Source organism: Pseudoalteromonas sp. Angola-30 (assembly GCF_028599215.1).
Taxonomy (GTDB): Bacteria; Pseudomonadota; Gammaproteobacteria; order Enterobacterales; family Alteromonadaceae; genus Pseudoalteromonas; species Pseudoalteromonas atlantica.
This window is the reverse complement of sequence record NZ_JAQREI010000005.1, coordinates 115,344-173,014: the sequence shown is the minus strand read 5'-3', so window position 1 is coordinate 173,014 and position 57,671 is coordinate 115,344. Positions and strand designations below refer to the sequence as shown.

At 41.1% G+C, this 57,671-nt stretch carries 55 protein-coding genes and 1 pseudogene (2 of these 56 cut by a window edge); 21 read left to right on the top strand and 35 right to left on the bottom strand.

The features are described 5' to 3' along the window. Positions 1-208: the beginning of a catalase gene (locus tag PSH54_RS09400; RefSeq protein ID WP_004589491.1), read on the bottom strand. 1,865 nt of this gene lie to the left of the window's left edge; only the first 208 of its 2,073 coding nucleotides appear in the window; it begins with the start codon at positions 206-208; its stop codon lies beyond the left edge, outside the window. Positions 209-439: 231 nt separating this feature from the next. Continuing rightward, entirely contained in the window at positions 440-1,273 is an 834-nt protein-coding gene (locus tag PSH54_RS09395; protein WP_004589490.1) for a mechanosensitive ion channel family protein, read from the bottom strand. A 248-nt stretch (positions 1,274-1,521) separates the two neighbouring features. Between PSH54_RS09395 and PSH54_RS09390 the strand changes: the two genes are divergently transcribed. Together PSH54_RS09390 and PSH54_RS09385 are read left to right on the top strand one after the other, a co-directional pair. Beyond that, entirely contained in the window at positions 1,522-1,908 is a 387-nt protein-coding gene (locus PSH54_RS09390) for a hypothetical protein (protein ID WP_064386431.1), read from the top strand. Positions 1,909-2,180: 272 nt separating this feature from the next. Then, complete coding sequence (locus PSH54_RS09385; RefSeq protein ID WP_004589488.1) at positions 2,181-2,960, top strand: DUF2189 domain-containing protein; 780 nt, start codon at positions 2,181-2,183, stop codon at positions 2,958-2,960. 89 nt (positions 2,961-3,049) lie between these two features. On the opposite strand, the gene PSH54_RS09380 is transcribed toward PSH54_RS09385, so the two are convergent. Next, positions 3,050-3,829 (bottom strand): nucleoside-binding protein, encoded by a 780-nt coding sequence (locus PSH54_RS09380; RefSeq protein WP_055252763.1) that lies wholly within the window; start codon positions 3,827-3,829, stop codon positions 3,050-3,052. A gap of 611 nt (positions 3,830-4,440) precedes the next feature. Here PSH54_RS09380 and dps point away from each other — a divergent pair. Next, on the top strand, positions 4,441-4,956 hold the full coding sequence (gene dps / locus PSH54_RS09375; protein WP_004587573.1) for a DNA starvation/stationary phase protection protein Dps: 516 nt from the start codon (positions 4,441-4,443) through the stop codon (positions 4,954-4,956). A 250-nt stretch (positions 4,957-5,206) separates the two neighbouring features. Here dps and PSH54_RS09370 read toward each other — a convergent pair whose 3' ends face one another. Then, positions 5,207-6,574 carry an alkaline phosphatase PhoX gene (locus tag PSH54_RS09370; protein ID WP_273606002.1) on the bottom strand — a complete coding sequence of 456 codons (1,368 nt, stop codon included), beginning with the start codon at positions 6,572-6,574 and terminating at the stop codon, positions 5,207-5,209. Positions 6,575-6,780: 206 nt separating this feature from the next. Between PSH54_RS09370 and PSH54_RS09365 the strand changes: the two genes are divergently transcribed. Continuing rightward, the gene (locus PSH54_RS09365; RefSeq protein ID WP_064386426.1) at positions 6,781-7,929 is read left to right on the top strand and encodes a hypothetical protein; all 1,149 of its coding nucleotides are present in this window, start codon (positions 6,781-6,783) and stop codon (positions 7,927-7,929) included. 67 nt (positions 7,930-7,996) lie between these two features. Here the strand turns inward: PSH54_RS09365 and PSH54_RS09360 are convergent, their stop codons facing one another. The 4 genes from PSH54_RS09360 to PSH54_RS09345 all read right to left on the bottom strand — a co-directional run bounded on the left by PSH54_RS09360 (position 7,997) and on the right by PSH54_RS09345 (position 10,914). After that, on the bottom strand, positions 7,997-8,674 hold the full coding sequence (locus tag PSH54_RS09360; protein ID WP_154945664.1) for a glutathione S-transferase family protein: 678 nt from the start codon (positions 8,672-8,674) through the stop codon (positions 7,997-7,999). Positions 8,675-8,737: 63 nt separating this feature from the next. Then, on the bottom strand, positions 8,738-9,379 hold the full coding sequence (locus PSH54_RS09355) for a hypothetical protein (RefSeq protein WP_273606001.1): 642 nt from the start codon (positions 9,377-9,379) through the stop codon (positions 8,738-8,740). A 15-nt stretch (positions 9,380-9,394) separates the two neighbouring features. Further along, a complete protein-coding gene (locus tag PSH54_RS09350) occupies positions 9,395-10,204 on the bottom strand; it encodes an NERD domain-containing protein (protein WP_273606000.1) in 810 nt (269 codons plus the stop codon). A gap of 119 nt (positions 10,205-10,323) precedes the next feature. Continuing rightward, a complete protein-coding gene (locus tag PSH54_RS09345; RefSeq protein WP_273605999.1) occupies positions 10,324-10,914 on the bottom strand; it encodes an acyl carrier protein phosphodiesterase in 591 nt (196 codons plus the stop codon). A 311-nt stretch (positions 10,915-11,225) separates the two neighbouring features. Between PSH54_RS09345 and PSH54_RS09340 the strand changes: the two genes are divergently transcribed. Continuing rightward, positions 11,226-12,554 (top strand): sodium/glutamate symporter, encoded by a 1,329-nt coding sequence (locus PSH54_RS09340; protein WP_273605998.1) that lies wholly within the window; start codon positions 11,226-11,228, stop codon positions 12,552-12,554. 78 nt (positions 12,555-12,632) lie between these two features. On the opposite strand, the gene PSH54_RS09335 is transcribed toward PSH54_RS09340, so the two are convergent. Together PSH54_RS09335 and sodC are read right to left on the bottom strand one after the other, a co-directional pair. Then, positions 12,633-12,866 carry a ChaB family protein gene (locus PSH54_RS09335; RefSeq protein WP_121637933.1) on the bottom strand — a complete coding sequence of 78 codons (234 nt, stop codon included), beginning with the start codon at positions 12,864-12,866 and terminating at the stop codon, positions 12,633-12,635. A 14-nt stretch (positions 12,867-12,880) separates the two neighbouring features. Continuing rightward, positions 12,881-13,450, bottom strand: coding sequence for a superoxide dismutase family protein (sodC, locus tag PSH54_RS09330; protein ID WP_096042283.1), 570 nt, complete (start codon positions 13,448-13,450; stop codon positions 12,881-12,883). 507 nt (positions 13,451-13,957) lie between these two features. On the opposite strand from sodC, the gene PSH54_RS09325 reads away from it, so the two are divergent. Further along, the gene (locus PSH54_RS09325) at positions 13,958-14,203 is read left to right on the top strand and encodes a DUF4235 domain-containing protein (protein WP_004587585.1); all 246 of its coding nucleotides are present in this window, start codon (positions 13,958-13,960) and stop codon (positions 14,201-14,203) included. An 89-nt stretch (positions 14,204-14,292) separates the two neighbouring features. Here the strand turns inward: PSH54_RS09325 and PSH54_RS09320 are convergent, their stop codons facing one another. Further along, positions 14,293-14,787 (bottom strand): hypothetical protein, encoded by a 495-nt coding sequence (locus PSH54_RS09320; RefSeq protein WP_004587586.1) that lies wholly within the window; start codon positions 14,785-14,787, stop codon positions 14,293-14,295. A gap of 212 nt (positions 14,788-14,999) precedes the next feature. Then, positions 15,000-16,232 (bottom strand): Vgb family protein, encoded by a 1,233-nt coding sequence (locus PSH54_RS09315; RefSeq protein ID WP_273605997.1) that lies wholly within the window; start codon positions 16,230-16,232, stop codon positions 15,000-15,002. Between the two features lie 509 nt (positions 16,233-16,741). Here PSH54_RS09315 and PSH54_RS09310 point away from each other — a divergent pair. Then, complete coding sequence (locus PSH54_RS09310) at positions 16,742-17,050, top strand: hypothetical protein (RefSeq protein ID WP_004587588.1); 309 nt, start codon at positions 16,742-16,744, stop codon at positions 17,048-17,050. 190 nt (positions 17,051-17,240) lie between these two features. On the opposite strand, the gene PSH54_RS09305 is transcribed toward PSH54_RS09310, so the two are convergent. From PSH54_RS09305 to PSH54_RS09285, 5 genes are all read right to left on the bottom strand, one after another. Next, positions 17,241-19,154 (bottom strand): NACHT domain-containing protein, encoded by a 1,914-nt coding sequence (locus PSH54_RS09305; protein WP_273605996.1) that lies wholly within the window; start codon positions 19,152-19,154, stop codon positions 17,241-17,243. A 787-nt stretch (positions 19,155-19,941) separates the two neighbouring features. Then, on the bottom strand, positions 19,942-22,833 hold the full coding sequence (gene gcvP, locus PSH54_RS09300; protein WP_273605995.1) for an aminomethyl-transferring glycine dehydrogenase: 2,892 nt from the start codon (positions 22,831-22,833) through the stop codon (positions 19,942-19,944). Positions 22,834-22,987: 154 nt separating this feature from the next. Further along, positions 22,988-23,377: a glycine cleavage system protein GcvH gene (gene gcvH / locus PSH54_RS09295; RefSeq protein ID WP_004587592.1), complete on the bottom strand. Its 390-nt coding sequence runs from the start codon at positions 23,375-23,377 to the stop codon at positions 22,988-22,990. A gap of 72 nt (positions 23,378-23,449) precedes the next feature. After that, positions 23,450-24,532 (bottom strand): glycine cleavage system aminomethyltransferase GcvT, encoded by a 1,083-nt coding sequence (gene gcvT, locus PSH54_RS09290; RefSeq protein WP_004587593.1) that lies wholly within the window; start codon positions 24,530-24,532, stop codon positions 23,450-23,452. A gap of 98 nt (positions 24,533-24,630) precedes the next feature. Continuing rightward, the gene (locus PSH54_RS09285) at positions 24,631-25,230 is read right to left on the bottom strand and encodes a hypothetical protein (RefSeq protein ID WP_004587594.1); all 600 of its coding nucleotides are present in this window, start codon (positions 25,228-25,230) and stop codon (positions 24,631-24,633) included. 126 nt (positions 25,231-25,356) lie between these two features. On the opposite strand from PSH54_RS09285, the gene PSH54_RS09280 reads away from it, so the two are divergent. Further along, a complete protein-coding gene (locus PSH54_RS09280) occupies positions 25,357-26,205 on the top strand; it encodes a LysR family transcriptional regulator (protein WP_029772013.1) in 849 nt (282 codons plus the stop codon). A 199-nt stretch (positions 26,206-26,404) separates the two neighbouring features. Here PSH54_RS09280 and rlmB read toward each other — a convergent pair whose 3' ends face one another. The 5 genes from rlmB to PSH54_RS09255 form a co-directional block, all read right to left on the bottom strand. Continuing rightward, positions 26,405-27,148, bottom strand: coding sequence for a 23S rRNA (guanosine(2251)-2'-O)-methyltransferase RlmB (rlmB, locus tag PSH54_RS09275; protein WP_029772012.1), 744 nt, complete (start codon positions 27,146-27,148; stop codon positions 26,405-26,407). Continuing rightward, positions 27,145-29,646 carry a ribonuclease R gene (gene rnr / locus PSH54_RS09270; protein ID WP_273605994.1) on the bottom strand — a complete coding sequence of 834 codons (2,502 nt, stop codon included), beginning with the start codon at positions 29,644-29,646 and terminating at the stop codon, positions 27,145-27,147. Before rnr ends, rlmB begins: the two co-directional genes overlap by 4 nt. Before the next feature lie 146 nt (positions 29,647-29,792). Then, the gene (locus PSH54_RS09265; RefSeq protein ID WP_004587598.1) at positions 29,793-30,407 is read right to left on the bottom strand and encodes a response regulator transcription factor; all 615 of its coding nucleotides are present in this window, start codon (positions 30,405-30,407) and stop codon (positions 29,793-29,795) included. Positions 30,408-30,409: 2 nt separating this feature from the next. Then, the gene (locus tag PSH54_RS09260) at positions 30,410-31,507 is read right to left on the bottom strand and encodes a sensor histidine kinase (RefSeq protein WP_273605993.1); all 1,098 of its coding nucleotides are present in this window, start codon (positions 31,505-31,507) and stop codon (positions 30,410-30,412) included. Then, positions 31,504-31,674, bottom strand: a complete 171-nt coding sequence (locus tag PSH54_RS09255) for a hypothetical protein (RefSeq protein ID WP_273605992.1) — start codon at positions 31,672-31,674, stop codon at positions 31,504-31,506. Before PSH54_RS09255 ends, PSH54_RS09260 begins: the two co-directional genes overlap by 4 nt. Positions 31,675-31,832: 158 nt before the next feature. Here PSH54_RS09255 and PSH54_RS09250 point away from each other — a divergent pair, with 158 nt between their 5' ends. The 4 genes from PSH54_RS09250 (at position 31,833) to queG (ending at position 36,226) form a co-directional block, all read left to right on the top strand. Then, complete coding sequence (locus PSH54_RS09250) at positions 31,833-32,699, top strand: DMT family transporter (RefSeq protein ID WP_054982831.1); 867 nt, start codon at positions 31,833-31,835, stop codon at positions 32,697-32,699. Continuing rightward, positions 32,696-33,397 carry a glycerophosphodiester phosphodiesterase gene (locus PSH54_RS09245; protein ID WP_055252750.1) on the top strand — a complete coding sequence of 234 codons (702 nt, stop codon included), beginning with the start codon at positions 32,696-32,698 and terminating at the stop codon, positions 33,395-33,397. Before PSH54_RS09250 ends, PSH54_RS09245 begins: the two co-directional genes overlap by 4 nt. Positions 33,398-33,757: 360 nt before the next feature. Then, positions 33,758-34,975, top strand: a complete 1,218-nt coding sequence (locus PSH54_RS09240; protein ID WP_273605991.1) for a methyl-accepting chemotaxis protein — start codon at positions 33,758-33,760, stop codon at positions 34,973-34,975. A gap of 117 nt (positions 34,976-35,092) precedes the next feature. Further along, complete coding sequence (gene queG / locus PSH54_RS09235) at positions 35,093-36,226, top strand: tRNA epoxyqueuosine(34) reductase QueG (RefSeq protein WP_054982668.1); 1,134 nt, start codon at positions 35,093-35,095, stop codon at positions 36,224-36,226. Positions 36,227-36,256: 30 nt separating this feature from the next. On the opposite strand, the gene PSH54_RS09230 is transcribed toward queG, so the two are convergent. From PSH54_RS09230 to PSH54_RS09220, 3 genes are all read right to left on the bottom strand, one after another. Further along, entirely contained in the window at positions 36,257-37,384 is a 1,128-nt protein-coding gene (locus PSH54_RS09230; protein WP_024033288.1) for a response regulator, read from the bottom strand. 49 nt (positions 37,385-37,433) lie between these two features. Next, entirely contained in the window at positions 37,434-39,425 is a 1,992-nt protein-coding gene (locus PSH54_RS09225) for a sensor histidine kinase (protein WP_273605990.1), read from the bottom strand. 110 nt (positions 39,426-39,535) lie between these two features. After that, positions 39,536-40,027 carry a GNAT family N-acetyltransferase gene (locus PSH54_RS09220; protein WP_273605989.1) on the bottom strand — a complete coding sequence of 164 codons (492 nt, stop codon included), beginning with the start codon at positions 40,025-40,027 and terminating at the stop codon, positions 39,536-39,538. An 82-nt stretch (positions 40,028-40,109) separates the two neighbouring features. Between PSH54_RS09220 and PSH54_RS09215 the strand changes: the two genes are divergently transcribed. The 6 genes from PSH54_RS09215 to PSH54_RS09190 all read left to right on the top strand — a co-directional run bounded on the left by PSH54_RS09215 (position 40,110) and on the right by PSH54_RS09190 (position 45,601). Beyond that, complete coding sequence (locus tag PSH54_RS09215) at positions 40,110-40,682, top strand: glutathione peroxidase (protein ID WP_273605988.1); 573 nt, start codon at positions 40,110-40,112, stop codon at positions 40,680-40,682. Positions 40,683-40,761: 79 nt separating this feature from the next. Continuing rightward, positions 40,762-41,043, top strand: coding sequence for a peptidylprolyl isomerase (locus tag PSH54_RS09210; RefSeq protein ID WP_004589432.1), 282 nt, complete (start codon positions 40,762-40,764; stop codon positions 41,041-41,043). Between the two features lie 55 nt (positions 41,044-41,098). After that, the gene (locus PSH54_RS09205; RefSeq protein WP_064384752.1) at positions 41,099-41,677 is read left to right on the top strand and encodes a glutathione S-transferase family protein; all 579 of its coding nucleotides are present in this window, start codon (positions 41,099-41,101) and stop codon (positions 41,675-41,677) included. 17 nt (positions 41,678-41,694) lie between these two features. Beyond that, complete coding sequence (locus PSH54_RS09200) at positions 41,695-42,045, top strand: DUF2750 domain-containing protein (protein WP_004589430.1); 351 nt, start codon at positions 41,695-41,697, stop codon at positions 42,043-42,045. Positions 42,046-42,198: 153 nt separating this feature from the next. Further along, positions 42,199-42,879 (top strand): hypothetical protein, encoded by a 681-nt coding sequence (locus PSH54_RS09195; RefSeq protein ID WP_029774055.1) that lies wholly within the window; start codon positions 42,199-42,201, stop codon positions 42,877-42,879. A 148-nt stretch (positions 42,880-43,027) separates the two neighbouring features. Continuing rightward, positions 43,028-45,601 (top strand): M1 family metallopeptidase, encoded by a 2,574-nt coding sequence (locus tag PSH54_RS09190; RefSeq protein ID WP_273605987.1) that lies wholly within the window; start codon positions 43,028-43,030, stop codon positions 45,599-45,601. A gap of 65 nt (positions 45,602-45,666) precedes the next feature. Here PSH54_RS09190 and PSH54_RS09185 read toward each other — a convergent pair whose 3' ends face one another. Beyond that, positions 45,667-46,032, bottom strand: a complete 366-nt coding sequence (locus PSH54_RS09185; protein WP_004589427.1) for a hypothetical protein — start codon at positions 46,030-46,032, stop codon at positions 45,667-45,669. 63 nt (positions 46,033-46,095) lie between these two features. Then, complete coding sequence (locus PSH54_RS09180; protein WP_273605986.1) at positions 46,096-46,968, bottom strand: hypothetical protein; 873 nt, start codon at positions 46,966-46,968, stop codon at positions 46,096-46,098. A gap of 116 nt (positions 46,969-47,084) precedes the next feature. Here PSH54_RS09180 and PSH54_RS09175 point away from each other — a divergent pair, with 116 nt between their 5' ends. From PSH54_RS09175 to yjjG, 3 genes and pseudogenes are all read left to right on the top strand, one after another. Then, a complete protein-coding gene (locus PSH54_RS09175; RefSeq protein ID WP_004589425.1) occupies positions 47,085-47,984 on the top strand; it encodes a phosphoribulokinase in 900 nt (299 codons plus the stop codon). 63 nt (positions 47,985-48,047) lie between these two features. Next, positions 48,048-48,591, top strand: a pseudogene (yjjX, locus tag PSH54_RS09170) (inosine/xanthosine triphosphatase). Further along, complete coding sequence (gene yjjG / locus PSH54_RS09165; RefSeq protein WP_273605985.1) at positions 48,591-49,265, top strand: pyrimidine 5'-nucleotidase; 675 nt, start codon at positions 48,591-48,593, stop codon at positions 49,263-49,265. Before yjjX ends, yjjG begins: the two are co-directional and overlap by 1 nt. A 129-nt stretch (positions 49,266-49,394) precedes the next feature. On the opposite strand, the gene lpxC is transcribed toward yjjG, so the two are convergent. The 8 genes from lpxC to ftsW form a co-directional block, all read right to left on the bottom strand. Beyond that, the gene (gene lpxC / locus PSH54_RS09160) at positions 49,395-50,306 is read right to left on the bottom strand and encodes a UDP-3-O-acyl-N-acetylglucosamine deacetylase (RefSeq protein ID WP_004589422.1); all 912 of its coding nucleotides are present in this window, start codon (positions 50,304-50,306) and stop codon (positions 49,395-49,397) included. A 106-nt stretch (positions 50,307-50,412) separates the two neighbouring features. Beyond that, positions 50,413-51,660, bottom strand: coding sequence for a cell division protein FtsZ (gene ftsZ, locus PSH54_RS09155; RefSeq protein WP_004589421.1), 1,248 nt, complete (start codon positions 51,658-51,660; stop codon positions 50,413-50,415). A gap of 23 nt (positions 51,661-51,683) precedes the next feature. Next, positions 51,684-52,916: a cell division protein FtsA gene (gene ftsA, locus PSH54_RS09150; RefSeq protein ID WP_004589420.1), complete on the bottom strand. Its 1,233-nt coding sequence runs from the start codon at positions 52,914-52,916 to the stop codon at positions 51,684-51,686. Then, complete coding sequence (locus tag PSH54_RS09145; RefSeq protein WP_004589419.1) at positions 52,913-53,698, bottom strand: cell division protein FtsQ/DivIB; 786 nt, start codon at positions 53,696-53,698, stop codon at positions 52,913-52,915. Before PSH54_RS09145 ends, ftsA begins: the two co-directional genes overlap by 4 nt. A 1-nt stretch (position 53,699) precedes the next feature. Then, a complete protein-coding gene (locus PSH54_RS09140; RefSeq protein ID WP_126008179.1) occupies positions 53,700-54,620 on the bottom strand; it encodes a D-alanine--D-alanine ligase in 921 nt (306 codons plus the stop codon). Next, on the bottom strand, positions 54,617-56,026 hold the full coding sequence (gene murC, locus PSH54_RS09135) for a UDP-N-acetylmuramate--L-alanine ligase (RefSeq protein ID WP_443197770.1): 1,410 nt from the start codon (positions 56,024-56,026) through the stop codon (positions 54,617-54,619). The genes PSH54_RS09140 and murC overlap by 4 nt, the downstream gene beginning before the upstream one ends. Positions 56,027-56,068: 42 nt before the next feature. Beyond that, entirely contained in the window at positions 56,069-57,145 is a 1,077-nt protein-coding gene (gene murG, locus PSH54_RS09130) for an undecaprenyldiphospho-muramoylpentapeptide beta-N-acetylglucosaminyltransferase (protein ID WP_154945036.1), read from the bottom strand. Next, a protein-coding gene (gene ftsW, locus PSH54_RS09125) for a cell division protein FtsW (RefSeq protein WP_004589415.1) crosses the window boundary here: on the bottom strand, positions 57,142-57,671 show its 3' end. Its footprint extends 646 nt past the window's final position; the window shows 530 of its 1,176 coding nt (coding positions 647-1,176); its start codon lies beyond the right edge, outside the window; the stop codon is at positions 57,142-57,144. Before ftsW ends, murG begins: the two co-directional genes overlap by 4 nt.

Genomic DNA, 57,671 nt, shown 5'->3' with positions numbered 1-57,671 from the left:
TGCGTTCGTGATCAAAGTGAAACAGCTTTTCGCGCATTACATGATCTTCTAATAAACCTGGGCCGCGCTTGCCTGCACGTAGTGAGTTTTGATCGTCGCTAACAGGGCACCCTTGCGCGGTGGTCATCGTTGGGTATTCATCAGAAGCCTTTTGATGTAATTCGCCACCATGCCCTTTATTGCCTGAGTATTTAAATGATTCAGCCATGTTTAGTCCTTCATACAATTTGATTTAATGGGTCGATAGTTTTTATGAGCTTTAAAACTAAAAGCGACTATGCAAATGCAAAATAAAGACCAGCCATCCAACCTAGTAAAAAAGGGCTGTACAGACAAAAAAGTAGTATTTGAGGTAATTTATAAAAGAAAAAATTACACAGGTGTGTAACTTTTTCAGGCAAAAAAAAGAGCACTTATAAAGTGCTCTTAGGTTTAAGCCTTAATCTTTATTCTCGTTAACTAAAATAACTTTACGATGTGGGAATGGAATTTCGATATTGTTTTCATCAAGGGCTTTTTTAATCAGCTCTGGCACCGTGTATAAAATTTCGAAGTAGTGCTCGCCTTTACAAAAAGGTCTTACTAAAAAGTCTACCGAGCTGTTGTTTAGTGTTTCTACTTCAACAAAAGGAGCTGGGTCTTTTAGTATGTGTGGGTGAGCCTCAAGCACGCTATCAATAACTTTGCGAACAGCGTCGGTGTTTTCATCGTATGCCACACCAAAGTGCATATCTACGCCGCGAATAGGATGATGCGAGTGATTAATAATTTGCGCTCCCCAAATTTGGCTATTTGGGATAATAACTTGCTGATTATCGAACGTTTGCAAAATAGTTGTAAACATATCAACCTCGGTAACTTTACCAAAGCGCCCTGCGGCTTCAATAAAGTCGTTTACTTTGTAAGGTCTAAATATAAGTAACATTACACCTGCAGCTAAGTTAGACATAGCACCTTGCAGCGCTAACCCAATAGCTAAACCTGCCGCACCTAATAGCGCAATTATTGAAGCTGTTTGCACACCAAAGCGGTTTAACACGGCAATAAATACAAACGCTAAAATAACATAGCGCGCCATACTGCCTAAAAAGCGAAACAGCGTGTCATCAAAGTGAGTGTATTTATGGCATAAACTAATAATCATATTGCGCACTTTACCCGCAAGCCATAAGCCTATTAGTAATATAACAATTGCCATTAGAATATTTGTTGCCCACATTACTGCTGCCGGCAAATACTGATTTACATCAATATTATTTATTATCTCATCCATTTTATTGTTCCTGTTAGACTGGTTGTAAATACAAAAGCATACAAAACACTTTATATTAACTTTTTATTAACCTGCCTACGAGTTTTATATTGTATTTTTATATAAAGCAGCTCTATTACGTTTTAAATTTAAATAATCCTTTAATACAAATTACCTCTGGTTTTAAAAAGTAAATTTACCGATAATTGCACCTGTAAATCTCGTGTAGCAGTTAGGTTACTGCTCGCTAAATATTAAAAAGGACTATTATGAAAAAACATTCCCTTCTACTTATGGCCTCCGCACTTACCTTCTTTGTAGGCTGCACAACAACTGTCCCAGTTAAAAATTTTGAGGACCATCCAATTCCAAAAATTTCTTCAACGAATAGCGATCTTCAACAGATCGAAAAAGGGATAGTTAAAGCCTGTATAAAACTAGGGTGGGAGTGTACACCTGAATCTGCAGGAGTAATTAATGGTGTTTTGAACATTAGAACTCACCAACTAACAGTTGCAATTAACTTCGATGAAACTGCTTATAGTGTTAGTTACGTTAGCTCTAAAAACCTTAATTACAATGGCAAAAAAATTCACCGTCAGTATGTAAATTGGGTCACAAACTTAATACGTCACATCGACGCTGAAATGATCTAACTTATTATTGTTTACGGTTGTAGCCTACCTACTTGGGCTACAATAATTCTTTAATTTAGGCATGACACAAAATAAACCGACTACTTATTGAACAATTCAAGTTTTTCATTCGTATAGTTTTATCTATAAACAAAAAAATTAAGTTATTGATACCCAATAATTAAAAATTTCTCTTTAATTATTCAATCTCTAATTTTACTCAGCCCTTACATTTGTAAATAAAGCCAATATGTTCTAAACCTTTAAGAGACACCTTGTTAAGGAGCGTTGTTATGCCAACAACAAATACGATTAATAAACACTCTGAATTTGCCCGCTGCATTGAATGCAATAAGGTAAACACATTTGCGGCTTTTCACTGGCTAGCACTGGCATTTAAAGACATGACCCGTGCGCCCATATTGAGCCTTATTTACGGGGTAATATTTACCCTTATTCCTGTTGCTATTGTTTACTGGGCAATGTTTACAGGTACATATTTAGTAATACTGCCTGCAACCGTGGCGTTTGCATTAATAGGCCCAGCCTTCGCGGCAGGCCTTTACGATGTAGCATGGGAGCTTGAAAAAGGTCATAAACCCACACTTAGCCACTCTATAAAGTCGATGTTTAGAAACCCAGTAGGCGAATGGGGCTTTGCAATAATGCTAATGGTTATCATGATTGCTTGGATGCGTTTAGCCGCGCTTGTGCATGCTTTGTATCCTAGCCACGCCAATCCCACCTTTGAAGAGTTATCGGCGTTTTTAACGTTAGGCAGCATAATAGGAGGGGTATTACTGGTGACTGTATTTTCGCTTTCTGCTTTTGCTCCACAAATAATGATGGAGCGCCGAGTAGATATTATGACCGCTGTAATAAGCTCTATGAACGCTGTAAAAACTAACTTTGCCGCTATGGTGGTATGGTCAATTTGTATATTTTTATTGGTAGCTGTTGGTTTTGCTACCGGCGCCACGGGCTTTATTGTAATTATGCCTTTGCTTAGTTACGCCAGTTGGCATGCTTATATTGCAGTTATTAAAACCAAAAAACCTCGTGGTTATGAGTAACAACCAACCACTTAAAGTTCCAACCACACTGACTAAAAATAGCGCCAAAAGGCGCTATTTTTTTATCAGCCTAGCAAAGCAAGCTTTGCTTAAAATACCCAAATAGCATGTAAAAAGGGCTGGTTTTCTATTTTATTAGTCCCTAACTTGTTGTACCAATAGCGCCACTCTACCCCTACCATCAACTGCTGCGGGTTTAAATTAAAGTTTTGCCCTACATCCCAATGCACAGCGGGTTGAGCAAGCAACCACTCATTAACTTTATTGCCTAGTTCGTCATCACGCCCAGAAATATATTCTACGTGGCCGGTAAAATAAAATGCTTGGCTAGCTAGTGTAAAAGGTGCACCCCATGCAAGGTCTATAAAAATGCTGTTGTCTTGCTTGGCTAGCTGATCTTTTTGCACGCCGCCGTTGGCATCAATATAACCTGCAAAAGTAGTTGTTAAAAAATCAAAGCCTGGGGCATCCCAGCTGAGCTTGATGCCTGGGGTGTATTTCATTAACCCCTCTTCACCGGCGTTTATACCAAAAACTAAACCTGTGTCTTTTATTGCACCGTAACGCACAGAGGTATCAAAGGCTTTTGATAAGCTAAGTGTTGTGTACCACTCGCCATAAATACCCGTATCTTGAAAACCATCACTAAGGCTGTCGTTTAAAAAGTCGATAAAAAAGTAGTTATCACCTAAATCATGCTCTGAGGCATGCTCTATGGTGTAGGTGCGTGTAAATGACGACTCCCCGGTAAAGGGATTTAAGGCATCGCCAAAATTTGTGTGAAGCTGTGTGACGCTCCAATTTTCTGCTAGTGCTGAGTGAGACAAAAGCAGTATAGATGTTGTAAACAGTGTTTTTAAAAAATTCATGATTTATTTACATAACCCCAATTAAAATGCGGCGGGAGTATATCAGTGAGCATTCACCAACTAAAGAGATTAAATAAGCACAAAGGCTGATTTTTAAAATCTAAGCAGTAAAGCCTAGTAGCGCGGCTTTAAAAGAGCAGCGTTAGCCCTTTATAAAACACCTGAATTAATCATTACGCAGGTAATAAATAAGCGCCTTTATATTTTGTATACCCTTGCTTAGCTTATTTACTGGGTTTTATTTAGAGGTTGTAGCGCGTGTAATATTAAGGTGAGCTTTAAAGGCAATTTAATAACGGCGTGAATTGTAAGGCTAGGTACTTTAGGTAGATGTATTACACAGACTACGCCTCATTGAGCATAAACAAATTTCAACTCAATCGATAAACAGCCACAGCTTTTTTACTACTGTGCACAATTTACAAAAATAAGTGCATAAAATTCATATTCTACGTCTCTCCTTTTTTAACCCTACGTACCCAAGTAAAAATAAAGCATTAAATATCAACAATTTAAATGAATAAACTTGGTAGGCATAGGCTTTGCTTCATGTATTGCAAGTTAAATGGTAGCAATGGCTACATACAACAAATTACACAACGGGAGACATTATGAGTAACTCACAACACCCAATTGAATTTACAGCCCCAGGTATGGATAACGAATCAGCAAAAAAAACAATTGAAACACTCGATAACCGACTCGTAGCGCTTTTAGACTTACAACTTACTTTAAAGCATATTCACTGGAATGTAGTAGGCCCAAGCTTTATTGGTGTGCATGAAATGTTAGACCCACAAGTCGATGCTATTCGCGAAATGACCGACACCATCGCAGAGCGTATTGCTACATTAGGCGGTACGCCACAAGGTACACCTAAGTCAATTGTAGATCGCCGCACATGGGAAGAATACTCATTAGGTAAAGCCTTTGTAGTAGAGCATTTAGGTGCATTAGACAAAGTATACAGTGGCGTAAACGCCGACCACCGCAAAGCCATTGGCACGCTGTCTGAATTAGATCCAGTATCAGAGGATATGATCACCAGCCAGCTAGGTGACTTAGAGCAGTTTCAATGGTTTGTACGTGCACACATTGAATCGTCTGCAGGTAAACTAAATCATTAATTTATTACCCACTTTGCCATACAAGGAATGTTAATAAGAGTTAAAGGACTAATAAAGATACAAGGATACGTTACATAAGTAGGTACAGGATGAAGTGCAAACTACAAGGACCCGTTGCTTATTACATAAAGGATGTAGTAAATGCACCAAGGATGATTAAAGCTTGCTAACGGATTTGGTAATTCTACAAGGATTGTTAAAATACAAACGCTTAGTATACCTATACTAAGCGTTTGTATTTTTTACCACTTTAAAGCTTAAAACGATCCCAAGGACCAGTAATAGCCAACGTTTTAGTTGGCATGTATACGTTTACAAACAAGGTTTGCCCGTCAGGTGAAAAACACGCCCCAGCAAGCTCTGTTTGCGCATGCAATTTAGCAAAGTTATACACCTCTCCTTTGGGTGTCACCCCGCGTAAATGGTTATTCACCGTGTCTGTGTATTGATCCTCACATACAATTAAATGCCCGTTAGGTGCTACCGTTAAATTATCACCAAAGTTGTATAACGACTCGTTTGTACTTTCTACAAATAGTTGTATTTTACCAGGCTCATTTTGCTCTAACTCAGTGCCTTCGTTTTTTGAAGGTGTGTACTTCATTACCTGACCTAACTGCTTTTTGCCCCCATTAGTACAGCAAAAATAAAGCTCATTTTTACCCCAATGTATTCCCTCTCCTCGTGCAAATAAGGCTGCACCTTTTTTATAACCTTGCTTACGTAGGTCATCATTTGGGCTTTTAGGGTCTGTGAGCGTTATCCATTCAACTAAAAGGTCGCTGTGTAATGGCATGGCTGGTGAGTCCCAATTTCGGCTATCAAACTGAGGCTGGTTTTTAATTACCATAGCTTGCAATGTGCCGCCTTTATTTAACTTATCGCGATGATGAGGAATAAACCGATAAAACAAACTATCGCCTCTATCTTCAGTTAAATAAACAATACCAGTTTGTGGGTCTATTGCTGCGGCTTCATGATTAAAGCGGCCCATATCATATAATGGCTCTGGCTTAATTAGGCCTTTGGCGCTGGCTGGTACCTCAAAAATGTAACCGTGAGATTGAGACAAGCCATCGCTTTTATCCATAACGGTTTCTTCGCAGGTTAGCCAACTACCCCACGGCGTTACACCGCCTGAGCAGTTTCTTATTGTGCCACACAGCGATAAATACTCTTGCTCGCGCTTTTGCTCTTTTAAGTTATAAATTATATGGCTAGTGCCCCCAGGCAAAGCTACACCATTTTTAAATGAATCATAGGCTAAAGGGGTTTTGTGATTACTAATTAAATCAGATGCTTTATTAATGTGTTTAGGTTGTAACTCATGGTTACGTATAAGGGCTACGCGTTCGTTATCTAATGCAATACAACCCATGCCATCGGCACGGTCGGGTACGTCTAAACCATCATCCATTTTATCGCCAAGTGCCGATATAACCCGATAACTAAAGCCTTTAGGTAAATCTAATAAGGCCTGAGGGTCGGCTATTAATGGGCCATAAGCAGGTAACTTTGTTGTTACTTCAGGTAAAGCAACGTTACCCATTGCGCTGCGCGATAAGCCAATAAACGCAAGCGAGCCTGCACTAAATAAAAACTCTCTTCTAGAAACCATTATTTTATTCCCGTGTTTTTTATTAAATCTATAGTAAATGAAATAACCCGCTAGAAGTGCGGCGCTTTGCTAAATTCATCAAAATGTAATAATGTAACATTCCATCCGTACCAGATATCAGTTAATTCAACTTTAAATAATTGCCCTCACTGTTTAATAGTAGGATAGTAAGTTACTCAAATAACAACGGCTTAATTAGGAGTATCATGATCAAAGTATTACTAGCAACCAGCTTAATGGCCTCTTCATTCGCAGCTTTAAGTAATCCACTCACCGTTGAAGAACAACGCATCAGCAAAGCACAAACAGCTATGCCCACTGTGTTAAACGCCTTTAATAAAGAAGTAACCACCTTTGAGCAACAGTTTAAAGCGCTCAATAACTTTAAAGAGGCAAAGCAGCTCATTCAAACCTATAGTTTTGAGCTGTGGGAAAGCGCTAAGCAACGCATTATTAAAACTAACAATTACGACGACCGAGCACTTTACTGGGCGCGCTTGCTTTCAAGCAAAGTAATACGTACAACCGAAGCTAACGTTGAGCTATCTGACGCGCAAATTAATACGCTGCTAAGCATGCTTGAAGAGGGCAGCCGAGGCCGCACCGATTTAGCTTTTTCATCAGGCAGTGATAAAAAAATTATACTTACCGGATTTGACCCTTTTTTACTCGACAAAAATATCAACCAAAGTAACCCATCTGGGGTCGCCGCATTGTTACTCGACGGCCAAGTTATTAATTACAATGGCGTTAGCGCCGAAATTAACACGGTTATGGTACCAGTACGCTACGAAGACTTTGACCAAGGTATAATAGAATCACTCCTTGCCCCCTACTACGCACTTAACAACGTCGACATGGTTGTAACGGTTAGCATGGGCAGAACCGAGTTTGATTTAGAGCACTTTCCTGGTAAACGCCGCAGCGTAACCGCGCCAGATAACGCCAATATTGTCTACGGTGGTACGCAAACAAGTCCTGTTATACCCAAGCTAAATGGCCGCCCACTACCAGGTAATGAGTTTGTAAAATTTAGCCTACCAGTAAGCGCCATGCAAAACGCCAAAGGCCCATATAAAGTAATCGACAACCGCGAAGTAACTACACTTAATAAAACCTTTAAAGCCGGCTCATACGGCGCGCTTAAAAACAGTGTTGCGGTAAATGGCGGCGGGGGTGGTTACTTGTCTAACGAAATATCGTATCGTAGTATTCGCCTGCGTGACGCGCTAAATTCGAGCATTCCTACTGGGCATATCCATACCCCGCGTATTCAACAATTTGAACCCGAAACAGAAGCCAACATAGTTAAACAAATTAAAGCAATGCTCACGCAAAGCTTAGTGGCATTATAATAAAGCTAAGCAATTAATATACATAAAAAAAAGGGCAATATTAATTGCCCTTTTTTACTTTTTCGCGTTAGCTCTTCGGGTAGTTAGATGGGAAAAACGCACGTTTGGCTTCTTCATCAAACTCTTTTTTAAAGGCGACATCGGTGCCAATTTTGCGTGCACGCGCAACCGCTGGGCGGCTATCAATGCTTTCAAACCAACGCTTTAAATTAGGGTATGGCGTTAGGCCTTCTTCACCAAGTACTACTGGCGCTTTATCAATCCAACCCCAAGCAGATACATCAGCAATGGTGTATTCATCACCCACTATAAAGTCGCGACCTTCAAGGTGTGCATCAAGCACTTCGTAATGGCGCTGCGCCTCACGCAAGTAGCGATTAACTGCGTAATCAAGCCCTTCAGGCGCCATGTGTCTAAAGTGTACACTTTGCCCCGAATACGGCCCAAGGCCCGATGCTATAAACATTAACCATGAAAGCATTTCGGCGCGATTCTCTACCTTACCTGCTAACTTACCGTGTTTTTCACTTAGGTACATTAATATAGCGTTCGAATCAAACACACGAGTTTCACCATCAACAATGGCAGGTGCTTTTGCGTTAGGATTGATGGCTTTAAACTCAGGTGTGTGTTGCTCACCTTTTAAGGTATCAAGTGGCACAAGTTCAAACGGCAGCCCTGTTTCTTCTAAAAACAAAGCAACCTTCATTGGGTTAGGTGTATGGTGAAAATAAAATTTGATCATAAAACGCTCCTAAAAGTAGTAGCTACAATTAAACCACAACTTGAGCAGTCGTTCAAAAAATAGTTAGCTAAAGTACTTAACCAAACAGCTCACTTGTATTAACCCTGCACCAATATAAGCAAATATAAAGCGTGCTTCTTCTTGTGCCTTTTTAATAAATGCCACGGCAAAAGTAACTACAATAATAATTACACTTAATGCTAAGCCATATAAAAAAGAGCCACAAAAGTGAGGTAAAACAGCAAGTAAACACGCAATAATTACTGCGCCATAAAAAGCTACAAGCATACGAACGTTAAACAATATCCCAAGCAATGCAGCTATAAACGCAGACGCATATAAAATTACAACCTCCCTAGGCCACGCGTAACTTAGTGGATGTTTAAAATTAAAGTTTGTAGAGTTTAAACTAGTAACCGCAGACGAAGTCGCGTGTATAAAAATACTAACTAATAAAGCGCCGATAAAAAATGCAGCAAATGCCGAAACAGCACCACCGCCTGTATACCCTGCTTTCTCTTTTTCTATCACTATAACCACAACACTCAGTGCCGCACTAAGCTGAAACCATTGCCAGTAATCGTTGCTAAAAAGGGGGATTGCAGCAAATCCAATAACGGGTACTAATATTTTGGCTTCTTCGTTTTTGTGTAATAAATAAAAAGCCATAATAGCTATATAAAACAGTGCCGTTACATCGGGCATAAAATCTACTTCCTTTTAAATTTCAACACTATTTCTACATTTAGGGAATGCACTACAGCCAAAGAACGTATTTCCTATATTAGTACCTTTCTTTGCTTTACGTAGTACCATTTTCTCACCGCAACGTGAGCATATCTGAGTTTCTGAGCGTTCTTTTTTTGGCGCCTGCTTTTGTTCAATAATCGTTTTTACATGGCTTACATGTTGGCGATTTGTTTTAAAACTTGGTTTTAATTTTCCGCTTTCAATTGTATTTACTATATCGTTTTTAGTATTAGCACTAATTACTCGCTCGGTTTTACTTTTAATGTACTCAATACCGCCGCGTGCAAACCTAACATTTTCAGGTAGTTTAGTTTTAAATGTGCTGTCGCCAATAAAAATAATAACCGAAAATAATGCGTTACTGTTTATGTTTAAACACGACTCAAGTGTTTTTAAATGCTTGTAGTTTTGATGCAGTGGGTTTTGAAATTTTGATGAGTGTTTAAAAATTTTTTGTGTCCACATTTTTTGATTTGCTGAACCAAAAATCCAACCTTTCATGTTTTTAGTTTCCACCACAAACACACCAAACTCAGACACAATAATATGATCAATTTGCGTAGTACCATTTTCAATGCCGTTTTCAAAAGTAGGCAGCGTCACATTTTTAATTAACGTGTAATCTGCCTTATTTAAAAACAGTTTAATTAGCACATTAACTTGCCACTCTCCCATCGCTCCTTTAAACCAAGGTGTTTTAAAAACCCCAATACAAATAAACAGCGGTATAAAATACCAAAGCTGGCCTAATAACGTGGCCAAAATCGTAGAAAAATCCATATTTAGTTAATCCTTTAAGCTATACAAATGGCATAATAGAGCCGCGAAATTTAACAAAAATAAACTAGCAGTACACGTAATAATGCACGTTCAATATTAAACACATTTAAGCATTGTTTTTAATAACCCCTTTCAAGAGCGCTCTCTTTTACATGTTCAATTAACTCAGGGAAAAATGCAAAAAACACCGTTTCTAACTCATGGTAGTTTTGCGCTATATCCTCAGCGGAACCTGCAAAGTTATTAGTAAAACGAATGCGTTTGGCTATATTATCAAGCGCAAGCCCTACCCCTTCTATAGTTTCGTATTCTTTAAACCAATCGTTTGTAGTCATGCTGGTTACAACATGCTGCATGCGCGGTGGCATAACCGCTATGCGCTCATTTAAAAGAGCGTAGCTGCTGCGTTTAAAATCATTTAAAGGGTGTTTATTAAATTGCTGCCAATGCCTAATTAAAAAGTGATCAAACAGAACGTCAATCGCTACGCCTGCAAAGCGCTTTCGCTCGGGCGAAAAGTACTGTTTAGTGGTTTTTACTAAAGCGTGTGAGTCGGTAAATTTATCCACTAAGTAATGGTTTTCTAGTGCACTTTTAACGCTATTGGGCAGGTATTCTGCGTGCCTGCGTCCACCAAAATCACCTAATAAATTGCCAAAGTGTGAATCGGCAGTTGGTTGTGCAAAGTAAAGGTGAGCTAAATAATTCAACGTAATCCCAATGGGTTTAAACAAACTTAATTTTGCCAAATAGTAACGCACATTTAAGCGAAACTCACACGAGTGTTTAGCGCGCTCCCTGTGTAATTACCTAACACTTTAGTTTGAAAATTATACAAACACTCTGTAAAGCCGTTGCACTCAATTCAGCATTAAATATTTAAAATAGAATTATCAATAACTTAAAATTTAAAAATCGCTGGAATATATATTGCTACTTAGCGTATTTAGCACTCAAACATGTATAGCTCTTTTTATTAGTGAGTAGTTTAAAGGAGCATAAAACATAGGTTAAATCAGTTATGGATATAGCTATATTTTTTAAGTCGTTACTACTACTGGCCTTTTTTTTAACGCTAGGTAATTTAATTAAGTACACATTTTTAAAGGGCTTAATTGTGCCCTCATCGTTAATTGCTGGCGTATTGGCTCTTTTATTAGGGCCACAATTACTTGGTGAGCATATTAATTTGTCGCTCCAAGGCACTAATTTATGGATAGATGAAAAGGTCACAAGCATATGGAAGGAGCTACCAGGGTATTTAATTGTAGTGGTGTTTGCAGGTTTATTTTTAGGTAAAAAAATACCTACAATTAAACAATCGCTAAACCAAAGCCTACCCAATTTAAGCTTTGGCTACAGCATTGCCATTGGCCAATATGTGGTGGGTATGATCACGGCATTATTAGTACTTGCCCCTTTATTTGATACCAACGAAGTTGCCGGCGCACTCATTGCGGTGGGATTTCAGGGCGGGCATGGCACCGTAGCTGGCCTGCAATCCACTTTTGAAAGTATCGATTTTGCAAAAGGTATGGACTTGGGGTTAGGTATAGCAACAATAGGCCTTATAAGCGCCATCATATTAGGGACTATTATGTCTAACCGCACCGATGGGGGCGACCAAGAACTTGAAATTAGCCACGACGAAAAAGTAGAGGTAAAAGACCGCCCATTTGGCCTGCACTTTGCTATTTTAGGCACAGTTGTTATTGTTGCTTGGCTTATTCTTAGTGGCTTACAAGTAGCAGAAAAAAGCCTTTTTGCCGATTCATCGGTAAAAATACTTGAGTACATGCCTTTATTCCCCATTGCGATGATGGTGGGTTTAGTGGTGCAAATAGTGCTTAATAAATCAGGCATGGGTAACTTAATTAGTCACTATCAAATAAATCTGCTTTCTAACCTCTCCCTCGATTTACTAATAATTGCCGCACTGGGTGCGCTTAACTTATCGGTGCTTGCTAAATATTGGCAAAGTATTTTAATTTTAGGCGCAGTGGGGGTTGCCTATAGTGCAGCTATTTACTTTTTCTTTGGTGGGTGGTTTTTCCCAAAAGATTGGAAAGTGAGAGGAATTGGCGAGCTTGGGCAATCTATGGGCACTACGGCGGTTGGGCTGTTAATGCTAAAACAGGCTACCTCAAACCCAAGCGAGCATATTCGCCCCTTTAGTTACAAACAACCACTTTATGAGCCTGTGGTTGGCGGCGGTATTGTTACTGCCCTTGCACTTCCTGCCATTGCTAGTTTTGGGCCGTGGGCATTTACTATTATAATGGCGGTTATATTAGCCTGTGTAGTGGGTGGTTTTGCCTTTTATAAACGCCGCAAACACAAAAGCGAGTAGCCTAATTGCGCTATAAAAAAGCCGCTACAACTTTTGTAGCGGCTTTTTTATGCATTGGTTTTTTACTTGTACCAGTAACTAATTATTCGACTTAACCCAATTTCCATTATCATTTTTACTGTAGCTATTTTTAACCGCAGACCAAGCCACTTTATGCGCTGTGGTTTCGCGGTCGTCGTCGTTTTTTCTATCGCTTGGGTCCTCGTAGGTATCCCACGCGCTATTAAACGCCTCTTGATATATCTCTTGGGCATGTTTAGGTAAGTTACTTTTTACCGAATCCGGTAACTCGTTTGTGTTTTGATAAGGCATAAATAATCTCCGTATTACTTAATTACGCCGCACGCAACACGTTTACCGCCACCACCTAACTTCTTGGGTTCGTCGGCATAATTGTCGCCTCCTTTGTGGATCATCACTGCGTGTTGTTTAAGCTGCTCAAGCTTGAGCCTTGGCGCTAAAACTGGCGATTTAGCTTCGCCGCGCTCATTTACAAATAACGCAGGTAAATCGCCTAAGTGGCCATTACTCCACGGTTCATCATGGTGTTTAGCGCTGTTAGGATCAAAGTGTCCACCAGCAGCACCGGCCGGTACAACTTTACCGTTTTTTTGCTTTGGCTCGCAGCTAGCATATTGATGAACATGAAAGCCATGCTGCCCAGGCGTTAAGCCTTTAAGCGCTGGGGTAAATACCACCCCGTGCTCATTTTCTGTCAGTGTAACGGTGCCAAGTAGCTCACCTTGCCCCGACTTACTTACTGCATGCATATCAACATCTACATTCGCCAATGCGCTATTTTGTAGCATTGCAGCGGTAAATAATATGGCGCAAGCTGGTTTAAAAATACGTGTTACGCTTTTTTTAGCGGTTGAATCAAACTGTAAACAATTCATCGTGATCTCCTCATGTAGTATCAGGTTTGTAAATAACGCGACTGCTCAGTTATTAGGTACAATCTCTATACCAAGCTCACTGTAGGCAAAAAATTTCACCTGCGCTAAACGTAACGCATTGATTAAAAATAAAATAAACAAAGCTAGATAATTAACCACTACACATACTTAAAATTTACTGCGTGTTTTTGCTTAAACGCTATACAAAAACTAGTGCAAATTTACAAAAGAAATGACAACTTTACAGGCTTAACACGCCCACCCGCCTAATACTAAGTACCGCTCAAAACGGGTAAAAAAACAGCTTAAACACTCAATAGTGCATTAACTAATACCGCGCTAAGCCAATAGCACAGCGCGTTTAATCAAAATACGCGCCTATGCACACGCTAAAATAAACCATGCTCACAACGCCTACTGCGCTATCGGTATACTAATTGCTGAACATACTAGTGTTATTAAACGGGTTATAGATGACCCTATCGCTATTAAACAATCGAGGGAATTATGAGTAACAAGCAACTAATTAAAACACTAGGTATAGGCCTAGCCGCCGCATCAGCTGGCATGCTAACCAGAAAAAGTTTACAAAAATCGTGGGAAAAGGTAACCAACGAGCCCGCCCCAAAAGACAAGCCAAGCGAGCATACAGATCTTAAAGAAGCCGTTACATGGGCGGTGGTATCTGGCATTGGTGCAGGCGTAGCAAGAATGGCCGTACATTATGTGCTCGACAAACGTAAATCTAAGTAAGCTAATAGCTACTAAAGTGCAACGTAAAAAAGCATAAAAAAAAGGTGAAACTAAGTTTCACCTTTTTTATTACTTTAAGCTAATTAGCTTTACGCGGTAGACACACTACTCGCGCCTGCATTTTTAAGTATTTCTTCAATCGCGCTTTTGTTATCGCTGTCGTACTTAACACCAATTAATATAGAGCCTTTTTCAATGGCGTCTTCGTAAAATTTAACTTCGTGCTCAGGAATAAACGCCCCAATAGCAGCGCCTAAACTTCCGCCAACGGCAGCACCAGCGCCGCCCGCTGCAAATGCAGCCACTAATGGGCCTGCTACTAATAAACCTGTACCACCGGTTGCCACGGTACCTACGGCAGTAAAACCGCCAACAATTGCAGCTATAATACCACCAGACGCTGCACCAACAATGCCGCCTTCAGCTGCTTTGGTTCCCTCGTCTAAGGCAAAGTCTTCCTTTGCGTATGAGTCATTGGCTACAATGCTTATATCAGCTTCATTAATACCTAATGCTTCTAATCTATAAATAGCCAGTGTTGCTTGTGATGCGCTTTCAAATAACCCAGTAATAACCGTGCTCATAATAACTCCTTTATTTATTTAAAAAATACAGCTATTACTAAGCAAAACCTAAACCACTTAAATTATTACTATTAATCAATGAGTTAAATAACAAACCCAAACTAGTGCTTTCATTTACACAGTAAATATTGCTAACCGTTGTAAAAAACTCCTACCACATAAATAAATGCACTAACGCTAAGCGCTTTTATATAACGCGTTAATAAACTCAATTACTTAGACCACGTAATTTCGGCTAATTGATTAGTAGCCGTTTGATGAATAATTAAGCCGTTATTGCCCATACGCATGTGCCTAATTAAGCCAGAGTAAACCCCTTCTTTACTCGGAATTTGCCAGCTTTGCATGGTTTGAGTTTTTAAATCAAACCTAACCAGCGTTTCGGGGCGCTTAGCCGACTCATTAAACCAAATAGCATTATCGGCATATTCAATGGCATACGGGTGGCTGTTTTTACCGCTTGGGTTATCCCACTCGGTGATATTGCCGTTTTTAGGGTTATAGCGACCAAGTTTACCCATGCCAGAGTTTACATAAAACACCATATCATCAGGCGTAATAGCAAGGCGCCTAGTATGTGTTTTAGCACCTGGGAGTTTTATTTCGCTAAGCTCCATGGTGTTTTTATCAACTTTAACCAAACAGTTACTGCCATTACACGACACCCACGGCGTCCCGCTAGAATCAAGCTTTATACCATAAGGCCGCGAGCCTTTAGTGGGTAAAGTAGCCAGCTTAATATCGCCGCTTTTAGGGTTTAGCCTGCCAATCATGTTGCTGTGCTGCAGGGTAAACCAAAATATACCCGCATCATCAAATACGCCTGTATGCGGGTCACGGGCGTTTTTATCAGGCATTTTATACACTTTAAATTTTTCGGTTTTTAAATCTAAATACCCAACCGTGCCATTTTTATTACCTAAAAACCAAGGGGTTTGGTTTTTATCAAGCGATACACTGTGCGCATATGTACCATTTGGCAAAGTGTACTCTTTCATTTCACCGGTTTTAGGGTTTAATCTACCTAAAATATTACCCCACTGGCCAACCCACCAAATAAGCCCGTTTTCACCTTGCACAGGGTCGCGAGCGCGTTGCCCAAGCGTAGGCACTTGCCAGTATTTAAAGCTTAGTTTTAAATCGCCTTTAACCACCGTTGACTCGCGCTTATTATTAACAGGGTAATGCTTGGCCAAATACGCGCTAATATCTTTACTAAGCGCAGTGCCCTCGCCTGTATCTACCATATAGCTTATAAGTGTTTGCCAATCCGCTTGGCTATAACCCGCACTGCGCTCAAGGTTGTTTAAACTATGGCAACTAGCACAAAGCTGCTCACCTAATACCCCAGGCTCGTTACTCAATACAGGTAACGGCACAGCTAAAACCCCTAGCGCAGCCATTACCGCAAAGTGTTTATTAAATAAAAATCGATTTTTACGCATAACGCCCTCCCTTTTTTAATATTAAAGCATAGGGCGAAAGTGTTTACTATATGAGCACTTTTAGCTTTTAGCTTTTAGCTTTTAGCTTTTAGCTTTTAGCTTTTAGCTTTTAGCTTTTAGCTTTTAGCTTTTAGCTTTTAGCTTTTAGCTTTTAGCTTTTAGCTTTTAGCTTTTAGCTTTTAGCAAAATAGTGTCGCTTTTATTTTCGGTGTGGAAATCATTATTTTGGGAGGGGCAATAGTAATTTAGGTACGTTTTCCTGCTTAAAAAACTAAAACAAACTCCCTCTACATGTAAAACCAAATATTTCGGGCTTTCGTCCGACGCGCCAGCAAGCTAAGCGCCTACAATAAATAGCATTGTATTTATCTTTAGCTGTGGCTATTACATTGGCTGAGTGTTGGGTTTCGCTTCGCTCAAACCAACCTACAGTTGTTGCATAGCTACAAGCTTGCGTATAATGCCCGCATTCTGGCTGTATGTATTAGCCCCTAATTTGGATTTTAATAATGAAAAAACTCTCTGCAGTGCAAGTAAAACAACAAGCACTTGTGCTTAACGTTGCCGATAAACTAGAAGCACAAGGGCGCGAAGAAATCCCTGGTATGTTGCAGTGCTGGTTTGATGTGGAATATCACTTATTTCCAAGTTCACTACTGCTTTGTTTTCAGTTCGAAAACGAACAAGCTTTAGCAGCCGCAGAGCCTGATTTATTAAAATGGCAAAAGCGCTTAAGCGCCGCAATGCTTAAAAAAGGCGTGATTTTAAAAGATATGCGTAAACACTTAGTATTTACTTTAAAAGGCCCTGACGATTAAAGAAGGGCTTTAAATTAGGATTAGAGCAAAACTTAGTAGCGCTGTAGTTCATAAAAATAAGTTTAAGCGCATACACACAAGGGCAATATTATTGCCCTTTTTTTAAATGGGGTTACTGGGGCAGTTTTGCACTTTTCCTTAATCACGAAAGGCAAAAAGAAAAACCTGACCCTTCCGAGTGTTATTGTCATTAATCTAATATATCATCTAATTCATTTTCTTTTTTTTCTTGCGCTATTGTTACTGCGCAAACTTTAAGGATATTTTCAAATACAGTTTGAGCTTCACCCCATATTTCACATGACTCTCTCAAATAAGGTCTAGTAGAAAAACGGATAACTTTCTGAGGAGCTTTATGCCTTTCCCTCTCAAAATCAGAACGTAGAAATTCATGAACATCTCGTGTTAAGTATAGTTCATTCAAATCAATAACTTCTTGAGGTATAACTCCTTTTGAGTAAAAGTCAATATTCAAGATAGACATAAGGGATTTAACCCTTTTAGCTTGTTCCATTTTATTTGAGTCATCATTATAACTAATAGCCTTGACTGAGCTTGCCTCGTTAGTGTCGTCCGCTATAGTAAATTGATAAAATTCTGGTATATCATTAGCTTCAAGGAAAACTTCTGAAAAGCTAACATTTTTCAACTCACTGAGAATTCCGCTTTTATTTAATTGATATAATGAAAAGTGCTCATTAAAGTACGGCGTATCTATTTCATATAAATACCTAAGCATACCTTCATATTTAGTGTCGTAATTATCAGCCAAGTACTGATATATCTTTTTTTTGTTATCTATGTTTTTATTTTTTTGAATAAAAACTGCTGCGTGAAACTCTAATACAGACTTATGAATATAACTATAAATATTCCCTTCTTTCAATATTAAAGAAGTTCTATCTGATATCTCTTCATGAGCTTTGTCATTGTGTTTGGATGAAGAAACTTTAGCCGCTGAATTTGAAAAAACATCTAAAATATCTTGTTCACTGACACTAACGTTTTCAAATTTTTTCAGTATATTAAAAGAACTTCTTAAGAATACTTTATATAGTTCTTTAATTGTTAGTTCGACTTTAGAGGGTCTCTCGAAGCCGCTATCTTCAGAGAAAGATTTAAACCTATCGTGCCTGCTTGCTAAGCTAAAAAATAAATTGCTATAAAAGTCCACTGGTGATTTTGGTTCAATATCTAAATCACCATAAACACTTATAAAAATATCAACGAGAATAGGGGTTATTAAAATCTCGCTTAAATTTTTATTATTCAAAATAGCCCTTAGAAGAAGCTCCTTATATTCCTTATCAATTAACGGATGTGCTGATATTATTGCTGTAATTGATTCTTCTTCTAAATCATTTATGGAAGCTAATTCAAAATTTCCAGATAGGTAGGTAATCTCCGTGTGTGGTCTTGTTGTAACAAAAGTCTGGCATCTACTTGAGTTAAAAGCCTTAGATATACAACTTATCGCCTTTTGCCTAAACTTATATGGGACTTCATCGAAGCCGTCAAAACAAATCAATAAAGCCTTTTTGTCTAATAAATAAGGAACGGCTTCAGGCTTAACTAATACACCCAAGTTACTGAACTCTTCACTGATAATACCCTCTACAGACAAAGAATTACTATTCCAATCTACATCTCTCAAGGTAATAATTAACGGAATAATTTTACTATTTTCATCGCTTAGCTCTCTTTGGACAATTTTTCTTAAAGTAGTAGTTTTACCCTGCCCAGCAATTCCAACTAAAATAGTTATATTCTCATTAAAGAGTAACTGATTATCATCAACCTTATGATTAAGCCCTCTTTCATGGTAATGGATTGAAAGAGGGTGATAAATTTCATCAAGATACACTTGTTTCTCTTGAGCGATGAGGGTCCTAAATTTTAGATACCGCTTCTTTATATTCTCAATTACCTGTAGAGCTTGCTCCGTTCCATCACCAGGAGCGTGAATTGTATCCCTTATATCCTGGAGCTCCTTACTTTTTTCTATTTTCTCTCGCCACCCCTTAAGTTGTGTTAGGACATTAGTAGTTAAAGGTTTTAAAATAGCTGGAGCAACAGATTTTGCAATAATAGTGGTAGGTTCCATAAACAGGTAAATCCATAAGAAAAGAAAACAGCTAAAAAAGGGCTTGCTTCGAGCACGCCCCCTAAACACATTTATAATCAAACAATCTTACCAAAGTCTTACCTACAAAAGAACTTAATCAATCTTTCGAGGTAATTTCTAAAAAATAAAAAAGAACTAAGGAGCTGGGCTTGCTTATTGCTAATACTAATCTCACGTCTCCCCCCGTCATAGCGCCCTTAAAATAAGTAATTCACTTCATGGCAGGATTTTGTCCCCGACAAATCCTAAGTACCTACATCCCTGTAGGCATTGAAATGAAAGCCATGCTTGCACATGGATGTGCTTTCATGGCGTTTACATCCACATCAATTGTGGCTTGAAGGATTAAGCGTGATGCTCGAGTACGCTGAGAGTGTCCAGAGAGGGACCAGCGGCAGCCCCTCTTTGGCTGCTGTCGCCAGAGCGACAAAACCTTGAATAAGGTTTCTATTCCCTAAAAAAGCCAAACGTCTTCGCGTTATCGATGATGATAACCTCAAACACCTATTCAAATACTTATTCGGGCTGCGCCCGCGCGTCAGCAAGCTAAACGCCTACAACTAATAACACATACTCTTGGCTTTTGAGCAAGTAAGTATATTTGGGTTTCGTTTCACTCTACCCAACCTACGTTCATATAATTTATGGCGAATCACCACACACAAAAAAGCCGTTACATGGCTGCAACGGCTTTTATAATTTTGATAAATTCCCAAACTATAATGGAACTTACTACCCATTAAAGTTCAAAAATTAGTCGCGGTTCTTAGTCGCGATAAGTCTCTACAGCTGGGCATGAACAAACTAAGTTACGGTCGCCGTATACGTCATCTATTCGTGTAACGGTTGGCCAGAACTTATCTTTAGCTACCGAAGGCACTGGAAATGCAGCGTAAAAACGGTCGTACGCGCGGTCCCATTCGTTACCTAACACGTCTGCTTGTGTATGCGGTGCAAACACAAGTGGGTTGTTTTCGATTGACCATTCACCAGAGATTACTTTGTCGATTTCGCCTTTGATTGACACCATAGCTTCGATAAAGCGGTCTATCTCGCCTTTTGACTCAGATTCAGTTGGCTCAATCATTAACGTGCCCGCTACTGGGAACGACATAGTGGGTGAATGGAAGCCGTAATCTTGCAAGCGCTTAGCTACGTCCATTTCAGTAATGCCTGATTGCTCTTTAAGTGGGCGAAGGTCAACAATACATTCGTGCGCAACGCGGTTGTTACGGCCACGGTATAAAATTGGGAAGTGCTGGCTTAACTCGTGCGTTAAGTAGTTAGCATTCACAATCGCCATTTCAGTGGCTTGTTTTAAGCCCTCTGAGCCCATCATGGTAATGTAAGCCCATGAAATAGGTAAAATAGCGGCTGAACCGTAAGGCGCTGCTGATACTGCACCGTTGTTAATGTTTGTACCCGGTACGTTAATTACGCTGTGGTTTGGCATAAATGGCGCAAGGTGCGATTTAACACCAATTGGGCCTACACCTGGGCCGCCGCCGCCGTGCGGAATACAAAACGTTTTGTGCAAGTTTAAGTGCGATACGTCTGAGCCAATAAAGCCTGGGCTTGTTACGCCTACTTGCGCGTTCATGTTTGCGCCATCCATGTAAACTTGGCCACCGTGCTCGTGCACAATGTCACAAATTTCGCGAATGGTTTCTTCGTAAACGCCGTGTGTAGATGGGTATGTGATCATAATACACGATAAGTTTTCAGACACTTCTTCAGCTTTCGCTTTTAGGTCGGCCATGTCTACGTTACCGTTTTTATCGCAATCAACCACTACAATTTTCATGCTGGCCATTTGCGCAGATGCAGGGTTAGTACCGTGCGCTGAGCTTGGAATTAAACATACGTTACGGTGCGCATCGCCGCGCGACTCGTGGTATTTACGAATAGCAATTAAGCCTGCGTATTCACCTTGTGCGCCAGAGTTTGGCTGTAGTGAAACCGCATCGTACCCAGTAATATTAACTAGCCAGTCGTGCAGCTCGTTAATCATTATTTGGTAACCTTCGGCCTGATCGAGCGGGCAGAATGGGTGCAAGTTTGCAAATTCAGGCCATGTAATTGGGATCATCTCAGCGGTCGCGTTTAGTTTCATGGTACATGAACCTAACGAGATCATTGAGTGGTTAAGCGCTAAATCTTTGTTTTCTAGTCGCTTAATGTAGCGAAGCATGTCTGTTTCGCTGTGGTAGCTATTAAAGTTTGGATGCGTTAATACTTCGTCATCACGTACTAAACTAGCTGGAATAGAGTCGCTACCGTTTGCTTCAATATCGGCTGCAATACTATCTACGCTTAGGCCATGGCCTTCACCTAGTACAATATCAAATAGCTCAGCTACATCGGCGCGGGTGGTGGTTTCTGAAACCGAAATAGAGTATTCGCCGTCGTGGTTTGTGGCAAAGTTAACGCCTTTGGCAAGTGCACGCGCTATTACATCATCTTTGCCGTCGCTCACTACTGTTAGCGTATCAAACCAGGTGCTGTGTTTAAGTGCTACACCTTTAGCTTTTAGGCCTGCAGCTAAAATATCAGCAAAGCGATGTATACGCTGCGCGATAGTTTTTAAGCCTTGTGGGCCGTGGTACACCGCGTAAAACGCAGCCATGTTGGCAAGTAGTACCTGCGCTGTACAAATATTTGAGTTGGCTTTGTCGCGGCGAATGTGTTGTTCGCGCGTTTGCATGGCCATACGGAGTGCGTCGTTACCTAAACGGTCTTTAGATACACCAATAATACGCCCTGGTAATGAACGTTTGTAAGCGTCACGTGTTGCAAAAAATGCAGCGTGTGGTCCGCCGTAACCCATAGGTACACCAAAACGCTGAGCCGAACCAAGTACTACGTCAGCACCTAATTTACCCGGTGCTTTTAGTAGTAATAAGCTCATAATGTCGGCAGCAACACAGGCAATGGCCTTTTTGCTTTGTACGCCAGCAATTAGGTCGGTTATATCGACTACTTCACCTGATGTAGTTGGGTATTGGAAAAGTGCGCCAAAAATGTCGTGGTTAACAGCATCTTCTGCTTTACCTACAATTATTTCAAAACCAAACTGCTCAGCACGGGTGCTTACTACGTCAATAGTTTGTGTGTGTACGTCGTCGGCAATAAAAAAAGCATTGGCTTTTTTAGCTTTAGATACGCGTTTTGCAAGGCCCATTGCCTCTGCAGCAGCGGTTGATTCGTCAAGTAACGAGGCACTTGCTAAATCTAGGCCTGTTAAATCTAGGGTCATAGTTTGAAAATTTAATAACGACTCTAAACGCCCTTGCGCAATTTCTGGCTGGTACGGCGTGTACGCAGTATACCAACCTGGGTTTTCTAGTACGTTACGTAAAATTACGTGCGGTACGTGCGTTGGGTGGTAGCCTTGGCCAATGTACGATTTGAAAACTTTATTTTTGCTTGCTACCGATTTTAAGTAGCTTAGTGTTTCAACTTCCGTACGGCTTTCGCCAACTGTTAATGGCTGCGCTAAGCGAATGCTTGCAGGTACAGTTTGGTCGATCAGCTCTTGCACACTTGATACTTCTAAAGCACTTAGCATATCGCTTACTTGTGCTGGGCTTGGCCCAATGTGGCGGCGAATAAAATCTTGCTTTTGCTCTAACTGTTCAAGAGATTTGGCGTTTGACATGCGTCTAGATTCCTATGATCCTAAATACTAACGGGTAATTAGTATTGATTAAAATATGTGATGATTTAATAACGTACTGTGTATGGGAAGTAGGCCGTTAAATCATAAAAGCCCCAAAAACAGTGAATGGGGCTTTTGTCATCTACTTAGAGTATTACTCTTCGTCGATTGTGTTAGCGTAGTCTTCTGCGCTAAGTAGGTTTTCAAGCTCTGACTCGTCAGTTGCTTTAATGCGGAATAACCAGCCGTCACCGTATGGGTCGTTGTTAACCGTTTCTGGTGCGTCTTCTAGCTCTTCGTTAATCGCTACAATTTCGCCGCCAACTGGTGCGTAAATGTCTGATGCAGCTTTAACCGACTCTGCTACTGCACAGTCTTCGCCTGCATCTACTGCATCGCCTACTTCTGGCAGTTCTACAAATACCATGTCGCCAAGCAGCTCTTGCGCATGCTCAGAAATACCCACAGTAAATGTACCGTCACCTTCGTTGCGAACCCACTCGTGAGAAGAGGCGTATTTTAAATCGCTAGGGATATTGCTCATTATTTTGTTCCTTTGGTTTATATTGGGAGGATACCAATCACAATAATTATTGTGATTGGTATAACCAAATTTTTAAATGATTGATTTGCCGTTACGTACAAAGCTAGGCTTTACTACTTTAACGTTAACTAATTTTTTGCGCATTTCTACTTGGGCTGTATCCCCTGTTGAACGCGGTACACGTGCAAGGGCTACACTAAAACCAAGCGTTGGTGAGAAAGTACCTGAGGTAATTACCCCTTCACCACCTTCAACAATTACTTTTGAGCCGCTACGCAATACGCCTTTTTCTTCAAGCACTAAACCAACAAGTTTATGGGTGCTTTTTTCGGCGCGTTGCTTAACAAGTACGTCACGACCAATAAAGTCACGATCTTCAGGCTCCCATGCAATAGTCCATGCCATGTTAGCTGCAAGTGGCGATACGCTTTCGTCCATATCTAGGCCGTAAAGGTTCATACCTGCTTCTAAACGTAGCGTGTCGCGTGCACCTAAACCGGCTGGCGCTACACCTGCATCTAGCAGTTGTTGCCATAAATCGGCTGCTTGCTCGTTCGGTACTACAATTTCGTAACCGTCTTCGCCAGTATAACCCGTTGTGGCAATAAATAAATCACCCACTTGTACGCCAAAAAATGGCTTCATGCCTTCAACGGCTGCTTGTTGCTCAGCATTTAAAAGTGTGGCTGTTTTTGCTTTTGCGTTAGGGCCTTGTACTGCAATCATTGCAAACTCTGGGCGCTCAGTTACGGTTACTGTAAAGTCGGCAGATACTTTAGCTAAGTGAGCTAAATCTTTTTCGCGGGTGGCAGAATTTACCACTAAGCGATAAAACGTTTCGCTAAAGTAGTAAATAATTAAATCGTCGATTACGCCGCCTTGCTCGTTAAGCATGCCCGTGTAAAGCGCTTTACCTGGTACGGTTAATTTTGCTACGTCGTTTGCTACTAACTTGCGTAAAAATGCTTTTGCTTGTTCGCCTTCAATATCAACAATGGTCATGTGTGATACGTCAAACATACCTGCATCGGTACGCACTGCATTGTGTTCTTCTATTTGTGAGCCGTAGTTGATTGGCATTTCCCAGCCATGAAAATCAACCATTTTTGCGCCTGCTTCAAGGTGCTTAGCATGTAGTACAGTTTTAGAAGTCATAACATTCCTTCACTTTTAAATTAACCCTGTGCGGGCGTGGCTTAAATAGATTTAACTCAACAGGCAAACACGGTTATGTTTACCGGTTATTTTATGTATTAGGCAGCTTCGTTTTGCATTAGGGCAAAACCTTGTGCTTGTAAGTGCTGTTGCCATTTTTGTAGTTCTTGTTGCTTGGCTACTAACACAAAGTGCTGTTCGTCGTTTTTATCTATGGCGGTAATAAATACTTCGCCACTTTGCGCGCCATAACATAGTTGTGGGTTAGATAAACGCAGCCCTGGCGTTAATTTAAACGCGCTAATTAAGGTATCAAATGCGTTTGCTCCACACAGCGCAAGGGTTGCAAGGTCGCTACGTAGTACATAATCAATATCAAAACGAAGTTGCTGCTCGTTTATCAGTGCTTGTAATTGCAAGCTTGCGCTGTGCGGTAATACAAATCTAAATGCGGTTTCGCTAAAGTAATAAACGGCAAAGCTGTAATCAGAATTTAAATCGCCATCAAGCGTGCCTTTTAGGCCTAAGCCGCTGGCTGTAAGCTTTGTGAGATCTAACCCTAAAATAGTGCTTAAAAATACACTGGTTTCACTGCCACTAAAATCCATTACAACGAGGTTGTTATTTGCTTGCACGGCATTGGTAACTGCACTTGCAGCATTGCTGTGGCGGGCAAACATTATTGGGTTAAAAGTCATAACAAACACCTGTGTATTTTTGATACCAAAAGTATATTGCGCCACTGTGACAACAACAAATTGTAATTATTTATCAATTGATAAATAATACTTATATATGTAGCTATATAAATTGTAATTTTAAATATGAAAAACATATCAACCGACAGTTTGCGTACCTTTGTAATGGTTGTTGAGGTAGGTGGATTTGCAAAAGCCGGCGACCTTCTGGGGTTATCGCAGCCTGCGGTAAGCTTGCAAATTAAACGCCTTGAAGATTTACTCGGTTATAAATTATTTAAAAAGCAGGGCCAGCGCCAGGTACTTAATCAGTACGGTGAGCTACTTTTGCCTATGGCAAAACAAATGATGCAGTATAACGATGCTATTTTGCAGCAGTTCACCTCAGAGAGCATAACCGGTAAAGTGCGCTTGGGTATTCCTAGCGAATTTGCAGCACGTATTTTACCCTCAATTATTGGTGATTTTGTCTCGCTTTATCCTGAGGTATCGCTGGAGGTTAAATCGCGTTTAAGTAAACATTTGCTGTCGGCCTCAAGGCAAGATCAATTTGATCTTGTTTTAGCGCTTAACGAGCGCCTTAATTCAGACAAGTTCCCTATTTTTATGCAAGACGAGCTAGTATGGGTGGGCGACCTAGCACAGGCAAAAAATGAGGTAGTAACCTTAGTCACCGCGCCCGAGGGCTGTATTTATAGACGCCGCGCTACAGATGCACTTAAAAGTGCCAATATAAAATACCGTATTGTTTACAGCAATGCCGATTTAACCGGCCTTATTGCCGCTTTAAAAGAAGGCTTAGGTATTACTGTACTGGCTAAAAGTACGGTGCCAAGCGATCTTAATTTTCAGGCGCAAAGTAAATATTTACCAGCTCTTGGTAGCATAGGCATTAGCTTAATAAAAAGCGGCGGCGAGTCGGAGCACGCAGTAGACAAACTCGCTGAGTTTATCGCATTACGTTTAGGCTATTAGTGCGCGTTAGCGATTTGCTTAACCTGTAAAATTACCAACTACGCTACATAAAAAACGCCGAGGTTAAAATAACCTCGGCGTTTTGTAAGCTAAACCTGGCGCTAACTAAAACCCTCATTTAAACGATTAAATAACGAGTTTTTGTCTATCGACACGCTTAGCTGCCTAATAATAAATATATTAATTAAGCAAATGGATATTAGTTATTTACGTTACGTTGGCGTAGCACTTCAAATAAACAAATACCGGTGGCTACCGATACATTTAAGCTAGAAACACTTCCTGCCATCGGAATTTTAACTAACACGTCGCAATGCTCACGCGTTAAACGGCGCATGCCCTCGCCCTCTGCTCCCATTACTATTGCCATTGGTCCAGTAAGGTTTGCATCAAACACATGGGTGTCTGTTTCGCCAGCGGTGCCCACAACCCATACGCCTGCATCTTTAATTTCGCGAAGCGTACGCGCCAGGTTTGTTACCTGAATAAGCGGTACGGTTTCGGCTGCGCCACAGGCTACTTTACGTGCTGTGCCGTTAAGCTTGGCCGACTTATCTTTAGGTACAATTATAGCGTGAACACCTGCTGCATCTGCGCTACGTAGGCAGGCACCTAAATTGTGCGGATCGGTTATGCCATCTAGTACTAATAAAAACGGCGTGTCTTCGCGAGCAATGATCTCATCTAAGTCTTTTTCGTTGTAAACACGCGCAGCTTTTACATTGGCAATAATGCCTTGATGCTGCTCATCGTTTGCTTTGTTATCTAGCGCTTTTCGCTGCATAAATTGTACAGAAATACCAAATTTACGTGCTTCATTAATAATCGGGGATAAGCGCTTATCATCACGACCTTTTAGGGCATAAATTTCTAAAAAACGCTCTGGCTCTTTTGCTAAAATTGCTTCAACAGAGTGAAAGCCAAAAATTAATTCATTACTCACGTATTGTTTGCTCCTGGGCTATTACGTTTACGGGCATTTTTGCCTGGTCTTTTAGGCTTTTTAACTGCCTTTTTTTTCGGTTTTTTCTTAGCGGTGGTTTCAGCGGCTTTTTTACCGGCTGGTTTTGCGCCAGACTTACCCGCTGGTTTGCCTTTGCTTTTACTGGCTGGTTTTTTACCAGCTTTGGGTTTTTCATCGCCTGATGTGTTTTTTCCAGGGATTTTACCCGCTTTAAGCTGCGATCTTACACTTGCTGGTGCATGGCTTGATTTACCGCGCCCTGCACCTTTAGCTGAGCCACGGCGACGCGCGTATCTATCTTGAGCTACATCACCACTGAGCGTTAAATTTATACGGCGCTCATCTAAACTTACCGAAGCAACTTGTACCGTTACTTTATCGCCAAGGCGGTAAACGGTATGTGTATGCTCGCCAATTAGGGTGTGTTTTGCACCATCATGATGGAAGTATTCATCACCTAAATTAGTAACATGGATCAGGCCATCAATTTGTAAGTCGTTTAGGCGTATAAATAAGCCAAAGTTAGTAACGGATGAAATAACCCCGTTAAACTCATCACCCACGTGGTCTTGCATAAACTCACATTTAAGCCAGTCGGCAACTTCACGCGTTGCGTCGTCTGCGCGGCGCTCGGTGGTTGAACACTGCTCACCTAGTTGGTCTACTTCATCATCGGTGTACGCGTATGCGCCCGATGTTTGCTGACCTTGTGCTTTTATTACCGCTTTAATTGCACGGTGTACCACTAAATCAGGGTAACGGCGAATCGGTGAGGTAAAGTGTGCGTACGCAGGCAGCGCTAAGCCAAAGTGGCCTATGTTGTCTGGCTGATAAACCGCTTGCTTCATTGAACGAAGCAGCATGGTTTGAATAAGCTCGGCCTCTGGGCGGTCGCCTAAACGGGCTAACACTTGGGTAATTTCTTTCGGTGTAGGCTCATCGCTTAATGTGCTTTGAATGCCAAGCTCACTTAAAAACTGAGTAAAGTTACCTAGTTTTTCTTGATCTGGCTCATCGTGCACACGGTAAAGCGCACTGGCTTCGTGTTTTTCTAATAATTTAGCCGCCGATACGTTGGCTAAAATCATACATTCTTCAATCAGTTTGTGCGCGTCGTTACGAACAACCGGCACAATTGATTCTATTTTACGGTGTGCGTTAAATACAAAACGCGTTTCGAGCGTTTCAAACTCAATAGCACCACGGGTTTGGCGCGCCGACTTAAGCGCCATATACATTTGCTGTAAGTCAGTTAAATGTGGCACAACGGGTGCGTATTCTTCGCGTAGTTTTTCATCGCCTTGTAAAATGGCATTTACTTTGGTGTAGGTTAAACGCGCATGCGAGTTCATCACCGCTTCGTAAAACTTATAACCCGAAAGCTTACCTGCGTCTGATACCGTCATTTCGGCCACCATACACAGGCGGTCTACTTTAGGGTTAAGCGAACATAAACCGTTCGACAACACTTTTGGCAGCATTGGAATTACTTGCTCAGGAAAATACACTGAGTTACCGCGAGCAATCGCTTCTTTATTTAGCGGCGTGTTCATACCTACATAATGCGATACATCGGCAATGGCTACCCATAAGCGCCAGCCGCCAGATTTTTTACGCTCACAATATACGGCATCATCAAAGTCGCGGGCGTCTTCACCATCTATTGTGACCAGTGGCAGGTCGCGTAAATCTACACGGCCTTGTTTGTGGGCTTCATCAACAAACTCACCTAAATGAGCAACTTGTTCTTCCACTTCTTCTGGCCAAACATGAGGAATATCGTGATTGCGCAGTGCCACTTCTATTTCCATACCTGGCGCTAAATGCTCGCCCAGTACGTCAATAATTTTACCTACCGCGTTCATGTTACGGCTAGGATTTTGAGTGATTTGCACTTGCACCATTTGGTTATGACGCGCGCCGTTTTCACTGCCTGGCAGAATAATAATATCTTGAGTAATACGTGGGTCTTCGGCTACAACAACTGCAATACCATGCTCAACAAAGTAACGCCCTACAATAGGTGCGCGCTCGTTGGTAAGTACTTTAATTATGCGGGCATCACATTTTGAGCCTGAGCCACGTTTTGTGCCTTTAGCAAGTACGATGTCGCCGTGCAGCACCATGTTCATTTGATGCTTGGCTATAAACCAATCTTTGCTCTCGCCTTCAACTTCTAAAAAGCCAAAACCGTCTCTGTGGCCAATTACTTTGCCTTTGGTTAAACCGGCTTCGTCAATTAGGGCGTAACATTTAAACTTATTAAAATACAATTGGCCATCGCGCTCCATGGCACGAAGGCGGCGCTTAAATGCAATTTGGCGTTCGGTATCGTTTACAGCTAATTCATCACAAAGTTGCGTGAAGTTAGCAGGTTTTGAACGCTCTTGAAGGTGAGTAAGTATAAACTCACGACTAGGGACTGGGTTTTCGTACTTTTCTTGTTCTCGGCTGAGATTTGGATCTTGGTTTGACATTCACTATCTTGTTAGTTGGTTATGTAGGTATTTTAACCCATATACGTAAAATGAGACAGGTAAAAGCGTATGAAACTTTTAATAAACCGCTTTAATAAGTAAAACATACGCTTAATGACCTTAATCATCACTTAATATAAGTGCGATTATAACCAGCCTTTTTGCTTTGCAATACGCGCTGCATCTACGCGGTTAGTGGCATTGAGTTTTGCGATAGCATCGGATAAATAATTACGTGTTGTGCCTTCGCTTATAAACAGCTGTTTGGCTATGTCGCTTGTTTTTAAGCCATCGCTTGCAAGCTTAAGTGCTTTGCGCTCTTTATCGGTGAGCGGGTCGGCATCATCAAGCGCGTTAATGGCAAGCTCTGGGTCTATAACCTTTTGCCCTTGCATTACTTTTTTAAGTGCATTGATAAGCTCATCACTTGGTGCTTCTTTTAAAATGAAACCTTTAACGCCTAGGGCGAGCGAGCGCCTAATATAACCAGCTCGCGAAAACGTGGTCATAATAACCATTTTAATGGTTGGGAACGTGGCCGCTATTTGCTCACTTAGCTCTATACCGCTCATGTGTGGCATTTCAATATCGGTTAAAATTATGTCTGGCAATGCCTCATCAGCCAGTGCTTTTATTGCATTAAGGGCATCTTGGCCGTTACTGGCCTGGCCTATCACTTCAATATTAAAATCAAGGCTTAACAATGCCCCTACAGCGTCGCGCACGAGTGCTTGATCTTCCACTAAATATACTTTGATCATTGTTAATCCTTAGCTGAAATTGGCAGCATTACGTTTAAAGTAAACTTCTCGCTACAGGTAAACGCGGCATGGCCATTAAGTTGCTCTGCACGCTCTTTAATACCATTTAAACCGTTACCTGCGTTTAACGTGCTGCAAGGTGCGTTATCAACCACACTTATATGCAGCTGATGCTGTGTTTGCTCTATATTTATTTCGGCGTTTTTATTACTGCTATGGCGTAATAAATTAGTCACCGCTTCTTTAATTATAAGCCCTGCGATCCCTTCTACTTTAGGAGGCAAGGTATTTAATACAACATTAAAGTTAACGTTAAAGTCTTGCTCTATTAGCCTTTGCTTAAGCTGGGCTATTTGGCTTATTAAATTAAGTTGTTTTAAATCGCTTACGGCGTTTCTTACATCGCTAAGTAACTGCCTTGCTAGATCTGCTACTTGTGCTATTTCGTTATTGGCTTGTTCGTAGCGCTCTCCTTGATTTAGCTTATTAGCAAGCTCAGCTTTTAAAGCAATAGATGATAGTGAGTGGCCTAAAATATCGTGTAGGTCGCGCGCTATTCGTTCGCGCTCAGCAATGGCGGCCAATTGCTCTAATTGGTTAGCACTTTCTTGTTCGCGCTTTTTATGCAGGCGCTCTTTTTGGGTTGCAATGCCAAAAGCCAGCAGCGCCCCTGAAATTAATAAAGTGCCGGCTAAAAAGTATTTTATGTTTGCTATATCTGCCAAATAGGCGCTTAACGCCACCGTAAATATAAGGCTAAAAACGGCATATAATCTACTTTTTTTAGCGTATGACTCACCAGCTATAAACGCGATAAAACCAAATAATGTAGAGGTACCTGTGGTATAAAATGTGGCGCTAAAACACACCACTAACATAATAACAAACAGCGTTGTTATACGCTTTGTTTCACAGTGCATGGCTTTTATGTAAAGCAAAATAAATACAATATAAAACGCCACGCTCATTACAATGGTATTGACTGGCAAGTTAGATAGATTAAAAAGAGTCGGAAGCAAATAAAACCCAGTAAAAATTAAAGGTGCGTATTCCCAAAACTTTTTATTACTGGGCTTTGAAAGCGTATTTGTTGTACTCATGCCAGAGCCCCTAGTTCATTGTTATTGCTTATAACATTATTTTTATTAATAAATACAAATAACACAAAAATACTAATGAGTATAAAGTAATCATTTATTGAAACACTAAAGCTAAGTGATTCTAAAAACTCGCTAATAGCGAGACTTATTAAAATTAACGTATTCATAGCCACCTCCCATTAAGATAAGTTAACTATGCCAAAGCCAAAAAATAATAAGAGTGTGAAATGTCATTAACTTTGCTGACATTTGTCATGTTTTAAAAATTTCATCCTGTGAGTTCTCACCCAGTGATAAGATAATAAAAAAAGGAGTTCTCATTTAAATGCAGCCACAACAGCAAAGCCTGATTTACTTACATATTGCCGTGTTACTTTTTGGGGGCACCGCCCTTTTTGCAAAGTTAATAGGGTTAAATGCTATTGATATTACGGTGTATCGTACCGCTATTGCTGGCATGGCAATTTTGGCTATGCTGTACTTTCAAAAAAAACAAATTAAGTTAAATAAACCAAAAGATTATCTCATTGCGTTATTTTTAGGTGTAGCGGTAGGCATGCATTGGGTTACTTACTTTGCAGGCATGCAAATGGCGGGCGTCACTGTGGGTATGCTGGCTTTTTTTAGCTACCCAGTAATGACAGTATTTTTAGAGCCCTTGTTTAATAAAAGCAGGCCCCAAGCAAAAGATATTATAAGCGCAGCTGTGGTTGTATTTGGTATATATTTACTCGTACCCAGCGCAAATTTAGGCGACGATGTAACCTTAGGGGTTATTATGGGTGTGGTTTCGGCTTTGTTTTTTTCGATTAGAAATATTACCCATAAGCGCTTTTTTAGCCAGTATGGCGGCCCACAAACCATGTTTTATCAAACCTTAGTGGCAAGTGTTATGCTTTGCGCATTTATTAAGGTCCCTGTGTATGAGGTGAGTAACCACGACCTTATTTTAATTGCTGTGGCGGGTATTATTTTTACCGCTACACCGCACTCGCTATTTGCAGCGAGTTTAAAGCACTTATCGGCAGCTACTGCGGGGTTAATTTCGTGCTTGCAGCCGCTTTACGGCACTTTGTTGGCTATTGTTATTATTCATGAGCGGCCAACGCTACTAACACTTATTGGCGGTGCACTTATAGTCAGTGCAGCCTGTTTTGAAACGTGGTCTATTACTCAAAAGGCTAGAAAATGAAAATATTTGCGCACCGCGGGGCAAGCGGCAATTACCCTGAAAACACTAAAAGCGCTATTTTAGAAGCGTTAAATGTAGGGGTAGATGGCATTGAAGTTGATATTCAAAGTGCGCTTGATGACTATATGCTCATACACGACTCGTGGCTAGATAGAACCACCAGCGGGCACGGTAAAGTAAGCGACTTTACCGCGCAGCAACTTAGTCTGTTGGATGCCGGTAACGGCGAGCAAATCCCCACTCTACAGCAATTACTTGATTGGAATAACAATAAAACATTACTCAATATAGAGCTTAAACATACCTTTGAGCTTGAAAAGTTTGCCACTATTTTAAACAACAATATTGCTAAAGGCGTTATTACTAAAGGTAATATTTTAGTGTCGTCGTTTGATCACCATCAAATTCATTGGCTTAAAAATAGGTTACCGTGGTTACACATTGGCGCGTTAACCTCATCAATTCCGTTAAATTATGCACAGTTTGCTCAACAGTTAAATGCGTATAGTGTTCATGTAGACAAAAGCTTTGTAAATAAAGCTTTTGTAGATGATGCCATAGCGCGAGGCCTGCAAGTTTATGCCTACACCGTAGATAGGCCAGAAGACATGGATTTTATGCTAAAAATTGGGGTGCATGGTATTTTTACTAATTACCCCGCTCGCTCTAAAAAATATTTAGCAAACATTATTACTTGAGTTAACGGTAACTTAGTCGATAATCTAGCTAGGGCGTGATGATCTTTGCGGATTGAAATTTGTTCAATCTAGGGGCGATTAAATCGCGGCGCGAGGCTTGTAACCTAGTGGGCTAAGTAAAAACCGAGTAAAGCTTCCGCGTCCTGCTCACGCCCCTTACCTACATCCATGTAGGCAACAAAGAGTTTATCGCCCTTAGGCAGAACCCAAAGGGCAGCGCATGTTTGGCATTTATGCAGCGTTATCGCCTATTTATGGGGAATAACCACACTTCATAGGCTCTGCCTTGCCTAAAAGCCAAACATACTGCTGCAAATTCAACCATCAAAGGTCAACACGCCCTAGATGGGTAAGCAATAAATGAGTGGTGTAATGCAATTTTATAATTATATTGAGCAAACATTTTTTTATACGCTTACGCGTAAAATAGTGGGCAACTTAAGCTTTGTTTTTTTGTTTCAGGCCATTACGTTATTTTGGTTATATCAAAGCTTAAGCGAGCAGCACAGTACTAGCGCATTTTGGTTGTTAACCTTGGTTATTGTAGCGGGCTTTGCCTTTACTATTTTTTATATGCGCTATTTAATAGTGCGCCCTGTAAAAGCTATGTGTGACACTTTAGTAAACATAAACCAGCAAGAGGCTAATTTAGCCGCCAACTTACCGCAATTTTCTTTTGACGAATTTAAAGAACTAAGTACGCAATATAACTTATTTACTAACCACTTAAGTGATTTACTAAGTACAACTCACGCCAGCGCTAAAGCCAGCGAGCAAAGTAATGTTGATGTAAATACCGCTATGCAAAATACGCAGCAGTTAAGTGAGCAGCAAACACAGCTAAGCCACAATATTATTAATGCGAGTAACCAAATAGTGCAAAGCTTAGAGGGCATAGTGAGCAATACCGACAGCGTGCATAGCGTAAACAGCGAGCACTTAGACTTTGTTAAGCTTTCGTCGCAAGAGCTTGCAAGCTTAGTCGATAAAGTGTCGCTTATTGGTACCTTGCTGCAAAGATTTTCTAAAACGGTGTCTGGCCTTAAAGAAAACAGCGAAAATATTCGCAGCATTTTAAAAATGGTTGAGGAGTTTTCGGATCAAACTAATTTACTGGCACTAAACGCTGCCATTGAAGCGGCACGCGCTGGTGAAGCTGGCAGAGGATTTGCTGTTGTTGCTGATGAAGTACGTACATTATCGGTAAAAGTAAGTGGTGCAACCCGACAAATAAGCGACTTTATTAACCAAATGAATGAGCTGGTTAACGAAACCAATCAAGAAAGTGAGCAGTTAATTAGCCACTCAAGTACCGCACAAAGCGCCATTAGTAATACCTCTGAAGGGTTTAAAACAATGCTAGGTGAGTTTGAACAAAACCAACAGCAGCTACAGCAAATAGCGGATGCGGTGCATACGCTAGAGCAAGCGCAGCAGCACACTCACCAATCGGTAGAGCAAATTGTTACCTTAGGCGAGCAAGCTAAAAGCGCTATTGATCATGCACTAAGTAATAGCCAGCAATCACATGCACTTAGCCAACAAACACAACAGCAATTAAAGCGTTTTGTGCAATAAGCAATTACAAAACAAAAGCCGAGCGGTATATTGCCTTAATATTTTAACTGGCAACATTCAACAGCGCTTTATAAATATGGTAAATTACGCAGCTAATTATTTAAGTGTGTAATGTGTGTGAGTAACTCAACCCCTAACTATCAACAGCTAGCCAAAAATATTAAAGCCTGGGGCCAAGAACTCGGCTTTAGTGAGGTGGGTATTACCGATATAGACCTATCTAAACACGAAGCACAATTACAGCGCTGGTTAGATGCGGGCTACCATGGCTCTATGGATTATATGGCAGCCCATGGCATGAAGCGCGCTCGCCCTGCTGAACTAGTCCCTGGCACCCAGCGGGTTATTTCGGTAAAAATGAACTACCTGCCCCCTGATGCTAGTTTTGCCAAAACACTAAAAAACACCGAAAAAGCCTACATTAGCCGCTACGCATTAGGGCGTGACTATCACAAATTAATGCGCAACCGACTAAAAAAACTGGGCCAAAAAATAGAGCAAGAAATTGGCGATTACGGTTTTAGGCCATTTGTAGACTCTGCGCCTGTGCTTGAGCGCCAGCTTGCTGAAAAAGCGGGATTGGGCTGGCGAGGAAAACACTCTTTATTAATAAACCAAGAAGCTGGGTCGTGGTTTTTTTTAGGTGAGCTTTTTGTTGATTTACCCCTGCCAATAGATAATGAAAACACGTTTGAAGGCTGCGGTAAATGCGTTGCTTGCATTACGCTTTGCCCAACAGGGGCAATTGTAGAGCCGTATGTGGTAGATGCACGCAAATGTATTTCGTACTTAACCATTGAGCACCAAGGGCCTATACCTGAGCAATACCGTGCATTATTAGGGAACCGAGTTTATGGCTGCGACGATTGCCAATTGGTTTGCCCATGGAACCGTTATGGTCAAATTACCGATGAGCAAGACTTTCATCCCCGTACGCAATTAAAAAACAAAGACTTACTTGAGCTATTTGACTGGGACGAACCTACTTTTTTAAAAAATACCGAAGGCAGCCCAATTCGCCGTATTGGACACGAACGTTGGTTGCGTAATTTAGCGGTGGGTTTAGGCAATGCCGATTTTAGCCCTAGCATTATTAACGCTTTAGAAAGCAAACATGAGTCTAGCTCGCAGCTAGTAAAAGAGCATATAGAGTGGGCGCTTGAGCAACAAAATAATAAACAACGAGAACAACTTCGTAAAACACAGCGCCTAATTAGAATTGTCGAAAAAGGCTTACCTCGTGATGCGTAAATCACTCAGGTGAGCCTTATTATGAGAGGTTTATTTTTTAAGTAACAAAGATAAATCTTGTTCAATTTCAGCAAAGGCGGCTTTAACTTGTTTAACCGACTCTTCTCTGGCAATTGAATTTTGAATAGTTTCGTCCACTTTTTTATAAATAAACACCTCTTGGTCTTCATCTAATCCCATTGTGGGTATGCGCACTTCAAGGTCTTCTTGTAATTGCTTGAATACCTTTTCGTTACTTTCGCGGTTTTCGTTTAGTAACCCAATCAAGCCATGAAACTTACTATGCACTGTGCTGGCTACATCATTTAGCTTTTGCTGCTGCGACTCAAGCATTTGCTTGGTCATAATTGCACGTAACTGCTGTTCAGTCACACTGACAATAAAACAAACGTGGTCACGAATACGCCCGTGTTTATCTGGGTCGTGATCTGGCATGTTCAGAATTAACAAGCTAATCATCTCGTAGTTAACTAATATTCGGTGAGAAAACTCATGTAAGCGACCTTTGTTTTTAAGCATATCAAACAGCTCAATTACAATCGGCGAACACACTCCATTAAGGGCAAAGTGCTCTATTGTATCGCCATGTCTAAATTCAACATTACTTTGTAGGTCAAACGTTTGTAAGCAGTCTATTAAGGCTTTACCTAAATCTTGCGGATTATTAATAAAACCAATGTTTTCAATGTAATTAACTATTTGCCCCATTTCGCTACTGTTTGCCATAGCGTTAAATGCCGTAGATGTTGCATCTTCTACTTGTTTTTCAAGGCTTTGTTTTTCTATTAATACTTGGTTTAAGTTTTTAAGTTTTGATTTAAGCTCATCATGCCCAAACGGTTTTACAATGTAATCCTCAGCACCGACTGAGTAACCTTCCATACGCTCTTCAACCGTTCCTCTAGCGGAAACAAACATAACAATTATATGCGCGGTATTCGGATTCGCCTTTAATGCTTTACACACTTCGTAGCCATTCATTTGCGGCATACTTACATCAAGTAAAATAACTTGGGGCATATAGCCTTCAACCATGGCTAAACACTCAGGGCCGCTTGTGGCAACTTGTAATTCGAAATCAAGATCTTCTAAAATTTCTTCAATAATTTCAAGGTTGAAAGGTTCATCATCTACAGCAAGAATTTTAGTTAAGGCCATATTTTCATCATCCAATTAAATATCATTTAAACATTACTTACACATATAATTAGCTATCTTGCACTGCTAGCTTATCATCGGCTAAATGCTCATCTAAATCTATTTCTAGGGGTACCTGAATCCTAATTGTTGCACCACCATCGCTATTATTACTTGCCGTAATTTCGCCTTGATGAAGCGCTACAAACTCTCTACAAAGCGCAAGCCCTAAACCAGTACCACCAGCGCCACTGTTCGTTTTGCTGCTTTGTACAAATTTAGTAAACACGTGCTCTAATTCATCCTCAGGTATACCTATTCCATTGTCTATTACATCAATAATGGCGCTATCTTGATCAGCCATTAAGTTCACTTCAATACGACTTTTAGGTTCGCTAAATTTAAGTGCGTTACCTAACACATTGCGCAATAGCTGATTAATTTGCTCTTCATCACACTGCACAACCACTGGCCCGGGTTTTGAAAAAACAATTTCAATTTCTTTTTCCATAGCCGTACCAGAGACATCATCAATACTGGTTTTTATAATGCTTTCTATATTGTATGGACGTGGGTTAAATGGAAATTTCCCTACATCCAATTTAGATAAATCAAGTAAGTTGTTTAATAACGACAGTAAACGCTCGCCGCTGCTTTCAATACGAGATAAATATTTTAAGAGTTTATCTTTAGCAAAATCGCCCGCTTCTAACTTACTCAAACCAAATCGTGAAAAGCTTAATATAGAGTGCATAGGGGTGCGTAACTCGTGCGACATGTTAGCCAAAAATTCCGATTTGCTTAAATTGGCAGCTTCGGCCACATTTTTAGCATGCTCTAGCTGCGAAGTACGAGCTCGCACTTGCTCCTCAAGTAGGTCTTTGGCTTCAAGGAGTAATTCTTCTTTTTGTTTTAAGTGAGTTACATTTTTAAATATAACCGCTAACGCAATTTCGCCATGGTGGTCTATTTCGTTAAACGAGCCAACCAGCGGAATATACCCGCCGTCTGTTTTTTGCAAACGTAGGTCGCTACTAAATTGGCGGTTACGATTGAGTGTGCTGATTTTATTTTTTATTTCAGCACTTGATTCCTCATCTAAAAATTCAAATACAGAAAAGCCCGCGAGTTTGTCAAAGGGTAGCTTAAACAGCCTTAAGCAGGCATCGTTTGCTTCTATTACTTTGCCGCTGCGCTCAAATAGCATAATGGCGTCAGGCGTATTTTTATAAATAACTTGTAGTAGGCTGTCTTTTTCGATTAATGCATCAACGGTATCTTGCAAACGCTCAACTAGCTCAGCGTTACGGCGTTTTAAAAGCTCTGTTTGCCACAATTTATGTACCGATTGCAGCAGTACGCTATCGGTTAGAGGCTTTATTAAAACATCTTCGACCCCTTTACGAATTGCCTCAATCATTGAAACTTGCTCAGGGCGTGCGGTAAACAATAAGCATCGGCAATCTGGTTGAGACATTTTAATAGCAGAAAAAATATTTAAACCGGTGCCATCTTCAAAGCTAAAATCGCTAATTAAAATATCTATACTGTTTTTATTAGCCACTGCCACCGCTTCAGTTGCGCTGGTTGCGGTTAGGGTTTTGATATGCGCCCCGACTAAATTACTTTTCATTTTTTCAAGGCGCTCAGGCATATGATCAACAAGTAAAATAGTGGGGAGTTTTAGAACGTGACTAGAGCCAAGCTCTAAGAGGTTTTCGAGTAATGAGGTAATTTCTTTATTTGAAAAAAACGGATAAATAACCGTTGCATCAGGGACTAGCTTATTAAGCTCACTAAAGGCGCTAAGTTGCTCACCGCTTTCGGCTTTAGGGGCAAGTAATACACATCGGTCTTGTGAGATTTTTTGAGCTAACGACTTTATTACTTCACACGGCACTCCGTAAGCACCAATTACCAAGTCATACTGGCTGGTGTTAGAGTATAAATCAATCATAGAGTAATGAACGAGCTCAGCCTCACAACCTATTAATTCTAGTAAAACTTTCACTCTCATTGCGATAACACTGCTGCTATCTACAATTAAAATTTTTCGACTCATTAAGCCACACTATCGTAAACACTTTATATGTTAATAGCGTAGCCTATAATTTCTTAGTTGGTATAGGTTGTTAGACTTAATTTTGATTTTTTTACCGATAAGCTCCACAACTATTTTGGTAGATGCTTACCGAATATTGTTAAACTGTAGCGTGTGTTATCCATTACCGCGATATGAGGCAACTCACCCCATACGCTAAAACCAAAGTGCTTGAATAACTTAATACTTGGTAAGTTGTGGCTAAATATAAAACCAAGCAATACATCAATTTCGAGCTGTTTAGCCTCTATTTGGGCAAACTCCATCAGCTTTTTTCCAAGCCCTTTACCTTGCGCCGCTTTGGTAATATAAATGCTCATTTCGACGGTGCCATCGTATGCGGGGCGCCCATAAAACGATTTATAACTTAGCCAAGCAAGTACTTGGTCATTTTCGCAATAAACATAAATAGGCCGCTTATCGGTGTGGCTATTAAACCACTCACGTTTGCTCTCTACCGATACTTCTTCGGTATCGGCGGTCACCATACGCGAGGCGATCGTTTCGTTGTATATTGCGACAATGGCAGGCAAATCTTCTATAGTGGCTAAACGTGTAGTCATAACAGCTTAATATTGTTGATCACTTTTGTGCATATTAGCGTAAGATAGACTAGTCAAACAATTATAAATTTAGGCGTTGAGTATGTTAAAAAAAACGATACTAGGGCTCAGTATTTTTATTACGAGCTTAGCTGCCCAAGCAAATGACACGTTACCCAGCAAACAACAGCAGCAACAATGTGAAGACTTTACAAATGTAGAGATACGTAAGCTGCGCTCAAAAGAATCCTTAAACTTATGCCAATTTAAAAACCGCCCTTTGCTCATTGTAAATACAGCAAGCAATTGTGGTTTTACATCTCAATTTGAAGGCCTTGAAAAAGTACACCAACAATACAAAGACAAAGGTTTGGTGGTATTAGGTTTTCCATCTGATGATTTTTTTCAAGAAGAAAACGATGAAAAAGACATAGCAAAAGTGTGTTTTATTAATTACGGCGTTACTTTTACTATGTTTACTACCAGCGAAGTTCGCGACAGTGATGCAAATCCAATATTTAAACACTTAAACGCGCAAACCAGCTCACCTAACTGGAACTTTTATAAATATTTAGTTTCAGCTGATCGCAAAACAATTAAACGCTTTAACAGTAAAGTAGCTCCTAATTCAAAAGAATTAATTGATGCAATTGAAAATACGCTACTCATCAATTAAGTTTATACTGGTACTGCGAGTTAAAACTAACTAGACTGGCTTTAATGGTTAAATACACCAACTTTAAACAGGAGATTTTATGGCAGTGGCAAGTGCAAGGCACATTTTAGTAGACAGCGAAGCAGAGTGCTTAGATTTAAAAGCTAAGATTGAACAAGGCGAAGACTTTGCAGAGCTTGCAAAAACATATTCAAACTGTCCTTCTGGTCAAGACGGCGGAGCACTTGGCGAGTTTGGCCCAGGTATGATGGTACCTGAGTTTGATAAAGTTGTATTTTCAGCACCAATTAATCAAGTTCAAGGCCCTGTACAAACACAGTTTGGCTATCACTTACTAGAAGTGACAAGCCGCTCAGAATAACGTTGACTTATCGCAACACAAAAAGCCGCTTATGCGGCTTTTTTTAGGAGCAATTATGAAACTTATAGGATCTAACCCTTCTCCATTTGCGCGCAGAGTAAGAATGTGGGCAGCACAAAACAATGTTGACTTAGCGCTAGTAAACCTAGATATTTTTTCTGAGCAAGACCGCCCTACCTTAGCCAGTAACAACCCAGGAAGAAAAATACCGGTTTTAATTGATGGTGATTTAACGCTAAGCGATTCAACCATTATTTTACGTTACCTTATCGCCAAGGCTGGTAAAACACCACTAAGCTGGTCGCAAGAGCACCTACTTAATATTATTAACGCCTGTAACGACTCGTTAGTAGAGTTAGCACTTAGCAGACGCTCAGGGTTTGATACTAACGACGATAAATTATTTTTTAATCTGCAAAACGAACGAATTGCACAAACATTAAGCTATTTAAATAGTCATTTAAACGATGATGAATTTAAAGGCTGTGAATGCCTTAACATCAGTTTATACTGCCTACTTGATTGGATTTGCTTTCGTGAATTAACAGACTTTAGCCAACACGCTGCTTTAGTCAGTTTTTATAACGACTATGGCACGCGTCAAGCTGCAGTAAGCACCGATCCCAGACTCTAAACAAATAAGGTAAACACATGAGCGATATTGAAATTGAATCACAACTAGTTAGCTTTGTAGAAAAAGTACGTTTAAGCGAGCAAGTGTGGGCGTTAGGTGGCGACGACGGCGGCTTTGTAGTGTGCGAATCTAACCAGTTTGCCGAAACGGATGTACTGCTTTTATGGGAAAGCGAAGACGCAGCAAAAGCCCAGTGTAAAGAAGAGTGGCAAGAATTCACGCCTGTAGAAATTAATTTAGATGAATTTTTAGATGAGTGGGTAGAAGATTTAAACGAAGACAGCGCATTAGTTGGTTTAAATTGGAATGACGACCAAGTGTGTGTAGAAATAGAGCCTGTTGGCTTAGCACGCGCACTTAGCGAATAACTGCCACTATCAATTAAATAGTGAATACAACACCTGCTTTTTAAGTGGGTGTTTTTGTTTTGTAGCTAAAAACATAAATACTAGAATCGATACTCGCATGTTTATCTGTTTTAAGTATAAAATATAACATGTCATTAATTTCAAGGGATTACGTTGAAAACCCATCTTGGCCGCCGCCCTTTTTCAGCAATGGAACTGCATACGCTTTATAACGGCTATATTTATGGCGACTTTAAAGTAGCAAGAGAGCAAGCAAAGCATTGGCATTTTTGGTTGCCTTTAATTGCCTATTACAGTGGCGCATATAGCGATGAAATTGGCTGCTTAACGCTTGACGATCTTGAGCTTAAAAATGGCATTTTATGTTTTAATTTTCATACTAATGGAAAAATAAAAGCGCGCTTGGTTCCGGTGCATCAAGCCTTAGTTGATGCAGGGCTTAACGACTTTATTGCCTTTGTTAAAGCACATAATCACACACGTTTGTTGTTTGATTTACCGGCTAAGTCTGGCCGTTACAGCGAAAAAGTACGCATTTGGTTTACTGGTGAAGGTGAGCGTGCGGGTTATTTGCAAAAATGTGCCATTCCCACTGTTGATCAACTCGGTATGAAAACCGCCATAAGTAGCCTACGACTTAATTTTGAGCAACAAGTACGTATTTACGCATTACAGGCTAATTCAAAAGACGCCTTTAATTATTTAATGGGGTTTAACGAATACCCCAATGATAAATTTGACGATACCGCCTTACTAAACAACGTAATACAGCAAATTCGCACCATTAACCCACAGCTGCACTGGCAGCGCTTTAAGCTGCGCCAGAGCCACTGACACTATTTGTTACTATTTTAAATCCAAGCAGCCACTTTATTAAATTACTCTCATAAAAAAAACTGCTAGGATATCTAAATCTCAATTTTTAAGGGCATAGAAATGCCTGTTTGAGTCAGTTTCTAACAACAACAATCTAGGGATCACTATGTTTTTAAAAAGCCTATTAACAGTAAGTGTTGCTTTAGCAATGACTACTGCCAACGCTAACGAGTTCGTTATCGAAAAGCTTGCTAAACCAAGTTCACAAAAGGTGTCGTTAACACTCGACCCAAGCCAAGACACCTTTACAGGGATGACAGAAATAGCCCTAGAAGTGTTAAAACCCACTCATTACATTGAACTTAACGGCGTGGCTTACGCTGTTAAAATGGCGCAGTTACTAGGCGATGAAAACTGCGACTTAAATAACGAAATGCTAAAAACAGAAAAAGTAAAATTTAGCTGTGATGAGCAAATTCAACCGGGGAAGTACACCCTAAAAATAGATTTTTCTGCGCCGTATAATCGCCAAAGTGTAGGCTTATACAAAACAATTGATCAGGGCACACCTTATTTATTTACTCAGTTTGAAATGAATGATGCACGCCGTGCATTTCCGGTATTTGATGAACCAAGTTATAAAATACCGTTTCAGTTAACGATTACAGCGCCAACGTCACAAAAGGTTTATGCCAATACGCCAGAGCTTAAAACCACAGTTAACGGCGAGATGACAACGCATTACTTTGATAAAACGCCACCTATTCCTTCTTATTTAGTGGCTATGGCCGTGGGCCCTTTTGAAGAGCTTGAAATACAAGACATGCCAATTCCAGGGCGTGTTATTACCCCGCAGGGTAAAATACATTTAGCTGATTACGCAAAAGAGAACATGCCAAAAGTACTTGCTGCACTTGAGGCGTATTTTGGTATCCCTTATATTTATAAAAAGCTCGACTCGGTAGCAGTACCCGAGTTTCCTTTTGGCGCAATGGAAAACTCAGGCCTAGTAACCTACCGCGAAGATATATTACTGGTTGATTTAGCAGCTGCTACACGCAGTAAAAAACAGCGTAATGTGTCGATTATTGCTCACGAGCTTGCCCATCAATGGTACGGTAACTTAGTTACCATGAAATGGTGGAACGACTTATGGTTAAACGAAGCATTTGCCAGCTGGATGGCGGCAAAGGTTACTAAGCAGCTTAATCCAGAATTTGAATCTCACCTCGATTTACCACAAAACAACGTAATGGCATTAGATGCTCGCTTAAGCACTAAGCCGATTCGTAAACCGATTAAAACCGAAGCCGATATTATGGATGGTTTAGGGCTTGCCTACAGTAAAGGCAGCGCAGTACTGGCTATGGTTGAAAACTGGATTGGTGAAGAGGCATTCCAAAAAGGGATTCAAAGTTACTTAAAAAAATTCTCGTATAAAAACGCCGAAGCAGCCGATTTATGGGAAGCACTAGGTAAAGCTTCTAATAAAGATGTTGCGAGTGTTTTAAAATCATTTATTGAACAGTCTTCTTTTCCGCTAGTAGATGTAAAACAAGACGGTAAAAAAATTACTATATCGCAAAGTCGCTTTGCTAATGCTGGTGTAGATGCACCCGCACAGCTTTGGAATGTCCCCGTTGGGATAAAATATGGCGCTGGCGATAAAGTAAAAACAGCCAGTATTTTACTCAATAAGCAAAGCCAAACCTTAACACTTGATTTTGAGCCACAGTGGATTTATCCCGATGAAGGGGCGCTAGGTTATTACCGTTGGGTAATGGACGATGCGCAGTTTGATTCGCTAATAAAACATGCTCCGCAAGCACTTAATGATCGTGAGCGCTTAGCGCTGCTCTCTGCCACTGATGCACTACTTGATGCGGGTGTAATATCGGCGGCTAAGTTAATGCAAACCTTAGAAGTATTTGTGAGCGATGATCACCCTCGCGTTGCAAATACAGCGCTGGGCTATTTGGTATCGCAAAAAAATACCTTTAAAGATGAAAGCAACGAAGCGTTATGGCCTGAGTTTATTCGCAGTGCAGTAATGCCTGCAGCTAAAAAATACTCACTTGAAGCACAAGCTGGCGAAGACGGTGCAGTATCGCAACTACGTGCGGGTGTTGTGTCCTTACTTGGTTTTGATGGCGAAGATCAACGTGTGATCAGCAAAGCAAAAGAGCAAACGCAAGTGTACTTAAACGATCCGCAAAAAGTGGATCCGTATTTAGCAGCTACCTACTTAAAACTTGCCGCCTATAATGGGGATAAAGCCTTACTTGATCAATTTATGGCAACCTTTAAAACCACTAAAGATCCACAAGTACGCACAAACATGCTGGCTGCAATGGGCTTTATGGGTAAAGCGCAGTTACAAAAGCAGGTATTAGCGTACACCCTAACCGACGAAGTAACCGCGTCTGATATGCGCACTATTTTAGCGGGTCAAAGTTATAGCGAGCCACGCCAAGCACTATTTATTGAGTGGATATACAACAATTACGACAAGGTAACACAAAGCTTACCGCCGTTTTTTGTGCCTAACTTACCGTACTTTACAACCGCGCGTTGTGATGAACAAAGTTTAGCAACCACGCAAGCATTCTTTAAAGATAAAATTGAAGAAACACCGGGCTACGCGCGTACGCTAAGCAAGCTTGAAGAAAGTACCCATGACTGTATTGCGCTTAAAGAGCGTGAACTGGCATCAGTTAATGACTTTTTAAAAAGCAAATAAGCTTAATTAAAAGCAAATAAGTATAATTAAAAAAGCCGCTGAGTTATTCACTCAGCGGCTTTTATTTACCCGTTAATAATCTGTGTTAGCTTAGCAATAAAGTCTTTTGCTGCTTGCTCTGAATTAATTTTAAAGGCCACACCATAGTGAATCGGCTGCGCACTTTTGTGAATACGTGTAGGAAAGCGTGTCATCTCGCTACTATGAAAATAACCTTGTACTCGTGTTACCTCATCAATTGTTGCAAAATCATCGCTAAACACTTCAAAGGCTGGCCGAATAATTATTTTGCCTTTACCCGCTTCGCTGTGGGTATAAATTGCTTCTTTAGAATTTGCTAACATGTACTCAGCAATGTTTTTAATTTTAAAGTTGCTTCTGCACTTTAACTGAATGAGCTGCTCTGTTAACTCATCTGCACTATAAGCCACGTGGTGATCCCTTTAATGTTTAATTGTGCATTACATTAGCCTATACGCGCTGCAAAGTCCGAATTATTTTACATCGCATACAAAGGCAAGTTTGTCGTTTTTATAACTCATTCGCGTTATGTTTGTCTCGCAATATGGGCTTAAGTTAAGCCATTGAGAAACCTCATCGCTGCCGCTTAAATTACGCATATATACACGGTTTTTAACCGCATAAGCCACTGTATTAGCATCTTTTAAAATAAAGTCTTGTACTTGCTCTGGCAATCTAAGTAAATCTTCTACCTGTTTAGATTGCGGGTTAAAGCTTGCTAAAATATGCTGATCATTTTTTGTGTAACTAAATAAAAATGTTGCGGTTTTACTGTTATAAATAAGCGTACGCCCTATGTTACTTGCTACCACCTCGCCTTTTGCCGCAGCAACCGAAGTATATTGCAATGTATGTGGCTCACCTAAAATAAACATCACTAAATCGCTTTGAGCGCCCCATGCGTGGTAGCCAACAGGTTCAATCCAATCAAAAATACGGCTTGGTGCTTGCTCAATATTGAGTGGGTATTGCCACAACTTTTGTTTGCTATCTTGCTCTACCACAATGGCCGATAAACTTTGTTTTGAGGGCATAACAGTGGGCGAATATTCGCTCACTGGCGTATTTGTTATGTTGCTTACTTGCTTGGTTGCTAAATCATAATAGGCAATATCGGTTTGACTTTGCTCGCTTGAAATAACTTCATGGGTGAAATAAATACCCTGGTTTGTTAAATAAGGTTGGTTGTTATAGCTATTTTTGTCGCTCACTATACTCACTTGCATACCGTAGGGTGTATTTAAATCAGCAAGTAATATTTGGCTTTTAGGCATGCTAGCCTGCGCTGTAGCAAGGCTTAGCGCCGCTAAAGAGACTAGCCCAAGCCATGGTTTAATAAGTTTCATGCTTTCTCTCGTTTTATTTTTAAGCACCTCATGATAACGTTATTTGCCGATGGCGTCACTTGACCTAAGTCAGTCAACTCTTTATAACTAACTTGGTCCTAAAAAAGAGAAAATACATGTCAGCTAAACATCCTATCATTGCTATTACAGGTTCGTCGGGTGCGGGAACTACCACTACCACCAATGCAATTAAACATATTTTTCGTAGCCTCAACATTGATGCGGCTTTTATCGAAGGAGATAGCTTTCATCGTTACACGCGCCCAGAAATGGATAAAAAAGTACGCGAAGCACAACAAGAAGGTAAACACATAAGTTACTTTGGCCGTGAAGCCAATGACTTTGGCGCATTAGAAACCTTATTTGGTACCTACGGCGAAACAGGCCAAGGCAAATTGCGCCGTTACTTACATACCTTTGATGAAGCTGTACCTTATAATCAATTACCGGGGACCTTTACCCCTTGGCAAGATCTTGAAACAAACACTGATTTAATGTTTTACGAAGGCTTGCACGGTGGCGTGGTTGATCAGGATCATGATGTAGCTAAGCACGTGGATCTACTTATAGGCATGGTGCCTATTATTAACCTTGAATGGATCCAAAAATTGATCCGCGATACGCAAGACCGTGGCCACTCTCGCGAAAAAGTAATGGACTCCATTGTACGCAGTATGGATGACTACATTAACCACATCACACCGCAGTTTTCGCGCACCCATATTAATTTTCAACGTGTGCCAACGGTTGATACGTCAAACCCATTTAGCGCAAAAGATATTCCTTCGCTAGATGAAAGCTTTGTGGTTATTCGCTTTAGAGGAATTGATGACGTTGATTTTCCGTATTATTTACAAATGATTGAAGGCAGCTTTATGTCGCGTATAAATACCCTTGTGGTGCCAGGCGGTAAAATGGGTTTAGCAATGGAGCTGGTGCTTACCCCGCTAATTAAAGACATTATTGTTAAAAAGCGTGCTCTTGAAAACCTAGCCCCTTTAGATATACCCATTTAGCCCCTCTTTTATGATTTACACTTCTGACGTACACTGCTGCTTTTGCTAACAGTGAGGGAAAACGTGTCGCACTCATTAAAAATTATTGTGGGCTCTAAAAACCCAGTAAAAATTAACGCTGCAAAACATATTTTTGCAATGTACTTTCCTAGTTACGAAATTGATTGCCAAGGCGTTGATGCTCCCTCAAATGTTCCCGATCAACCAATTGGCGAGGAACAAACCCGTATAGGCGCACAAAACCGAGTTACTTACTGTAAAAGCATGTACCAAGCAGATTACTACTGTGCAATGGAAGGCGGTGCAGAGCAATTTAGCTATGGAGCTGCAACCTTTTGCCTATGTTGTGATTAATAATGGCTCTGAGCAAGCGATAGGACGCAGCAGTAACCTGCCGTTACCGCAAGTGTTATATAACGCGCTGCTAAGCGGAGATGAGCTTGGTGATGTAATGGATAAAGCATTTAACACCCATAATGTTAAGCAAAAAGGCGGCGCGATAGGACTTCTCACAAACAATCATGCCACTCGCCAGAGCACCTACACCCAAGCGCTTACCTTAGCTATGGCTCCTTTTTTACACCCTAGCCTTTATCAGGAAAATTAATGAAATACAGTTATGTACTGTTTGATGCAGACGAAACACTATTCAGGTTTGATATTTTAGCGGGAATGACCCGTATGTTTAAAGCGTACAACATTGAGTTTACCCAAGCCGATTACATCCATTACCAAAAAACTAATAAGCAGCTGTGGATAGATTATCAAGATGGAAAAATTAGCGCCGATTACTTACAAGTAACCCGCTTTAACGAGTGGGCTGTAAAATTAGGAGTACCCGCTAAAGAGCTAAACGATGCATTTTTAGACGCTATGGCACAAATTTGTGAACCACTCCCTGGCGCAATCGATTTACTAAATGCACTAAAACCGCATGCACAATTGGGTATTATTACTAATGGCTTTGCCCGTTTGCAAGCCCTGCGCCTAGCGCATACCGGCCTTGAAAATATGTTTGAGTGGCTGGTTATTTCGGAACTGGTAGGCATTGCTAAGCCTAACAAGGCTATTTTTGAGCACACATTTGAGCTTATGGGTAACCCAGACAAAAGCAAAATATTAATGGTGGGCGACACTGCCTCTAGCGATATTTTAGGAGGCCATAATGCCGGTATTGATACCTGTTGGCTACAGCACCCAGGCGAGCAGTTACCAGCAGGCATAAGCCCAACCTACACCATAACTGAACTGGCACAGTTACCAACAATTTTAGCGCTTTAAGCTGCGCGTTAATTATTAAAAATTAATAGTAATTAGCTGCAACTCGCTAATTTAAGGCAAAAAAAATGACGCTATTAAGCGTCATTTTTTATAACTGTTTGTGAGCGTGTATTTTTAAAAAATACTAAATTAGGCCGTCGCTAATTCAAGGCCGGGTGCAGGCATCGTAACAGGCGTTTCAAATGTTGCCCACTCCCATGCTGACTCTGTTGCCATAATTTTGCGAAGTAACTTATTATTTAAATCGTGACCCGATTTATAAGCCGTTACTTTACCTAGTAGGTTATGACCTGTCATAAACATGTCGCCCACACAGTCTAATATTTTGTGTTTTACAAATTCATCGCTGTAGCGCAAACCATTTGGGTTTAGTACTTTAAAGTCATCAAGTACTACTGCGCTGTCCATGCTGCCACCAAGTGCTAGGTTATTAGCATGCATGTATTCTATGTCTTTCATAAAGCCAAACGTACGTGCACGGCTAATTTCTTCAGTAAAGCTTTGCGCAGTAATATCTAAACCAATGCGCTGGCGGCTTTCATTAATGGCCGGGTGATCAAAGGCAATTTCAAAGTCGATATGAAAACCATCATATGGTTCTACTTCGGCCCATTTATCACCTTCTTCAATACGTACTTTTTCTTTTATACGAATAAAGCGTTTCGCAACATTTTGCTCTTCAATGCCGCCTTTTTGTAACAAATAAATGAACGGTAATGCACTACCATCCATAATCGGCACTTCTGAGCTGTCTAATTCAACAATTAAATTATCGATACCCATTGCAGCAACCGCTGCAATTAGGTGCTCAGTCGTTGATAAGCGAACGCCATCTTTGTTAATTAAACAGGTACACAGCTGCGTATCACCAACGGCTTCAGGTGTTGTTTCAAAATCAACAACCGGATCAAGGTCGACACGACGAAATACAATCCCGGTATTTGCGCTCGCAGGTCGGAGAGTTATTGTGACCTTCTCACCTTTATGAAGTCCAATTCCTATGGCTTTGACTACTTGTGCAATCGTACGCTGTTTAATCATAGGTTCGCTCACTTTTAAATCAGTTACAGTTAGACGGCGGAGTTTAACATAAATCCTTTTGCCTTTCAATATTTGTACATATTTCAAACAAAAGCATTAGTAAATGTTAATCAGCCTGCTTACGTAAAAAAGCCGGAATATCAAAATAATCTCCGCCTTCTGATTTATCCGCTTTTTTACTGTTTTGCGCTGATGAACTTGCCGTGTTGCTTGAGCTTGTAGATGGCGCTTGTTCTTTGCTTTCTACTTGTGTGCTTGGCGTCGTTTCTTCAGTGCTTGTGCCTTGGCTTGCAAAGCTTGGTACGTACATGCTGCTAGATTGGTTTGATGAACTTGCTACATCAGAACCTGATGCCTTTTTAAAGCCGTTATCAACAATACCAAACTGCGGACGACGATCGCCGCCTAAACCCGTAGCAACAACAGTTACACGTAACTCGTCGCTCATTTCTGGGTCAATAACCGCACCTACAACCACAGTTGCATTTTCAGACGCTAGCGCTTTAACGTGGTTACCCACAATTTCAAATTCTTCAATCGCAATGTCCATACCCGCGGTAATATTAACCAAAATACCTTTAGCACCGGTTAAATCAACGTCTTCTAGTAATGGGCTTGAGATAGCCGCTTCTGCAGCTTCTTGAGCACGATCTGGGCCTGATGCAGAGGCTGTGCCCATCATGGCAGTACCCATTGCTGACATTACGGTACGTACGTCGGCGAAATCCACGTTAATTAAACCAGAACGTGTAATTAGCTCCGCAATACCTTGAACCGCACCAAAAAGTACATCGTTTGCTTTAGCGAAGGCATCTAACAGTGTAGTCCCTTTACCTAAAACTTTAAGCAATTTATTGTTCGGAATTGTAATAAGTGAGTCTACAATTTCTGACAATTCGTTAATGCCTTGTTCAGCAGCTGCTGCGCGCTTTTTGCCTTCAAAGTCAAAAGGACGCGTTACTACAGCAACCGTTAAAATACCTAATTCTTTGGCAATTTTAGCAACCACTGGTGCAGCACCAGTACCTGTACCACCCCCCATGCCGGCAGCAATAAATACCATATCTGCGCCTTCAAGGCTGGCACGGATTGTTTCTGCATCTTCTTCAGCCGATTCGCGGCCTACTTCTGGGTTTGCACCCGCACCTAACCCTGAGGTTATTTGCGTGCCTAGTTGTACGGTAATATCGGCAGCGGAATTACGTAATGCTTGTGCATCCGTATTTGCGGCTATAAAGCGCACGCCTTCTATTTGTTGTTTTACCATGTGCTCAACAGCGTTACCGCCGCCACCGCCCACGCCAATTACCTTAATTACAGCTTCTTCGCTGTGTTGTTCCATCATATCAAACATGTTTACTCTCCGACTTGAGTACTTTAAAACTCGCCTTGGAACCATTTAGTAATGCGGTTCCACCAATTATTATTATCCTCTGCTTTCGACTTTTGTGCATTCATCGATTGCATAGTGCGCCCGTATTGTAACAAACCTACAGCGGTTGCGTACGAAGGATCGTCTACGTAGTCTGTCAAACCAACTATCCCGATTGGTTTGCCTATTCTCACTGGCATTTGGAAAATGTCTTCAGCCACTTCCATTGCGCCAGTCATTTTAGCAGTCCCGCCTGTAATAACGAGGCCTGCCGCAATTTGGTCTTCTAAACCTGAGCGACGAATTTCTTCCATCGCTAATTCAAATAATTCTCTAAAACGAGGCTCTACCACTTCAGATAAAGTATGGCGCGACATTAATCGTGCTGGTCGCCCGCCTACACTTGGTACTTCTATGGTGTCTTCGTTACTGGCCATTTGGCTACTTGCACATGCATATTGTACTTTGAGTGACTCAGCATGTGATATAGGTGTACGAAATATTTTTGCAATATCACCGGTTACTTGATTACCCGCCACTGGGATAACCGAAGAATGACGTAATGCCCCGTTAATATAAATAGTGATATCCATTGTACCACCACCAATATCAAGTACCGCTACACCAAGCTCTTTTTCGTCATCGGTTAAAACCGAGTAACACGATGCAAGTGCGGTAAATATAAGCTGATCAACCTCTAAACCACAGCGCTCAACACATTTTTCAATGTTTTTAGCCATGTCGTTTGAGCAGGTAATAATGTGTGCACGTGCTTCCATACGTACACCGCTCATACCAAGGGGGTTTTTAATGCCCTCTTGCATATCAATGCTGTATTCTTGCGGTAATGCATGCAGCATTTTACGCTCGGCCGAAATAGGCACAGAGCGCGCTATATGAATTACATTTTCAATGTCTTCATCGGTTACTTCTGTATTATTGATAGCAACCACGCCGCTTTCGTTTTGACATTGTATGTGCTTGCCAGAAATCCCTAAGTACACTGAGCTAATACGACAATCAGCCATTAACTCGGCTTCATCTATTGCTCGGCGAATCGACTCAGACACTAAGTTTAAATCGTTAACGCCGCCTTTATCCATACCATGAGATACTTGGCTGCCCACACCAACAATGCTGAGCTTGTTATCTGCGGTGATTTCACCTACCGTGGCCACCACTTTTGAGGTACCAACGTCTAATCCAATCACTAGGTTTCTTTCTGCTGACTTAGTCATGCCTTACTCTTATTTTGTAATTGCTGTTCTTGCACAGGCTTATAGCTAACTGCAAGGCCGGTATCATAGCGTAAATCTATTGCATCTATTTGTGCATCTGCACGCTTTTCCATGCGCGGGTACACATCTATAAACCGCTGTACTCGCTTTGCTTTGTCTTTGCGCCCTAAATTTAAGCGCACACCATTATCTAACCATAACTGCCACGAAAAACGCTCCGAAAGGGCTAAGCTTTTTAACGTTAACGCATTTACCTTTAGCATTTCGTCAAACTGCTTAAAGGCAATCCACGCTTCTTTTTCGCTGCCTTCTGGGCCGTAAAGTTGCGGTAAATCATTGGCGAGTTTATCGCTACTTGCTTCAAAGGCATCGCCACTTTGGTTTAGCAGTAAATCGCTATTCCAATGGGCTACGGCTTCGTGCTCAACTACGTACACTTGTATTGTATCGGGCCATTGCTTGCGTACCGATACGGTTGCAACCCAAGGTAAATCTTTTACCAGTTGCTGTACGCGTTTTACATCTAGCTCAAAAAAACTGCTTAAATCGGCCTTTTTTATTGCTTTTATTATGGCCTTTTCGTCAGTGTATTTGGGCTTTCCTAGCACTGTTAAGTGCTTTATTTGTGCATCTTTGTTCTCTACTAGCCAATCAGATACACCGGTAGTTATTTGCACGAGCCCAATCACTACCACTAGAAAAAAGCTCACACCAAAAATTAGCGACCAATTAAAGTTAAGTTGCTGTTTTAACTGTTGAGCTTTTTCTAAAAGGGGATGCATATTAAAGCGTTTGCCCCAAAATGCGAACAACTAATTGCTCAAATGTTGCCCCGTTTGCTTTTGCCGCCATAGGCACCAGCGATTTTTCGGTCATGCCAGGGACTGTATTTACTTCTAATAAATAAAAGTTCCCCTGCTCATCTTGCATGGCATCTACACGGCCCCAGCCGCTTGCACCCACTAAATCAAACGCCTCTAACGAGATAGCCTGTAAGTGCTGTGTATCTTGCGCCGATAAATCTGCAGGGCAATGATACTGTGTTGTATTTGATTGATACTTAGCTTGGTAATCGTAAAAACCATTTGGAGTCGTCATTTCAATCACAGGCTGTACTTCATCGCCTAATACAGTCACGGTAAACTCGCGTCCGGTTATCCACTGCTCTACTAACACTTGGCTATCAAACTTAAAAGCGTGTGTAAGGGCATCTTCAAGCTCTTGAGCGGTACTTGCTTGCGCCATACCTATGCTTGAGCCTTCGTGCGATGGCTTAACCATTACTTTTTTAAACTCATCCATAATAGCTTTTGCATCAAAGCCTTTTTTAGCATCAACCACTGCATAAGGCGCTGTGCTTAGCCCTGCAGATTTAAATAAATGCTTACAACGGACTTTATCCATTGCCAAGGCTGAGCCTAATACAGTGCTGCCCGTGTATGGCAAGTTCATAAATTCAAGTGCGCCTTGCACTGTACCGTCTTCGCCACCACGGCCATGCAAAGCAATAAAAACACGATCGACCTTTAATTCTTTTAGCTCCCACAAAGAGCGATTTTGCGGGTCAAAAGCAATGGCATCAACGCCGGCATTTTGTAGTGCATTAAGCACCGCTTGCCCTGATCGTAGTGACACTTCGCGCTCTGCTGAGTTACCCCCAAGCAGTACTGCTACTTTACCAAATTGCGCGTTTTCTTGCGTCATACTTCACCTTGCTTTAATTTTTCCACCGACATACCTGTTGCCGCTAATGTTTTAACCAATTGTCCTATATTACCAGCGCCTTGCGTTAATACTAAGTCGTTATTTTGTAAGTTATCTGCCAATACACCAGCAAGCTCTGCGCTCGTTGCTACATGTAGAGGCTCTTTTCCGCGCTGACGTAAGCTGCGGCACAAGCTTTTACTGTCTGCGCCAACAATAGGCTCTTCGCCGGCACTGTACACATCTAGTAATAAAAGTTGATCTACATCTGCTAATACTTTTACAAAGTCTTCGTATAAATCGCGTGTACGGGTAAACCTGTGCGGTTGATAAACCATAACTAAACGCTTTTCTGGCCAGCCTTCGCGTACCGCTGCAATGGTGGCAGCAACTTCTGATGGGTGATGTCCGTAATCATCCACCAGCATGACATTGCCGCGCTCGTTTTCAAAGTTGCCATAATGCTGAAAGCGTCGTCCTATGCCTTCAAATTTTTGCAGCGCCTCTAAAATTGCGTGGTTAGCAATGTTTTGATCTTTAGCCACTGCAATTGCCGCCGTGGCATTAAGTGCGTTGTGCTTACCTGGCATATTAAGCGTTGCACTTAAGCATTCACCGCTTTTATGTGTCACTGTAAAAGTACAAGTACTTGCTGATTGGCTAAAATCACTCATGCGGTAGTCAGCATCTTTTGACTCGCCATACGTGATCACAGGGCGACCAAAACGCGGGATCAACTCACTTGCTACCTGCGAGTCTATGCACACTACGGCTAAGCCATAAAATGGCAGATTATGAATAAAGTCCACATAAGTGTCTTTCATTTTCTCAAGACTGCCGCCATAGGTTTCCATGTGATCTTCTTCAATATTGGTGATCACCGATACCATAGGCTGTAAATGCAAAAACGATGCATCGCTTTCATCTGCCTCAGCAATTAAAAAGTCGCTCTTGCCCACTTTTGCATTACTGCCCGCGCTATTTAATAAGCCGCCAATAATAAAAGTAGGATCAAGCCCTGCCTGAGCATAAATGCTGGCAATTAAACTGGTTGTTGTGGTTTTACCATGTGTGCCCGCAATAGCAATGCCATGGCGAAAACGCATTAATTCGGCAAGCATTTCAGCACGGCGAACTACCGGTATACGCGCTGCTTTTGCAGCAATAATCTCAGGGTTTGTTTCGTCAATAGCACTTGAAACAACAACTACGTTGGCATCTTTTACGTTGTTTTCGTGATGGCCTATAAATACTTCTGCACCGGCTTTAATTAAGCGTTCGGTCATTGCGCTGTGCGCTATATCTGAGCCTGTAATGCGATAGCCTTCAAAAGCCAGTACTTCAGCAATGCCGCCCATACCCGCACCACCAATACCAATAAAATGGATGGTTTCTATTCGACGCATAGCAGGTCGAGTTTGTTGTTCTTGTATTGACTTATCTTTCACTTATTTTCTCTTATTTGTTACTTGCTCACAGTGCGAGGCAACGCTTGCTGTGGCATCTAAAATGGCTTGCTGCTTAGCATTGCTGGCCATTTGTTTAATTAATATAGGCTTTGCCAAATACGGGTTTAATAGCTCAACTATTGAATCTTTATTAAACTGCGGCTGAGGCATTAAAAGCGCGCCATTTGCGGTTACTAAATACTTTGCGTTGGCGGTTTGATGATCGTCTACCGCATGTGGAAACGGCACAAATACAGCCATTTTACCCGCGGCGGCAATTTCACTAACAGTCAGTGCACCAGCACGGCAAATAACAATATCGGCCCACGCGTAGGCGGCGTCCATATCATCTATAAATTCAGCAACTTTTAGGTCTTCATCTGCAATGTTGTTTTTCGCATACTCACTTTTCACGCCCTCAATATGGCCTTTACCTGTTTGGTGCCACACTTTGATTGGCGCTGTTTTAGCAAGTAAATTAAACGCCTCTGGCAGTGTTTGGTTAAGCACTTGTGCGCCTAGCGAGCCACCCACCACTAAAATATTAATAGGGCTTGAAACATCACGTTTAGCTACATTAGCAACGCTTGCACGAACTGGGTTACCGACTAATTCGGCTTGCCCTGGTGCAAAGGCGCTTGGAAACGCAGCAAGTACTCTGTTAGCAAATTTTGCCAACCACTTGTTGCTCATTCCTGCTACTGCATTTTGCTCATGAATCACCAGTGGAATGCCTAAACTTTTAGCGGCAATGCCGGTTGGCCCGGTTACATAGCCGCCCATAGCAAGCACTACATCTGGTTGCTGAGATTTCAATACCTTACGCGCCTGCAATATTGCATTAAGTACCATGAATGGGGCTTTAATAAGACGCTTTAAGCCATTACCGCGTACGCCCTTTACATTAATAAAATCAATTTCAATGTTATGCTTTGGTACAACATCCGCTTCCATTCTATCTGGCGTGCCTATCCAGCTTACTTGCCAGCCTTGCTCTTTTAAATAATCGGCTACAGCAATACCTGGGAATATATGCCCGCCTGTACCACCGGCCACAACTACTAATTTTTTACTCATCGCTTACCTCCGCGTGAGGTGGCTTGTTTGGTTGCCATTTTGGTTTCAAAATCAACACGCAATAAAATACCGGTGGCAATCGTCATTATTAATAAACTTGAACCACCATACGAAATAAACGGCAAGGTTAACCCTTTAGTCGGTAATAACCCTGCACTGGCGCCTACATTAACCATGGTTTGAAACGCAAACCAAATGCCAATAGCAAACGCAAAATAGCCTTCGTATTCTTTGCCACATTTTAAAGCTTGTTGGCCTATTAAAAGCGCCCTAAATACAAACACAGCCAACACACATAAAATACTTGCTACACCTACAAGGCCTAGCTCTTCACCTATAACGGCAAAAATAAAATCGTTATGCGCCTCGGGTAAATACTGTAACTTTTGCACGCTGTTACCTAACCCTTGGCCAAACCAGCCACCTTGGCTGTAGGCCATAAGCGACTGCACTAACTGATACCCTTTACCAAATGGGTCTTCCCAAGGGTCTAAAAAGCCCACCACTCGCGCCATTCTGTATGGCT

Coding starts and splice junctions, on each gene's coding strand:
- PSH54_RS09395 (WP_004589490.1), bottom strand. CDS start 1,273: ATGGATGAGATAATAAATAATATTGATGTAAATCAGTATTTGCCGGCA.
- PSH54_RS09390 (WP_064386431.1), top strand. CDS start 1,522: ATGAAAAAACATTCCCTTCTACTTATGGCCTCCGCACTTACCTTCTTT.
- PSH54_RS09385 (WP_004589488.1), top strand. CDS start 2,181: ATGCCAACAACAAATACGATTAATAAACACTCTGAATTTGCCCGCTGC.
- PSH54_RS09380 (WP_055252763.1), bottom strand. CDS start 3,829: ATGAATTTTTTAAAAACACTGTTTACAACATCTATACTGCTTTTGTCT.
- dps (WP_004587573.1), top strand. CDS start 4,441: ATGAGTAACTCACAACACCCAATTGAATTTACAGCCCCAGGTATGGAT.
- PSH54_RS09370 (WP_273606002.1), bottom strand. CDS start 6,574: ATGGTTTCTAGAAGAGAGTTTTTATTTAGTGCAGGCTCGCTTGCGTTT.
- PSH54_RS09365 (WP_064386426.1), top strand. CDS start 6,781: ATGATCAAAGTATTACTAGCAACCAGCTTAATGGCCTCTTCATTCGCA.
- PSH54_RS09360 (WP_154945664.1), bottom strand. CDS start 8,674: ATGATCAAATTTTATTTTCACCATACACCTAACCCAATGAAGGTTGCT.
- PSH54_RS09355 (WP_273606001.1), bottom strand. CDS start 9,379: ATGCCCGATGTAACGGCACTGTTTTATATAGCTATTATGGCTTTTTAT.
- PSH54_RS09350 (WP_273606000.1), bottom strand. CDS start 10,204: ATGGATTTTTCTACGATTTTGGCCACGTTATTAGGCCAGCTTTGGTAT.
- PSH54_RS09340 (WP_273605998.1), top strand. CDS start 11,226: ATGGATATAGCTATATTTTTTAAGTCGTTACTACTACTGGCCTTTTTT.
- PSH54_RS09335 (WP_121637933.1), bottom strand. CDS start 12,866: ATGCCTTATCAAAACACAAACGAGTTACCGGATTCGGTAAAAAGTAAC.
- sodC (WP_096042283.1), bottom strand. CDS start 13,450: ATGAATTGTTTACAGTTTGATTCAACCGCTAAAAAAAGCGTAACACGT.
- PSH54_RS09325 (WP_004587585.1), top strand. CDS start 13,958: ATGAGTAACAAGCAACTAATTAAAACACTAGGTATAGGCCTAGCCGCC.
- PSH54_RS09320 (WP_004587586.1), bottom strand. CDS start 14,787: ATGAGCACGGTTATTACTGGGTTATTTGAAAGCGCATCACAAGCAACA.
- PSH54_RS09315 (WP_273605997.1), bottom strand. CDS start 16,232: ATGCGTAAAAATCGATTTTTATTTAATAAACACTTTGCGGTAATGGCT.
- PSH54_RS09310 (WP_004587588.1), top strand. CDS start 16,742: ATGAAAAAACTCTCTGCAGTGCAAGTAAAACAACAAGCACTTGTGCTT.
- PSH54_RS09305 (WP_273605996.1), bottom strand. CDS start 19,154: ATGGAACCTACCACTATTATTGCAAAATCTGTTGCTCCAGCTATTTTA.
- gcvP (WP_273605995.1), bottom strand. CDS start 22,833: ATGTCAAACGCCAAATCTCTTGAACAGTTAGAGCAAAAGCAAGATTTT.
- gcvH (WP_004587592.1), bottom strand. CDS start 23,377: ATGAGCAATATCCCTAGCGATTTAAAATACGCCTCTTCTCACGAGTGG.
- gcvT (WP_004587593.1), bottom strand. CDS start 24,532: ATGACTTCTAAAACTGTACTACATGCTAAGCACCTTGAAGCAGGCGCA.
- PSH54_RS09285 (WP_004587594.1), bottom strand. CDS start 25,230: ATGACTTTTAACCCAATAATGTTTGCCCGCCACAGCAATGCTGCAAGT.
- PSH54_RS09280 (WP_029772013.1), top strand. CDS start 25,357: ATGAAAAACATATCAACCGACAGTTTGCGTACCTTTGTAATGGTTGTT.
- rnr (WP_273605994.1), bottom strand. CDS start 29,646: ATGTCAAACCAAGATCCAAATCTCAGCCGAGAACAAGAAAAGTACGAA.
- PSH54_RS09265 (WP_004587598.1), bottom strand. CDS start 30,407: ATGATCAAAGTATATTTAGTGGAAGATCAAGCACTCGTGCGCGACGCT.
- PSH54_RS09260 (WP_273605993.1), bottom strand. CDS start 31,507: ATGAGTACAACAAATACGCTTTCAAAGCCCAGTAATAAAAAGTTTTGG.
- PSH54_RS09255 (WP_273605992.1), bottom strand. CDS start 31,674: ATGAATACGTTAATTTTAATAAGTCTCGCTATTAGCGAGTTTTTAGAA.
- PSH54_RS09250 (WP_054982831.1), top strand. CDS start 31,833: ATGCAGCCACAACAGCAAAGCCTGATTTACTTACATATTGCCGTGTTA.
- PSH54_RS09245 (WP_055252750.1), top strand. CDS start 32,696: ATGAAAATATTTGCGCACCGCGGGGCAAGCGGCAATTACCCTGAAAAC.
- PSH54_RS09240 (WP_273605991.1), top strand. CDS start 33,758: ATGAGTGGTGTAATGCAATTTTATAATTATATTGAGCAAACATTTTTT.
- PSH54_RS09230 (WP_024033288.1), bottom strand. CDS start 37,384: ATGGCCTTAACTAAAATTCTTGCTGTAGATGATGAACCTTTCAACCTT.
- PSH54_RS09225 (WP_273605990.1), bottom strand. CDS start 39,425: ATGAGTCGAAAAATTTTAATTGTAGATAGCAGCAGTGTTATCGCAATG.
- PSH54_RS09220 (WP_273605989.1), bottom strand. CDS start 40,027: ATGACTACACGTTTAGCCACTATAGAAGATTTGCCTGCCATTGTCGCA.
- PSH54_RS09215 (WP_273605988.1), top strand. CDS start 40,110: ATGTTAAAAAAAACGATACTAGGGCTCAGTATTTTTATTACGAGCTTA.
- PSH54_RS09210 (WP_004589432.1), top strand. CDS start 40,762: ATGGCAGTGGCAAGTGCAAGGCACATTTTAGTAGACAGCGAAGCAGAG.
- PSH54_RS09205 (WP_064384752.1), top strand. CDS start 41,099: ATGAAACTTATAGGATCTAACCCTTCTCCATTTGCGCGCAGAGTAAGA.
- PSH54_RS09200 (WP_004589430.1), top strand. CDS start 41,695: ATGAGCGATATTGAAATTGAATCACAACTAGTTAGCTTTGTAGAAAAA.
- PSH54_RS09190 (WP_273605987.1), top strand. CDS start 43,028: ATGTTTTTAAAAAGCCTATTAACAGTAAGTGTTGCTTTAGCAATGACT.
- PSH54_RS09180 (WP_273605986.1), bottom strand. CDS start 46,968: ATGAAACTTATTAAACCATGGCTTGGGCTAGTCTCTTTAGCGGCGCTA.
- PSH54_RS09175 (WP_004589425.1), top strand. CDS start 47,085: ATGTCAGCTAAACATCCTATCATTGCTATTACAGGTTCGTCGGGTGCG.
- yjjG (WP_273605985.1), top strand. CDS start 48,591: ATGAAATACAGTTATGTACTGTTTGATGCAGACGAAACACTATTCAGG.
- lpxC (WP_004589422.1), bottom strand. CDS start 50,306: ATGATTAAACAGCGTACGATTGCACAAGTAGTCAAAGCCATAGGAATT.
- ftsZ (WP_004589421.1), bottom strand. CDS start 51,660: ATGTTTGATATGATGGAACAACACAGCGAAGAAGCTGTAATTAAGGTA.
- ftsA (WP_004589420.1), bottom strand. CDS start 52,916: ATGACTAAGTCAGCAGAAAGAAACCTAGTGATTGGATTAGACGTTGGT.
- PSH54_RS09145 (WP_004589419.1), bottom strand. CDS start 53,698: ATGCATCCCCTTTTAGAAAAAGCTCAACAGTTAAAACAGCAACTTAAC.
- PSH54_RS09140 (WP_126008179.1), bottom strand. CDS start 54,620: ATGACGCAAGAAAACGCGCAATTTGGTAAAGTAGCAGTACTGCTTGGG.
- murC (WP_443197770.1), bottom strand. CDS start 56,026: ATGCGTCGAATAGAAACCATCCATTTTATTGGTATTGGTGGTGCGGGT.
- murG (WP_154945036.1), bottom strand. CDS start 57,145: ATGAGTAAAAAATTAGTAGTTGTGGCCGGTGGTACAGGCGGGCATATA.